The sequence below is a fragment of the Cellulophaga algicola DSM 14237 genome, assembly GCF_000186265.1.
GTDB classification, from domain to species: Bacteria; Bacteroidota; Bacteroidia; order Flavobacteriales; family Flavobacteriaceae; genus Cellulophaga; species Cellulophaga algicola.
Map to the genome: position 1 here is coordinate 3,631,610 of NC_014934.1, position 57,671 is coordinate 3,689,280.

Annotated in this window: 44 protein-coding genes and 2 pseudogenes (1 of these 46 cut by a window edge); 14 read left to right on the top strand and 32 right to left on the bottom strand. The window is 33.7% G+C overall.

The features are described 5' to 3' along the window. Positions 1–189 precede the first annotated feature (189 nt). The 3 genes from CELAL_RS15835 to CELAL_RS15845 are packed head-to-tail and all read left to right on the top strand — an operon-like array spanning position 190 to position 6,118. Positions 190–3,213, top strand: coding sequence for a gliding motility-associated C-terminal domain-containing protein (locus CELAL_RS15835; protein ID WP_013551902.1), 3,024 nt, complete (start codon positions 190–192; stop codon positions 3,211–3,213). Between the two features lie 57 nt (positions 3,214–3,270). Continuing rightward, positions 3,271–4,191 (top strand): PorP/SprF family type IX secretion system membrane protein, encoded by a 921-nt coding sequence (locus CELAL_RS15840; RefSeq protein ID WP_013551903.1) that lies wholly within the window; start codon positions 3,271–3,273, stop codon positions 4,189–4,191. Positions 4,192–4,201: 10 nt separating this feature from the next. Continuing rightward, positions 4,202–6,118 carry an OmpA family protein gene (locus CELAL_RS15845; protein ID WP_013551904.1) on the top strand — a complete coding sequence of 639 codons (1,917 nt, stop codon included), beginning with the start codon at positions 4,202–4,204 and terminating at the stop codon, positions 6,116–6,118. Positions 6,119–6,222: 104 nt separating this feature from the next. Here CELAL_RS15845 and CELAL_RS15850 read toward each other — a convergent pair whose 3' ends face one another. The 4 genes from CELAL_RS15850 to CELAL_RS15865 form a co-directional block, all read right to left on the bottom strand. Then, positions 6,223–6,942 (bottom strand): DUF6882 domain-containing protein, encoded by a 720-nt coding sequence (locus tag CELAL_RS15850; protein ID WP_013551905.1) that lies wholly within the window; start codon positions 6,940–6,942, stop codon positions 6,223–6,225. Between the two features lie 8 nt (positions 6,943–6,950). Continuing rightward, positions 6,951–7,718, bottom strand: coding sequence for a DUF2314 domain-containing protein (locus CELAL_RS15855; protein ID WP_013551906.1), 768 nt, complete (start codon positions 7,716–7,718; stop codon positions 6,951–6,953). A gap of 169 nt (positions 7,719–7,887) precedes the next feature. Then, positions 7,888–8,340 carry a DUF3806 domain-containing protein gene (locus tag CELAL_RS15860; RefSeq protein ID WP_013551907.1) on the bottom strand — a complete coding sequence of 151 codons (453 nt, stop codon included), beginning with the start codon at positions 8,338–8,340 and terminating at the stop codon, positions 7,888–7,890. Positions 8,341–8,351: 11 nt separating this feature from the next. Next, positions 8,352–8,762 carry a hypothetical protein gene (locus CELAL_RS15865; RefSeq protein WP_013551908.1) on the bottom strand — a complete coding sequence of 137 codons (411 nt, stop codon included), beginning with the start codon at positions 8,760–8,762 and terminating at the stop codon, positions 8,352–8,354. Between the two features lie 847 nt (positions 8,763–9,609). Here CELAL_RS15865 and CELAL_RS15870 point away from each other — a divergent pair. The 3 genes from CELAL_RS15870 to CELAL_RS15880 all read left to right on the top strand — a co-directional run bounded on the left by CELAL_RS15870 (position 9,610) and on the right by CELAL_RS15880 (position 11,519). Next, positions 9,610–10,032 carry a hypothetical protein gene (locus CELAL_RS15870; RefSeq protein WP_013551909.1) on the top strand — a complete coding sequence of 141 codons (423 nt, stop codon included), beginning with the start codon at positions 9,610–9,612 and terminating at the stop codon, positions 10,030–10,032. A 163-nt stretch (positions 10,033–10,195) separates the two neighbouring features. Continuing rightward, positions 10,196–10,651, top strand: coding sequence for a hypothetical protein (locus tag CELAL_RS15875; RefSeq protein ID WP_013551910.1), 456 nt, complete (start codon positions 10,196–10,198; stop codon positions 10,649–10,651). Positions 10,652–10,709: 58 nt separating this feature from the next. Then, complete coding sequence (locus CELAL_RS15880; protein WP_013551911.1) at positions 10,710–11,519, top strand: hypothetical protein; 810 nt, start codon at positions 10,710–10,712, stop codon at positions 11,517–11,519. Between the two features lie 166 nt (positions 11,520–11,685). Here CELAL_RS15880 and CELAL_RS15885 read toward each other — a convergent pair whose 3' ends face one another. The 5 genes from CELAL_RS15885 to CELAL_RS15905 all read right to left on the bottom strand — a co-directional run bounded on the left by CELAL_RS15885 (position 11,686) and on the right by CELAL_RS15905 (position 19,621). Continuing rightward, positions 11,686–12,306 (bottom strand): hypothetical protein, encoded by a 621-nt coding sequence (locus CELAL_RS15885; RefSeq protein WP_013551913.1) that lies wholly within the window; start codon positions 12,304–12,306, stop codon positions 11,686–11,688. 143 nt (positions 12,307–12,449) lie between these two features. Beyond that, positions 12,450–13,181, bottom strand: a complete 732-nt coding sequence (locus CELAL_RS15890; RefSeq protein ID WP_013551914.1) for an SIMPL domain-containing protein — start codon at positions 13,179–13,181, stop codon at positions 12,450–12,452. Positions 13,182–13,246: 65 nt separating this feature from the next. Then, the gene (locus CELAL_RS15895) at positions 13,247–13,660 is read right to left on the bottom strand and encodes a hypothetical protein (RefSeq protein ID WP_013551915.1); all 414 of its coding nucleotides are present in this window, start codon (positions 13,658–13,660) and stop codon (positions 13,247–13,249) included. A gap of 171 nt (positions 13,661–13,831) precedes the next feature. After that, positions 13,832–18,823: a DUF4132 domain-containing protein gene (locus CELAL_RS15900; RefSeq protein ID WP_013551916.1), complete on the bottom strand. Its 4,992-nt coding sequence runs from the start codon at positions 18,821–18,823 to the stop codon at positions 13,832–13,834. Between the two features lie 42 nt (positions 18,824–18,865). Continuing rightward, positions 18,866–19,621 carry a hypothetical protein gene (locus CELAL_RS15905; RefSeq protein ID WP_013551917.1) on the bottom strand — a complete coding sequence of 252 codons (756 nt, stop codon included), beginning with the start codon at positions 19,619–19,621 and terminating at the stop codon, positions 18,866–18,868. 433 nt (positions 19,622–20,054) lie between these two features. On the opposite strand from CELAL_RS15905, the gene CELAL_RS15910 reads away from it, so the two are divergent. Further along, positions 20,055–21,470, top strand: a complete 1,416-nt coding sequence (locus tag CELAL_RS15910) for a carbon starvation CstA family protein (RefSeq protein WP_041557770.1) — start codon at positions 20,055–20,057, stop codon at positions 21,468–21,470. Positions 21,471–21,628: 158 nt separating this feature from the next. Further along, positions 21,629–22,624, top strand: a complete 996-nt coding sequence (locus CELAL_RS15915; protein WP_013551919.1) for a hypothetical protein — start codon at positions 21,629–21,631, stop codon at positions 22,622–22,624. 114 nt (positions 22,625–22,738) lie between these two features. On the opposite strand, the gene CELAL_RS15920 is transcribed toward CELAL_RS15915, so the two are convergent. The 5 genes from CELAL_RS15920 to CELAL_RS15940 all read right to left on the bottom strand — a co-directional run bounded on the left by CELAL_RS15920 (position 22,739) and on the right by CELAL_RS15940 (position 29,531). Then, positions 22,739–23,746, bottom strand: a complete 1,008-nt coding sequence (locus CELAL_RS15920; RefSeq protein ID WP_013551920.1) for a hypothetical protein — start codon at positions 23,744–23,746, stop codon at positions 22,739–22,741. A 233-nt stretch (positions 23,747–23,979) separates the two neighbouring features. After that, positions 23,980–26,952 (bottom strand): TrlF family AAA-like ATPase, encoded by a 2,973-nt coding sequence (locus CELAL_RS15925; RefSeq protein ID WP_013551921.1) that lies wholly within the window; start codon positions 26,950–26,952, stop codon positions 23,980–23,982. A 234-nt stretch (positions 26,953–27,186) separates the two neighbouring features. Continuing rightward, complete coding sequence (locus tag CELAL_RS21595) at positions 27,187–27,909, bottom strand: hypothetical protein (RefSeq protein ID WP_052304010.1); 723 nt, start codon at positions 27,907–27,909, stop codon at positions 27,187–27,189. Between the two features lie 447 nt (positions 27,910–28,356). After that, positions 28,357–28,644 carry an adenylate kinase family protein gene (locus CELAL_RS15935; protein ID WP_013551923.1) on the bottom strand — a complete coding sequence of 96 codons (288 nt, stop codon included), beginning with the start codon at positions 28,642–28,644 and terminating at the stop codon, positions 28,357–28,359. A 125-nt stretch (positions 28,645–28,769) separates the two neighbouring features. Further along, positions 28,770–29,531 carry a hypothetical protein gene (locus CELAL_RS15940; RefSeq protein ID WP_148229694.1) on the bottom strand — a complete coding sequence of 254 codons (762 nt, stop codon included), beginning with the start codon at positions 29,529–29,531 and terminating at the stop codon, positions 28,770–28,772. A gap of 577 nt (positions 29,532–30,108) precedes the next feature. Between CELAL_RS15940 and CELAL_RS22875 the strand changes: the two genes are divergently transcribed. Then, positions 30,109–30,351, top strand: a complete 243-nt coding sequence (locus CELAL_RS22875; RefSeq protein WP_083807799.1) for a transposase — start codon at positions 30,109–30,111, stop codon at positions 30,349–30,351. A 383-nt stretch (positions 30,352–30,734) separates the two neighbouring features. Here CELAL_RS22875 and CELAL_RS22630 read toward each other — a convergent pair. From CELAL_RS22630 to CELAL_RS15955, 3 genes and pseudogenes are all read right to left on the bottom strand, one after another. Beyond that, a pseudogene (locus tag CELAL_RS22630) lies at positions 30,735–30,872 on the bottom strand (helix-turn-helix transcriptional regulator); the annotation flags it as partial. Between the two features lie 30 nt (positions 30,873–30,902). Continuing rightward, entirely contained in the window at positions 30,903–31,511 is a 609-nt protein-coding gene (locus CELAL_RS15950; protein WP_013551925.1) for a short chain dehydrogenase, read from the bottom strand. 67 nt (positions 31,512–31,578) lie between these two features. Beyond that, entirely contained in the window at positions 31,579–32,142 is a 564-nt protein-coding gene (locus CELAL_RS15955; protein ID WP_013551926.1) for a Crp/Fnr family transcriptional regulator, read from the bottom strand. A gap of 1,277 nt (positions 32,143–33,419) precedes the next feature. Between CELAL_RS15955 and ltrA (CELAL_RS15965) the strand changes: the two genes are divergently transcribed. After that, positions 33,420–34,673 (top strand): group II intron reverse transcriptase/maturase, encoded by a 1,254-nt coding sequence (gene ltrA, locus CELAL_RS15965; protein ID WP_013549079.1) that lies wholly within the window; start codon positions 33,420–33,422, stop codon positions 34,671–34,673. Between the two features lie 125 nt (positions 34,674–34,798). Here the strand turns inward: ltrA (CELAL_RS15965) and CELAL_RS15970 are convergent, their stop codons facing one another. Next, positions 34,799–35,482: a hypothetical protein gene (locus CELAL_RS15970; protein ID WP_013551928.1), complete on the bottom strand. Its 684-nt coding sequence runs from the start codon at positions 35,480–35,482 to the stop codon at positions 34,799–34,801. 1,248 nt (positions 35,483–36,730) lie between these two features. On the opposite strand from CELAL_RS15970, the gene ltrA (CELAL_RS15975) reads away from it, so the two are divergent. Further along, on the top strand, positions 36,731–37,984 hold the full coding sequence (ltrA, locus tag CELAL_RS15975; protein WP_013551929.1) for a group II intron reverse transcriptase/maturase: 1,254 nt from the start codon (positions 36,731–36,733) through the stop codon (positions 37,982–37,984). Between the two features lie 112 nt (positions 37,985–38,096). On the opposite strand, the gene CELAL_RS15980 is transcribed toward ltrA (CELAL_RS15975), so the two are convergent. The 5 genes from CELAL_RS15980 to CELAL_RS16000 form a co-directional block, all read right to left on the bottom strand. Continuing rightward, entirely contained in the window at positions 38,097–38,954 is an 858-nt protein-coding gene (locus CELAL_RS15980) for a hypothetical protein (RefSeq protein ID WP_013551930.1), read from the bottom strand. An 861-nt stretch (positions 38,955–39,815) separates the two neighbouring features. Continuing rightward, positions 39,816–40,412: a mobile mystery protein B gene (locus CELAL_RS15985; RefSeq protein ID WP_013551932.1), complete on the bottom strand. Its 597-nt coding sequence runs from the start codon at positions 40,410–40,412 to the stop codon at positions 39,816–39,818. Next, entirely contained in the window at positions 40,403–40,864 is a 462-nt protein-coding gene (locus tag CELAL_RS15990; protein WP_013551933.1) for a mobile mystery protein A, read from the bottom strand. Before CELAL_RS15990 ends, CELAL_RS15985 begins: the two co-directional genes overlap by 10 nt. An 863-nt stretch (positions 40,865–41,727) precedes the next feature. Next, on the bottom strand, positions 41,728–42,879 hold the full coding sequence (locus tag CELAL_RS15995) for an NAD-dependent epimerase/dehydratase family protein (protein WP_013551934.1): 1,152 nt from the start codon (positions 42,877–42,879) through the stop codon (positions 41,728–41,730). A 62-nt stretch (positions 42,880–42,941) separates the two neighbouring features. After that, a complete protein-coding gene (locus CELAL_RS16000; RefSeq protein WP_013551935.1) occupies positions 42,942–43,511 on the bottom strand; it encodes a Crp/Fnr family transcriptional regulator in 570 nt (189 codons plus the stop codon). A gap of 1,328 nt (positions 43,512–44,839) precedes the next feature. On the opposite strand from CELAL_RS16000, the gene ltrA (CELAL_RS16005) reads away from it, so the two are divergent. Beyond that, on the top strand, positions 44,840–46,093 hold the full coding sequence (gene ltrA, locus CELAL_RS16005; RefSeq protein ID WP_013551936.1) for a group II intron reverse transcriptase/maturase: 1,254 nt from the start codon (positions 44,840–44,842) through the stop codon (positions 46,091–46,093). 458 nt (positions 46,094–46,551) lie between these two features. Here ltrA (CELAL_RS16005) and CELAL_RS16010 read toward each other — a convergent pair whose 3' ends face one another. Next, positions 46,552–47,484 carry an ankyrin repeat domain-containing protein gene (locus tag CELAL_RS16010; protein WP_013551937.1) on the bottom strand — a complete coding sequence of 311 codons (933 nt, stop codon included), beginning with the start codon at positions 47,482–47,484 and terminating at the stop codon, positions 46,552–46,554. Positions 47,485–47,823: 339 nt separating this feature from the next. Next, positions 47,824–48,990 carry a hypothetical protein gene (locus tag CELAL_RS16015; RefSeq protein ID WP_013551938.1) on the bottom strand — a complete coding sequence of 389 codons (1,167 nt, stop codon included), beginning with the start codon at positions 48,988–48,990 and terminating at the stop codon, positions 47,824–47,826. Between the two features lie 404 nt (positions 48,991–49,394). Here CELAL_RS16015 and CELAL_RS16020 point away from each other — a divergent pair. After that, positions 49,395–50,349: pseudogene (locus tag CELAL_RS16020) on the top strand (IS110 family RNA-guided transposase). A gap of 138 nt (positions 50,350–50,487) precedes the next feature. Here the strand turns inward: CELAL_RS16020 and CELAL_RS16025 are convergent. After that, complete coding sequence (locus tag CELAL_RS16025; RefSeq protein WP_041557772.1) at positions 50,488–50,964, bottom strand: hypothetical protein; 477 nt, start codon at positions 50,962–50,964, stop codon at positions 50,488–50,490. An 859-nt stretch (positions 50,965–51,823) separates the two neighbouring features. Beyond that, on the bottom strand, positions 51,824–53,155 hold the full coding sequence (locus CELAL_RS16030) for a hypothetical protein (RefSeq protein WP_041557773.1): 1,332 nt from the start codon (positions 53,153–53,155) through the stop codon (positions 51,824–51,826). 359 nt (positions 53,156–53,514) lie between these two features. On the opposite strand from CELAL_RS16030, the gene CELAL_RS16035 reads away from it, so the two are divergent. Beyond that, a complete protein-coding gene (locus tag CELAL_RS16035; RefSeq protein ID WP_013551941.1) occupies positions 53,515–53,733 on the top strand; it encodes a hypothetical protein in 219 nt (72 codons plus the stop codon). Between the two features lie 10 nt (positions 53,734–53,743). Here the strand turns inward: CELAL_RS16035 and CELAL_RS16040 are convergent, their stop codons facing one another. From CELAL_RS16040 to CELAL_RS16060, 5 genes are all read right to left on the bottom strand, one after another. Further along, entirely contained in the window at positions 53,744–54,580 is an 837-nt protein-coding gene (locus tag CELAL_RS16040; RefSeq protein ID WP_013551942.1) for a hypothetical protein, read from the bottom strand. A gap of 101 nt (positions 54,581–54,681) precedes the next feature. Further along, positions 54,682–55,011, bottom strand: coding sequence for a hypothetical protein (locus CELAL_RS21600; RefSeq protein WP_052304011.1), 330 nt, complete (start codon positions 55,009–55,011; stop codon positions 54,682–54,684). Positions 55,012–55,197: 186 nt separating this feature from the next. Continuing rightward, entirely contained in the window at positions 55,198–55,587 is a 390-nt protein-coding gene (locus CELAL_RS16050; protein ID WP_013551944.1) for a hypothetical protein, read from the bottom strand. A gap of 87 nt (positions 55,588–55,674) precedes the next feature. Beyond that, positions 55,675–57,150, bottom strand: coding sequence for a serine hydrolase (locus CELAL_RS16055; protein ID WP_148229695.1), 1,476 nt, complete (start codon positions 57,148–57,150; stop codon positions 55,675–55,677). Positions 57,151–57,312: 162 nt separating this feature from the next. After that, positions 57,313–57,671: the 3' portion of a sigma-70 family RNA polymerase sigma factor gene (locus CELAL_RS16060; RefSeq protein WP_013551946.1), read on the bottom strand. Its footprint extends 169 nt past the window's final position; only the last 359 of its 528 coding nucleotides appear in the window; its start codon lies beyond the right edge, outside the window; its stop codon occupies positions 57,313–57,315.

Sequence of the window (57,671 nt, forward strand, 5' to 3'; positions counted from 1 at the left end):
ATTGTTTGCAACAAATAGCTGATAGCCAAGCCTTAATACCTCCCTTTTTAGTTTTCACCACATAATATTATCATTTTACAACAAACGACATAACTTTTTATCGAATAAATTAAATTTTTTGTGTTAAAATTCTTTCAATATATTATAATTGTAGTCTAAAACTTACAGGTTTAATTTAAAACTTTTAATATGGCTATATCTCTACTTTTAGGTAAAAATCCTACATACGGGCTTCTAATTATCTTTTTTCTGTCATTTGGCACTCTTTTTTCACAAAACAGGACTTTTGCGAGAACGGTTACAAATGAAAATTATGTCACTGATTCAGGGAATAGTATTGATCAGGATTTAAGTACAAATGCAATTGTAAGGGCGAGTTCTGGACTTGCCTTAGGATTAGGAGCATATTCTGGTAATTTGGAATTACACTATCTAAATCCTGTTTTAGCGAATACGACTAGTTATGTAAAAATTGATTCTGAGGATGAATTACTACCTTTTTTATTAGGAGGTAATTTAGGCAATTTGCTAGCAAATATTGGCGGTACTGTTCTTTTAGGCAATCAAGAATTTATTGTAGAAGCAAAGAATGGTACTACTACAGTCTTACAAGGAAGCTCAAATAATTCTAATGATTTTTCAACAGAATCAATGCGCGTAATTATGGATGAGGCAGGTAATTACTACATAGCTGTTACGCCAAATACACCTTACGATGCTATTCGTTTAACCAATAACATAGGCTCAATAATTGGAGCGAATACAACTAAAAATTTAGATGTATTTGGTGTTTTTCATGGTGATGGGACTCAAGATTGTGGTACCCCATCCTTTACTTCTTTTAATGGGAGCGGTTTAACGCTAGATTTATTAAATATAGGAGGTGCAGGGGTAACCAATCCAGAATTTGCTATTGATAATGATCCTAATACCGCTTCAGAATTAAGTTTAGGTATTATTGCTGTTGCAGGAGCTGTAGCACAAACGTTTTATTTTGATACACCGTCTAACCCTACAGATCAGATGTATATAACAATGGCCATAGACCCTTCTTTATTACAAGTAGGAATCGCAGATAATATTATTGTAAAAGGAGTAAATGGTGCAAATGAAGAATATTCAGAAAGTTTAACATCACTATTAAGTGCTGATGTTTTAGGCCTTTTACAAAGTGGTAATGCTACTACATTTAGTTTCAATCCAGGAGAAAGTATAGATAAAGTTACTATTGGTTTATCTTCTTTATTAAATGTGTCTTTGGTGCAAAGTATGAATATTTTTAATGTCTTTTTAGCACCTGGAGTTCCTATACTAGATTCGTCATCAACAGATGTTTCAATTTGTGAAGGTACATCTGTTAGCTTAGTGGCTACTACTCAGGATGCTACCTCTGAGTTGCGTTGGTATGATGCAGCTACTGATGGAAATTTGTTAGCGACTTTAAGTTCAGGAGATCCGTTTACTACTCCAATTTTAAATGCGGACCAAACCTATTACGTTTCAGCAGCAACACCAGGCTGTTTAACAGAATCTCCTAGAGTAGAAGTTCCTGTAAATGTGGTTCCTATTCCTACAGCAGGAGATATAGGAGTTAATGGTAATATGTTTCCTTTATGTTCCTCAAATGATGTTGTATTAAAGCCCTATAGTGAAATTGATGGTGCGTATATATGGTATTTAGATGAGAATAAAGTAACAGAAATTACTGATGGTATGGTAGATGGAGACATTACCTATTCAATTAATTCCGAAGATGGGACTTTAAATATTGTTGGATTAGACGAATTAAACAGTCCGTATACGTATTATGTAGGTTTAAAAGAGGCTAGTGCAGGTTGTGAAAATGCAGCAGGAGATTTAAAAGAAGTAGAGGTGGTTATTGTAGATTCTAATACTACTGCAGCTGTTAATTTAGATGTAGACTCAGGTATAATTCTTCTAGATGAAATTTTTGAATTTTTCAATGGAGATCCTACTACAACTATTTCAGGAGCTGTAACAGGAGATGTTAATGTAGGGGATGTAGTTAATGTTTTAGTTAATGATACCATTTATATTGGAGTATTAGATGCAGACTTAAACTTTAATATTGCTTTAGATGGTGCAGATTTAGCACTAGATTTAGATAATGTTCTTGACATTTTTATTGAAGGTGGTGTTTGTACCAATTCAGGAGATGTGCTTATAAATTTACCAGAGATTGTGGTTGATACAATTTTACAAGAATTTTGTGCGTCTGATAATCCTACTTTGGCAGCTATTGTTTTAGCTACTAATTTATCACTTTTTGACGATTTAGATTTAGAGGTTGCCGTAGATTTAAACACCCCCTTAGTAGATGGTGCTGTCTATTTTGCTGGAATTTTAAATATTCCTAATTCCGTTTTACCAAGGGTTCAAATTACGGTTGCAATTACTACAGTTCCTGCACCAACAACAACTGCTGTTAATCAACAGTTTTGTGCAGGTAGCTTAGCAACAATTGCAGACCTACAAGTAAACGAAACTGATGTTGTTTTTTACGCGACTGAAACAGGAGGTACTGCTTTGGATCCATCCAATCCGCTTGTAGCCGGCACTTATTATGCTGCTGCCATAGAAAATGGCTGTGAAAGTACAGAAAGATTAGCGCTAACCGTTACCTTTTTAGAGAATGAGGAGGCCACTATTTCTGGTGAAGCAGAAGCTGTTTGTATAGACCGTATGTATACCTACACTACAGAAGATAATTTTCAAAATTATGTGTGGACCGTTACAGGAGGAACAATTTCTGAAGGCGGTTCAAATACAGATAATGCTATCACTATTTTATGGGATGATTTGCAAAGCACCTCCTTGAGCGTTAGCTATGAAAACCAATTAGGTTGTACCGCTAGTGTTTCTCAAGATATTGCTACAATTTCTTGTGGAGAAGTGTTAGGGGAAGAATTTGGCTTGTTGGTTTATAATGAGTTTACGCCCAATAATGATGGATTTAACGACTATTTTGAAGTGAAAGGAATTTTAAATTATTCATCACGGGTTCAAATTTATAATCGTAACGGAAATTTGGTTTTCGAAACCGTAAACTATCAAAATAATTGGGATGGAATTGCAAGTGTTTCTGGAGTTCTTAATCCCGGAGATGTACTGCCTTCTGGCACGTATTATTATGTGATAAATATACCAGAATTAGATAAAAACTTAATGGGATGGTTGCAATTAGCCAGATAATTTATACTGTTTTTTCTAATGAAATCTAAAACTCAATTCTTACCAAAACCTATACTTATGGACGCATTTCAACTACCTATAAAACTCTTACTATTTTGTCTCATAGTTCCTGTATACATGCTTTGTGCGCAGCAACCTCCCCAATATACACAGTATATGTATAATACAATGGTCTTAAACTCTGGTTATACAGGGACCAGTTCTAAAATAGAGGCTCTTTTATTGCACCGGTCACAATGGTTAGGTATAGACGGAGCTCCAGAAAACCAGTCTTTTTCAATACATGGAAAATTAAAAGAGAAGATAGGATTAGGTTTAAGTGCTACCAATGATAATTTAGGTGCAGCCAATGCCATAGAGATTAACGGTAATTTTGCCTACGAAATACGTACAGGGTATTACACTAAATTATCTTTAGGTATAAACGCAGGCGTAAACCTTTTAAATATAGATTATACTAAAGGAATTTATAACAACCAACAAGATCCATTATTTCAAGAAAACTTGAGTTCAACACGACCAATTCTTGGTTTTGGAGCTTTTTTCTACGGTACAAATTGGTATACAGGTTTATCTACGCAGAATATATTAAACTCGCAGATATTTGATGACAGTGAGCTGGTAACCAATAGAAAAAGTCAATATTATCTAATGGGAGGCTATGTTTTTGATCTTTCGGAACGCTTAAAGTTTAAGCCAACGGTTCTAACAAAATACGTTTCTGCAGCCCCACTAACCGTAGATGTATCCGGTAATTTTTTGATAGATGAAAAACTAAGTTTAGGTCTTGCTTATAGGTATGATGATGCCGTAAGTGCGTTAGCTGGTTTTAATTTATCGGAAAAATTCTTCATTGGTTATGCATATGATTATACGCTAACAGATTTAAATAACTATAACGATGGTTCTCATGAAATTATATTAAAATATAACATTTTTGATAGAAACAAGAGAGCATTATCCCCAAGATTCTTTTAAAAACAATACTATGAAAAACATAATTATACTATTTATTATATTTTCTTCTACTATTGTTTTCGCGCAAAGTAAAGAAGAAAGAGCAGATGATCATTTTAGAGAATTTAAATTTGATGCTGCCATCAAATTATATGAGGATCTAGCTGACGATAAAAAAAAGCCATCCATGCATATTATTCAGCAATTGGCAGATAGCTATTTTAATATAAACGATTATCACAATGCTAAAATATGGTACAGCAGACTCTATGTAATTCAAGGTAAAAGAATAGAAGAAGGTAACCTCATAAAATTGGTACAATGCCTTAAAGCAGATTTAGAAATAGAAGCCGCAGATGAGCTACTTAAAGAGTACTATACCAAACCCGCAAAGCTGAAAATGATTTTGGCTCAAAAAGCGTATCTAGATAGTATTTCTAAAGAAAAACCCAATTATACTATTCAGAATGTGCCTTTTAATAGCAAAAAATCTGATTTTGCTCCTTATTTGTATACCAATGGATTAGTGTTTGCCTCTGCCAGAGATACACTTAAATCTAGCACGCTTTATCCTTGGAACAAGCAGCCATATTTAGACCTGTATATTACCAATCCAAAGCAGACCGATTATACTCCTGAAAAGTTTCTTGAAAATATGGAGTCCGATTTTCATGATGCAACCATTGCTTTATCATGGGATGCTAAGACCGTATATTTTACACGGAATTTTATCGAGAAAAATAAATTAAGCGCAAATGCAGATGGCCTCTCTAATATGCAAATATTAAAAGGAAGTATTGTAGATAATCAGCTCGTTAATATTACCTCTTTAAGCTTTAATAGTAAAGAATATTCTTGCGGACACCCTGCACTAACTGCAGATGGTAATTATATGTATTTTACCTCTAATATGCCAGGTGGTTATGGAGAATCGGATATTTATAGGGTAGCTCTAAATGCTTCAGGAGATGCCGGTATGGAGCCTGTTAATTTAGGGCCGACGATTAATACGAGAGGCCGTGAAATGTTTCCTTATGTAGTACATGATATCTTGTACTTTTCATCAGATGGTCATTATGGACTAGGGGGCTTAGATGTTTTTGCCTCAGCGCTATTATCTGGCGATGAATTTTCGTTACCATTGAATAGGGGGGAGCCTATAAATAGTAATATGGATGATTTCTCATACATAAGAGAAGTTGCCTCCAACAATGGATACCTAGCTTCTAACCGAAGTGGAGGCGTAGGAGACGATGATATTTATTATTACGAAGGAATACAACCTACAGATTGTTTAGAATATTCTGGAACCGTGTTTGATGAAAAAACAGGAGAACCCTTATATGAAGCTACAGTAGAAATATATGATTCAGAAGAAGGTCTAGTTTTAGCCACTAAAACAGATATGGAAGGGTACTATAACTTTATCTTACCATGTAATAAAACCAATAAACTGGTGTTTTCTAAGAAAAAGTATTCAAAAAAGTCTGTTACAGTTACTACAGGTGAAAACCCAAAAGCTCCATCCATGAATAATAAAGTGTATTTAACTCCTTTTGAGAGTTTAATCGTAAAAGATAATGGGGTCGAAAAAATTAAAGTAGAACCTATTTATTTTGATTATGATAAATATGATATTACAGTTAGAGCAGAAATAGAACTAGAGAAAGTATTGTTTGTTTTAAGAGAATTTCCTGCTATAAAAATAAAAATAGAATCGCATACAGATGCTAGAGGCAAGGATGCTTATAACTTAAAGCTATCTGATAATAGGGCGAAAGCCACTCGAGACTATTTGATCTTAAAAGGAATTGTCGCCAATAGAATAGAAAGCGCTAATGGGTATGGCGAATATCAATTAAAGAATGAATGTAGCAATGGTGTAAGTTGCTCAGAGCAGAAACATTTAATTAACCGAAGGTCTGATTTTATTATTATTTCAAAATAGAAAAATTTTGTACAGAGACACAAAAAAAGCATCATGTAAATGATGCTTTTTTTTATTCCTTTTAAAAATGCTATTGTGCGTATTCTTTAAAACATTGAGTTCAATTATAGATTACCATTTAAAGAAATTAATCTATCTGAAGTATCAAATTCTGCACTTAATATTTTCTTGTTTTTTAAACCTTCAATTTTATTTTCTGAATTGTGTAATTTAAAACCTCGATCTATGATATAATTTGCAAAAGCATTTTTATGATGTACCGTTATTCCTCTTATCAACTGCGGAAAACAGGTTAATACTTTTTCAATTTTAGCGACATCAATTTCAGGAATTCTTTCATCATCAATGGTCACCACCAGTGTTCCTTGACCATAATTAGCACAATAATAGCTTTTAGAAGCAAATATGCCGCAGGCGAGCATGCCTATTTTATGCTCAAAATGCTCTTCTACATTAAAGTGACCTTCAATTAATTCCTCAATATTTTTTAATGTTCCGAGTTCTTGCAGTTGCTTAGATTGCACTAGTAATTTTTCGGGAATTCCACTTTGGGTATTCGCCCAACCCCACATCCAAGAGCTAGTGTTAAATGAAAGAGACCCTATTACCTGAATAGGAAATTCTAATTCACCAAAAACAATACTTCCCCTTCCTAAATCTAATTGCCATGCCTCTGAACCAATTAGATCTCCAAAAATTAGTTGTTTTTCAAAAGATAATCCGGCATGTGATTCAAAAGCTTCTTCCAAAGAATTCCACTCTGGTTTGGTACGAGTATCAAATTTAGTAAGGTTATTTTCTTCGTCGTTTTTATGCTGTTCCATAACTACTTTTAATTTAAGATCTTTTCAATGAGTTGCCAGTTTAGTTCCTGAGCATAATCTAGCGCTGTTTTATTGGTTTTAGATTTTATGTTTTTATCTGCTCCTAATTCTAATAAAATTTCAATCGTAGTCACATTTCCGGCTATTGCTTCCCTATGCAATAGACTAAGCCCGTTTTCATCCTGTACTGTTAATTCATTAGGATTTTCTTTGATAAAGCTGCGTAAGTTATCTCCCATATTTTTACTCATAGGGTGCTCAATTAAATTTTCAGGATGCTCTTTTTGTTGGTAAACAAGAAGAATATCATCAAAATCTCCAAAATTTAAACCCCAGGCATTATCGTGTTTCTCTCGCTCTAAAGCATCCATTTCAGAACGCATGGCATGGATGGTAAAACCTCCATAGGTTTTTTCTTGAATAGACAGCATCCAATCTCCTATTTCATTAATTTTTTTCGTAACAAGATCTCCTTTTGAAACATTAGTGAGTTGGTGTGGTTCATTTACTAATTCTCCGGTGATATAGGCTCCATCAAAATTTAGATTGTTAACCCACATGTGTTCTACAGTAGGTTCTTTTTTTTCTGCAAATTGTTGTGTGAACGCTACTTTAATCATAGCAAAATCATGAGCAGGAACAATTCTTCTAGCTTCCCAATACAGTTCTCTCCAAAAAAAATTAAAAGTCTCTTGAGCCTTTAAATTTGCCTCTCTCATTTTTTTATTTTGCTCGATATAAAAAATAGTTTGCTTTTTTTCTTTGTTATCGTCCATTAGATTTTTTTTTAAAGTAGTCGAATTGTTAGGTATACTAAACTTTTAAAAGATAGTTTTGGTATAAAAAAGATATAGATTAATTAGAAGATATATTTGTTTTAAAAAAAGCCTTGTAGTTGTTTTTACAAGGCTTTATTTAATCCTTATCATGCTATGAACATAGCATTTAATTTTTAGAAATATTATATTTCATGGTAGCCATAATAGGTTCAAAAAAGACAGTCTCTTGAGACACAATTCTTTTTTGTACAATAGTATATGGGAAGGTCGTATATTCAGGATTTTCATGACGTATGCAGATCTCTTGTCCATACTCATCGGTAATATGCTTCCAATCTGATTTAAACTCAGTATTTAAAACCTCACCATAAGCGCTACCTAACGCAAGTTCAATCATTTTTTTATTTGGCCTTTCTAAAGTGCTAGAGTTAAAGCTATCACTATCTTCTATATATGCAGTTTCATCTGCTAACCAAAGTGCAAAAACTTGTGATAGTAAAGTAGCGGTAAATGTGCCTTCAAATTCCGGCACATATTTTTTACAAATAGAATAGGCTAAATCTGAATATAATGCTATAACATTATATTCATCTTCCGTTAAGTCTCTAAGAGTCGTCATCCGGCCTAATTTTATAAATTATTCTCTAACAAATCTATAAGTACATTTGTTCTACTGTCTACATCAGGTGCATTACTAACCGGACAGTGGTTTATTTCTAAAATACCATCTACAAACGTAAACGCATTTTTAGGATTGTGGTGGTTATCTCTGTTCACAATAACAATCTTTTTAAGTCCTTCTTTTAAGGCTTCTTTCCCCATGTCATCTGCTGTAATTGCAGTAAATGCCTCTATAAGCGGTTGAAAATAAATTTTAGGATAGGTCTCCATATATAAATGCATAAAACGGTTTTCAAATAAAGTATCCCATTCTATTTCTAAGGGTGCGTCAAAACCTGCAGCTTTAATTAGTTGTTCTTTTAAGGCAGGAAATTGTTCGTCTTGAAATTGCTTTGTAATTTTTTTCTCTTTAAGTCCCATATTGATTTATTTTTTAATTCTTATTTATGTTGAGACTCTAAAATTATATGAAATACTAATATATTTATAAACGGTTTTATAAACGTTGTTTTTTGTTTTAAATCCGCTTAATACTAATTTTGAACTATACCAAAAACTAGGGTTTAGCTGTTGTTTACTTTTAATAAAGCTCGAATTAATTTATAGGAAAGGGTATAGTTATCGTATTAAAGAATATAATAGTTACGTTGTTAAGCTTTTCTATACGACTAGAATTTAGTTTAAAAATTTTGACTTTAGTGTGAAAAGCGCGAATATAAAACAGATGGTAGCATTTGTAAAGAAGGCTCTCTTTTTGTGTAAAGCACTTTTATATTGGTGTTGCTAAACTAAAAAAAATAAACATGGACTATACAAAAATGGGAGAGGAGATAGCTACATATGCAGCCTTTGAATGAACATATAAAATAGAAGTAACAGAAAAAAATACATCCAAAAATTAGAATTGAGAACGTTTTTTTTGTCTATGACTAGCCAGATGATGAGGAAGGTGCCAGCACAAGTATTCCTGTTAGAAGCATACTTTAGAGGATAAAAAATATGAAATAGGTACTGCACATAATTTTTAGGATTATAATGTTAAGGCGTATCACATAAATAATTATGATGAATATATCTCTGATATTTATCCCTTACTAGTAAAAAGAGCGTTAGAAATTTCTAAAGAAAAAAAAGAAGATGTGTTGGGTCTTTCGCTTTCGGAAGTAATTCCTTTTGATACGCAAGAAACTAATGTAAAAAGATGGACAAATGAAGCTTTGAAAAGGTATACCATAGAGACTATTTAATAAAGATAAAATTTACATTCATGTTAGAAAATTTAATAGTAGAAAGCTTAGAAGAGTTACCTCTTTTATTTAATAAAAATTATATAGCATTTATTGCAGAAAAGACTAGAAGTATTACAGTAGATGATCAAGAATTTACCTTGTATACCGCAGAAGAACTTAGCGCTAAAATTACTATAGATGGGTTGGTGGTAAGTAACGTATATGCATTAAAAGGGTATGTGAAAACAATAAAAGAATTTTTAGGTCCTAATACGATGGATCAAAAAGGAAATCAATTTTCGATGTTAATGCTTGCAGCAAGTAAGGTTATAGGGCATGACAATGGCAATCTCCTATTTTTAGATGCACATGATAGTAAAAGTATTTATATTTTTCATCCAGATGGGGGAGACCTTACCAAAACTAAATTGAAATTAAATACCATTATAAAAAATGCATAGTAATTTACTACAAAAGTAAGAAGCCTTATAGATAAACCGTTAAAGGAGCATTTCTCTTTGTTTTTAAAAGCTTAATAGCACATACAAAACGATGCGTAGCACTTATAAAAGAAAATTAAAAATATAGATATACAACCCTACATTAGTTCTTAAAAAAAATAGAATGGATTATACAAAGACAGTAGATGGAATCTGTAAAGGTGGAGGCTTTGAAATAACGCACAAAATAGAAGTTACCAAGAAAATTACACCTAAAATTAGTATTGATGATGCTCATTTTTTAATCTATGACTGGCCAGACGATAAGGAAGGTGCCAATACAACTATTGCTATAAATTTGACTTATTTTTTTATTTTAGAAGATAAAAAGTATGAAATAGGTACTAAAAATACATTTTATGATTATGATGTTACAGCATATAAAAACACGCTAAAAAACTGGTATACTAACGATGTTTACCCTTTAATTGTAAAAAGAGCTTTAGAAATTTCCAAAGAAAAATTAGAGGAGGAATTAGGGGTTTCTTTAACTAACATAGCTCCTTTTGATACACAAGAAGCCAAAGTAAAAAGACTCGCTAATAAAGCTTTAAAAAGCTGTTTGATAGATACTATTTAAATAAGGAACACCATTAATTTGAAAAATAGGTAAAGTGAAATTTAAATTACCGTATATCATGGAAAACAATTTACTACAAAAGCAAGAAGCTTTATACCGTAATTTAAACTTTGCTGTAGCGATTAAAAAAGATAAGGTTGGTCTTATAACCCATTTTATTGCGAGTGAAAAGGAGGCTCGTGAAAATGATTTTCAAGGTCAATTTTATCCATCTTATCATTACGAGATTGATAAAGTAATGAATACAAAAATGCTTAAAATTTTAGATGAAGATATTTTTTCTGCATTTTACTACAGACTTAAATTAGGCATTATAGATAAACCTTCAGAAAAACATTTTTCATTATTTTTAAAAGCTGTTGCGCATAATATAGCCGATAACGACTTAGAGAATACTTTTTTAAGCGGTACAAAAATGTATTTACTTTTTGGTATAAAAAACAACGAAAATTCTGATGCTGTATATGATGTAATTTATGAAGATTATATAGCGATTTTAAAGTTTTTAAACCTTTGTAGTACCTACACCGCATATCCTAATTTACGTAAAAAGAAAGACCGGTTTTTACCGTTCCTAGACAATGCTATTTTAATAACCAGGATAAAGGAAGGTATATCTTTTTATTTTGAGAGCAATTTTGTTACCGCAGGCTCATTGGTTTTATTGCTCTTAGCTACGGATAAAACATCCAAAGACAAATTACGTAATTTGAATGATAGTGCTTTAAAAAATGATGACGTTTGGTTATTGGGTAGTTTTTATAAAGATTTTCAGCAAACAGAAGCTAACAAAGAACTCTTGAACAATTTATATTCAAAATTTTCTAAAGAGTGGATAGATGAATACCAAAAAAGAAATTGGGATTAAAAGCTTACAATTTTTTAACAGGGTAAAGCTAGCTTCAATTAATCAGCGATATGAAGATAGTGTGGTTAAAGCAACAGAAACTTTTTAGCTGTGATACTACTTAATGTTACCGCTAGCTATGACTAAGCATCCTAGCGGTAACTTTATTTTTAGATAATTTTATTTTTCACTTGTCTAAAGGGATGGTACCTACAATACTCCCCTCTTTTATAACAAAGAGCATATTTGCTATTGGAGCATTCCCATAACTATCATCTTCCCAAGCGTTTTGATGTAAATGCACAAAAGAGCTTAATAATTTTTCGCCTGCATCTCTAGAGATGACCATCATACATGTTCTTCTAGGAATAGTTACAAGCAACTCCTCTGAGTTTAGCATTTGATGCGCTTTTAGCATGTGGTTCGGAGATAAAATTCTTTCGCTAGAAAAATCCAGTCCGCTAGAGGTTAATACTTTATTTTCTAAGGCTTCTGAAAATTTAAACTCAGTAACATAGTCTTCTAAGTTTTGAAAAGCTTCTTCTAAAACTTTATTAGCATCCAGGGTTTCTAAATGCTTATGGGTTAAGAAAATAAAATTATCAGGAGTATCATACCCGAAGCCTACTACAACTTTAGGGCTGTCTTCATCGCCAATTAAAGTAGATTTGATAGCTCCTGCTTTAAGGCCTACCCAGTCTCCTGGTTTTAGGATAGGGTATATTTTATGCTGACCACTTTCTGTCTGTTTTACAATTTTTTCAATTTCTTCGTTGGTATTTTTGCTTCCTGAAATTGTAGTACTCATTTTTTATTTATTTTATTGTTTATAACAAATTTAAGGGTGCCTGCATCGCTTTTTATCACGGTATTCCGCTATTTTAAAAAATAATATAAAACGGAATATGGCCTATGCTATTCCCGTTATCTATTTGACGGGTAGGCATTATATTAGTCTACTTTGTATACCAATTTCATAGTAATTGAAGCTGTTTTTTCTCTTGAACTTGTATTAAAAGTTCCTCCCCAAGAATAATCTTCTCCAGAGTTTTGACCTGTGATTTGAAAAATTCCCATTTTAGCAGATTCTAGATTGCTTAAATCTCCTCCAGAAAATTCAGCTATGTTTTCTGCTCGTACTCTTGCGTCTTCTGTAGCTTTAGAAATCATCTCAATCTTTAGGTCTGCAAGTTTTGTGTAATAGTATCTAGGAGCTTCTGAATAAAACTGAACGCCTTGGTTTAATAATTCGGTAATTTCTCTAGATACTTTTTCAATCTTATCAACTTCATTAGATTCTATTTGTACCGCTTGTGTTAGTGTATACCCTACAAACTCTTCTCCAGCATATTCACCATTAGCGTTGTACAAATTTTTTGTTTTTTGATTTGTTTTCACCGCACTATAGATCAGCTCTTCGGTTTTAATTCCCATTTTTTTTAAATAACTATTTATAGTCGCTTTGTTTTGCTCCAAGTTTACATAGGCTTGTTTAAGATCTTCATCTTCTGCATTAAAACTACCTTCCCAAACAATAAGGTCTGAGGAAAAATCTGTTTTCCCTAATCCGGTAACTTGAATTTTACCATCTACTTTGGCTCTGTCTGTATAGGCTTTTCCTAAGAAAATTGAAGCCACAACGATGGCTATTCCAAAAATTAAAGCACTTGTATATTGTTTCATAGTATGTGATTATTATTATTATTATTATTATTATTATTTATTTTTTAATTGTTTAGACCTTGTTGCTACCAATAAGACCCTACTAAAAAGGTCATGCGTATAAAAGCAACAACACTTTCATCTGTTAGCTTTAAAGGAGCTTCTAAATGGGTAACTTCATCTCCATCTACAAAAACAACAAATAAACCATCTTTAAAAGCGAGTATAACATTGTCTATAGCTTCTTGTACTACGGCTAGATCTTTATTGGCTAAATCTCCAAAATCTACCTTCCCGCTTTCGGCTTGGTTTTGTATTTCTGCGGGGCTCAAAAAACCGACCACATTAACTTCTAGCCTTTTTTTATTAAAGGCTTCTACTTGTTTTTTTACACAAGCAATTAATAAATCTTCCAGATTTTTTGGTGTTTCTAGGAGTGTTAAAGGGACTTCTTTTACCTTTTTTTTACCAAGTCTTTTAAGTTGTAATGTGAGTTCCATTTGTATGTTTTTTTTGCGTTAGGGATTGTCGTGGAAAGCCCACAGTGCGATAGCACGAGGACTTGCAACAAAAGCCCGACCTCGCCTAAGCGAGGTAACGCCCTTGTTATACCAAATAAACATCTAATTTATCATCAATAATTTTAAAATTTATTTGGTATTATTTAAACATTAGCTATTTATCTGTGCTAAAATAGTTGGATCTTGAATTTTATTATCTTCGGATAAGAGTTTCATTTTTGAAATGATTTCTGCTGATTTTGGATCGTCGTCTACGAAAGGTAAAAACATACGCCCTCTATGCTGACTATGCACGGGAAGTATGGATAATGACAAGCCGTTTTTACTAACCTGTCCGCTTCCTAAATGTATGCTGTACTCGCCCAAGGTACCTCTTACGAGTATATGGCGTTCTTTTACCGTAATATTTTTAAGCTTAAATAGCTGAGCCGATTCAGAGGCTAAAGCAGCGCGCATTTGTAGCGTGCTATGACTTGCTTCTGGGTCTACACCACCAACGTGAGCAACACTTACCACAAGATCTATATCTCTCATTATCTCACTAAAAACTACCGAAGGCACCTCTTTTAGCGGAATTGGTTTGTACGTGTCTAATGAGTGAAAACTTATATGTTCTAGTGTTGGTGCCTCAATATCTGCAGGAGAATACCAGTCTGCCATAGCATACATTGTTGCCATAAAACCGAGTTTATGATACACTTTTTGCAATCCGTCTTCATTACTAACCGTCCAACCACGGCTACGTAACAAGGCTACCGTTTTTTGTGGCTGAATCTGATGTCCTTGATAGCGTTCTGACTTAGAACCAAGTTCTATTTCATCCTTAGTTACCAAATACAATTCTCTAAAGACTTGCTTAAAAGGTTGCACTAAACGCTCTGCAAAGAGGTATTTCTGGTACAGATCCCACTGTACAGCATTGTATAAGTGTGATGGGTGCGCTATAACCAAAACATCAGTTTCTTGTAAACTATGCTTGGTACCTTCAGTATCTGTTAAAATACCTTCTGTATAAAAGCCAGAAATTTGTCTTTCAGGAGAAAACAGCACCAATTTGCTCAGCATCACCTTTACAATAGGGTGTTGCATTATTTTATGAATCTCTGCTGCCGTAAACTCATCTTCGTTTACCATAGCATTTTCTAGGGATAAACGGGTTCTGCTGTATTGTTTAGACAAATAAGATTTGCCTTCTTTTAAAGCCAATACTTGCTTGTCTTTTTTATACTTAGCAGGAATAGATTTTTGTTTTTTATCGCCTTTGGTGACTAGAAGATCTGTTTTTCCTTGATCTGTAATGACCAATTCTATTACCGCATCATCGAAAGTAAGCACGGCATTTTCCATAATAGCGATGGTAGCTTTACTTTCCATAGCCCAACTAAAACGTACACGATCCTGAAAACCTGCATTTCTAGATAAGTTATCTAAGGCAATTTCTACCGCATTTTTCTCGCTTTCTTGGCGCTGCGCTCCAAACTGCTTGCTCTCTTTTAAAAACTGTTGCAATAGATTGTAACGCTTTAATAAATCTTTTTCTGGGATGGTTTTACTTAGGGGGATTAAACCTAAAGTACGCACATAATCTTTATCTCTTTTCTCTGTAATTTTCTTTAAGGTTTCCGTTATTTTTACTTCGCCTAACATTACACTAGAATATAGTTTTACTTGTCTGTGCCCATTACCATCCGTAATATATTTGGCAGCATCATGTAAAATTTTCCAATTAGTTTTTCCAATACTTTTATACACCTTATTAAACCAATCTATATCTATGGCACCCATTGCAAAGTCGGACTTTGGAATGTTAGAATACCTAGAAATTATAGTTTCTTTTTCGCTGCTCATATAATCAGATGCGTGCGCTTGAAACCACCATACGGCATCCTCTAATTTTTCTAAACCAAGATATTCCCCCACAAAACCTGCCCATTGTGTAGCGTAGCATGCCAGTTCTACCAAGCGCTTTTTAGGAATGTTAGCGTCATCTGCAAGGGCAACAAAATCTGAATAATTTTCTATTTCATTAGGGATACTCATTTTTAGTATAGCACTGAACTTAGATTTTTTAGTGTCACCATAATAGCTGTAGCCACGTTCAAAAGTATCTTTGCCCATACGTTGTAGTACTTTAAAAACATAGGCTATGCCTTCTACTTTATGGATGTTAGAAATATACGCTGACGCCTCTGTCGCTAAATCTCCACGTTCTAATTCTACAGCAAGAATATTTGTTTTTAGCTCGTTAAAAATAGCGTTTGGTATCAAGTTAACATTTAAACTTCCGTTACGTTTTCTATAGTTTTGAGCATCATCTAAGATAGCCATTAACTCGGAGGAGTTTAGTGCTTGAAAAAGTAGATCGTCTTCAGTAATTAAATTCTTTTGAAAGAGTAGTAAAGAGATGTCTATAAAGGGAAATACAAGCCCTCTATTGGTATTTCGTTTTTCTGTTGCAGCACTTATCGTGGTAATTGGTTTTGGGTATCCAATATATTGGGCCACTAAAAACATTTTTATATCCCAATATTTCTTTAGCTGCGCTTCATTAGCAAATTGCTTTAACTCTTCTACATTTATTACACATACCAAGCCATCAATAACATCGATCCAATGGTAGTTGTCATGCCCGTACCTCTTGCCGTAGGAGAACTTGCTTGTTTTGAGCTCTTCAGGGAAATTGGCAATGGTTTCTTCCCACAGGTCTAGTTTAAAGCTAAGTACAGCAGCCCTATCTGCATAGGCATTAAATAAGCGTTTTAAAATTTTAGTATATCTAGATCCTGTACTGTAATAGCTACGTTCTGGTACCGCTAATTTTATTTGCGTTAAGTCGGGCACATATTGTTTGGTAAATTCTTCTAAAGTTTCATAATTACCATAGGGAGCACTAATTCTATTGATGTAGCGAATGGCCGAGTACAGTTCAAAATCATTAAGATTACTCTCCTCATACCATTGTATCCAAACCGAAGCTAGAGGAATGTTTTGTAAATGCACTTCGGGATTGACCTCTTCTTTAATTCTTTTAATTTCTTGAATACCGTTGGCGATTAATGTGGTACTGGTTTCCCCATCATAGGCTTCAAATTGATATTCATGATTTCTATGCTCGTGTACTAGCGCTATTAAATTATTGACGGCAGTAACTATTTTAGGCTCGTCTATAAAATCTCTAAACTTAAAATTAGCCGTGGTAATCCCCAATTTATTAAAAAAGCTTTTTTTATCATCAAACTTTAGTTGCGGGGTGTATAAAGGTGATAGGTTGGAATAGTTCACCGCTCCAAAACCATTACTAAAGGAATATCCTATTTTTGTTTTAGAAAATTTTTCTAAAAATACACTTTCGTTTTTGGTGTGTTTAGGACGTTCTTTATAGCTACTTACCTGTTCTTTTATAAACTCGGGATATTGTTTTTTTTCATCTAAAAGCGTAAGCATTTCTAAAGCAGCCAAACGCTGATCAACATTTTTTGCCACTATTAAATTTTGAGTGCTTGTTTTTACGGTGTCTTCTGGTTGTATAATTAACAGTTTTATCATAGCAGCACGCAGGCTTTTATTTTTACGGCCTAATAACTCTTCTACAATATTAAAATCTTCTTGATACAAAGGCATATGATAAAAAACGTGTATCCCTGTAGCCATAACAGACTCATTTCTATCTCTAATAGCTTGATGTGCTAATGTTCTACGCCAAGCATCTTCAGACAACAGTAGTTGAGTTGGTTTAGTATTTCCATAGTTGCTACCAAATGAATAGGTGTAGTGATTAGGGAATACTTTTCTCATATAAGTTTCTCTAACTTCTGAAGGTAGTTTATCTAATTGTTTGCCTAGTAAATGCAAAAGATCTTCTGTTGCATTGTTTATAATAAAGTTGTAGAAAAAATTTGATTGTACCGTAAATGTATGCCATGAAAATACGTTGCCTTCATACACTTTTCCGTCTTTAGGAAGTGCTTCGGCAACGTTTTGGATGCTTAAAAACAGATTTTCATCGATGTCTATTTCTGGCAAATTAATCATCATCCAATAATCTACTGCAGGGTTTTTTCCAAATTCTTTTTTAAAATAGTCGGTTATAGTACTGTTGGTACGACCGGTTTGACTTACAAAGTATAAGCCTAGTAATTTTTTATCTAACTTATCTGTAGTGTATACTAGCTCTAGTGCTTTACTGTTCGCCACATCAATATCTACCAAACCTATAGCCCAAAGGCCAACATAAACTTCTAAGTTGTCCTTGCTTTTTAATAACTTGTCTATATCCTTTAAATTTAGGATATGCGATTTACTTAGTTCTAATATTCTTTTAATTGTGGCTTTTTTAGGAGCGTCCCAACCAAAACCAAACCATGTATCTACAGCTCTTACCACACTGCTAAATCGTGTTAAATCATGCTCCAAAATAACCCCGATGATATGTTTTAAGGCTCCGTGACTCGTTTCATCTAAAGATTCTAATATTGTTTGCCGTAAGCCTTCTTGACGTTGAGCAGCCAATAACAATTGAGATACTAATACCCAACATTCTTCTTTTTGTGTAAGTAATAATCCTTTAATGATGTCTCTACTTACTCCTCCAATTTCATCTTCAGCTTGTAGAATGTCTTTTACAACAGTAATAACCAATTCACTTTTATATTGTAAAACAGCACCAAAAAAGTAACTGTGTTTGTTGTCAAAATAGGTGCTGTACTGAAATTGTTCTTCTAATGTTAATGCTCCATAACCTGTGCGGTTAGAGGCTAAAAATCTCCTGAAGTAGTTAATTTTATTATATAAATGTTGCGCGTTTACTTTTGCTCTAAAAGCCCTTCTATTGTATCCGTTTTGGTAGGGTAAACTATCAAACATACTCCATAGCACTGCTAAATAAGGAGCTTGTATTTCGCCAAATAAAAATACACCCAAGCTCATTCCTTCTTTTGTAGTCCAAGGGTTTACTGTGATTGCATTCTCAAATGCTTCTGTAAACGGATCTATATTTACTTGACGCCGCCTTTCATCACTTAAACCCGATAATAATAAACCGAAAATTTTATAAGGTGATGAAAACTGATTAAAATCTTCTTTTTTTAAAGCTACTTTTTCATGCTTTTTAATATACGCTTGTGCTTTTTCAAATGGAATCATAACGATAGTATTCTTTGTTGATGTATTTTAATGTGCTTGTTTCTATTTCGAGAGTCCATTTTTATAGGCTCCTAGTGTAAAATTTAATTGTTTTTTAAATGTATCTTTTAGATCCTCTTTGGGGTGTAAAATAAGTTCTAATTGAAAATGTCTGTTATGGTCATAACCCATATATTCCTGAGCTACCCAGTGCACTTTTGCTTCATTTTTAGTAGCATTATAGGCTAATACGGTAAAACTCTGTGTAGAAAACTGCATAGAAGCAGTTTCACTTAAAAAGTACATAAAAGCGCTAAAGTCCTTAATTTTGGTAATAGGAATAGTATTTAGTTGCGCTAATTCATTAAGCCAAGGATCTTTTTTTAAGGCTTTAAGGAGTGATGCTTCTGTGAAAATATCTAGCAAAGTAACGGACTGTAAGGTGTTTAAATTTAGTGTGGTTACTCCCAGTGAATTACTCATAGGGCCACAAGCTTCTTGGGTAGCCTCACCATATTCATAACTGTAATAAGGTCCCACTAAAGAAAGCGGATGGTAGTAGGAAGCAAAGAATGCTTTACATTCCGAAGGCTCGTTTATGTTATTCGTAGAAAAGTTGAGACTATCTATTTTAGTGTCATAGATAACAGCATCTTGATAGCTTGCCTTTGTGGTGGTTATTTTTAAATTGTTTTGCTCAAATAGGAGGGAGTCTTGTGGCGTGGTTTTTAGCTGCGCACGAAGAGGAGCAATACCTACGAATAGGATGACTAGAAGATAGCTAAGGTTTTTAATTCTTACGTGGTTTGGTGTGTGCATATGTTATAAACAGATTCTGTTTTATCTTATTTTATTCCCGCCTAAATTCTTTTGCAATTTAAAAGGAATGCCTTGTTTCTATATCCCTGAATAAAGGGATATTTTGTTTTTTAATGAAAACTGAAGAAGTTGATAACCTAGTAGTATTCAAGAAATTTTTATAGTTGATTTATCTATAATCCATATTTTTTAAACTGTCGTAAAAAACTAGAATTAAAGTCCGCGGCAAGTACTATGTTCTCTTAAAGCCATCGTCTATACATACATTTCAAATCACTTCAATACTTATCCAATTAGAAACGGAAACTTTTGTAAATTAGCGCGCCATATGTAAGGCAAGGGTTATTTTAGTACCCTGACTAAATTTTGATGAATACTATTAAAATTATAACGCTCTTTGCATGCTATTTTTAATAGACCAACAACACACGACATGATCACATTTATAACGGCTTTTATTCTATTGATACTAGGCTATTTCACCTATGGTAAATTCGTAGACAAAACTTTTAAATCTGATCCCAATAAAACAACACCGGCACATACCTTACAAGATGGGGTAGATTTTGTTCCTATGAATAGTAACAAAAACTCTTTTATTCAGATTTTAAATATTGCGGGAGTCGGACCCATATTTGGGCCAATCTTAGGGGCATTGTACGGACCTTCGGCTTTTTTATGGATTGTTTTTGGGTCTATCTTTGCTGGGGGAGTTCATGATTATCTTACAGGAATGATTTCCATACGTTATGGAGGAGCACATTTACCTGCTATGGCATCGCGGTTTTTAGGCAAAGCCTTTAGCCATGTGGTGAACTTATTCACGCTATTACTTTTAGTATTGGTGGGGACTGTTTTTGTTACGGCACCTGCCGAAATGATCAATGCCTTACTAGGTGATACAGATTATTTAAAAATCATCATTCTATGTATTTTCATTTACTATATTGTTGCTACGGTATTGCCTATAGATAAAATTATAGGAAAAATATATCCTGTTCTAGGCGTTTTATTAATTCTAAGTGCTGTCGGGATTTGTATTGGGATGTTCATCTATGGGAATCCGCTACCAGAATTAACGCTGGAAAATTTACACCCTAAAAAAATACCGTATTACCCGGTAATCTTTTTAACCATCTCTTGTGGTGCTTTATCTGGTTTTCATGCTACACAATCGCCTATTATTTCACGTACAATAGACAATGAGAAAGACGGTAGAAAAGTGTTTTATGGGATGATGATTCTGGAAGCTTTTATTGCTATGATTTGGGCTGCTGCTTCTATGAGTTTATTAGATACAGAAGAACTAAGTGCGCTTTTGGCAGAAGGTGGTCCTGCTGCTGTAGTTAATAAAATTGCTATTATATTATTAGGAACTGTTGGAGGTACGGTGGCTATCATTGGGGTTATTGTATTGCCTATTACTTCAGGAGATACTTCTTTTAGAGCAGCACGCATGATCATTGCAGATTACTTAAACATAGATCAAAAAGTGTTGCGCAATAGGTTTGCTGTAGCCATCCCGTTATTTGCTATTTCTTTTATTCTTACCAATATGGACTTTCAGTTGCTGTGGCGTTATTTCTCGTGGTCTAACCAAGTGACTGCTGCTATCGCTTTATGGATCGGAACGGTATATCTATACGAAAATAAGAAACAGTACATCATTGCTTTAGTACCTGCATTTTTTATTACGTCGGTCATATTTTCATACCTATTTTATGATCCAACTATTGGTTTTAATATGAGTCCAACTATTTCTAACTGGACAGGTTTACTACTTACATGTTCCTTGACCGCTTTATTTTTTATCATCATGAATAAAAGAAAAAAACAAGAAGCGCAATAGACTTTCAGGTTATATGTAAACCAATCGCCCTCAATATTGCATTTATATGTGCGTGTAAATTTATAGGAGACGGCAGTAGTATCAAACCTTATTTTAACTAGTTCTCCTCACGGAATTCCGTGATTACCATTAAAAAATGATAGTGTAAATTTGACTTTATGGAGATAGGATTTAAAGAGGTTTTATTAGGCATCGTTATTTTATTGGTCGTGACTTTTTACAGCCTGAAAGCAAAATATATGGTATCAGAAAAGGTAGCTGCTAAAAACTTCGAAACTTTTTTAGAAGCCAATTATGGAGACCTCTTAGTGTATACTGATTTAAGGCGATTTTTTAATACGGGCAACATGAACCCTAACTGTTTTCGGGTAAGCGTATATCAAAAAAAGGAGCCTAGGGTAGAACTATTTATCAAGTTTGATGCGAAGACCATAGCAACACAAACAGATATTGTTCCTGATTATCCAGATGGATTAACTTTTCATGCCCGATATCTAGACCGCATTAAGCTAGTAGAAATTCACGATGTTATTTCAGCCAAAATGAAGCCTCTCGGCATAGCGCTTTTGTGGGATTATGACGAGGTGTTTTTTAATCTTGAAGAAAGGTTCAGTGAAGCTGAGGTGCTAGAGAAATTGGATTATTTTTTAAGCTTGTTTAAAGCCGAAGATTCTGAATTTTTAGGATATTATCATGAACTGCCACTGGTCATAACGTATCCATATAAAAATGCGATCCCGTTAGTGCGAGAATTAGTGCAAGAAGACGGTATTTGGAGCTTTAGAACCTTAAAATTATATAGAGGAGCGGTTCACTTTGAAAAGGATAGAGAAGGGCTAACAAATGCGCTACAGAACTATTTAGAAAAGAGTTATCCTACGCAGCAATTGTATAACCATTTTGATACGTATGTGAATCCTCATGATTTTTCTAAGTTGTTGTATATTGAATTTACAGAGGCTAAGAAAACAAAAAAGGTAACAGAGGAGCAACAACTAGGCCGTTGGGTTTCTCCAGTTACAGGCTATACCCTTATGTACTGGAACTTGCATAAAGGGAGTGTAAAACAGGTAAGCTTTGTAGCTACGGATAATACTATAGCTATGGAAGACGTTTTGGCAAAAGAAATACCTAGGTTTTTAGCACTGGTGTAAGACAGTCTTCCTTTGGTCCAATTACCAACTGATGCCTCTCTAGTAGCATTTAACGTTTTATATTGGAGTAGGAGTACGGTAAAGCCTCAAGTACTATTATTCTCAGAATCTTAGCTAAAACTGGTCTAAGGCTTCGAAGAGTTGCTTCAAGGGTATCTTTTTTGGTTCAGGTTCGCCATATTCCGTAAAAATTAGCTGGTTCTCTAAGATTTTAAAGGTTTTCATACCTCCTTCATCTGACCAATTATTATAGGACGGTTCAAATTTTAGACGTGCCACTTTTTGCGTTTCTATATTTACAATTTGAATGTTATACACATTATCTGGCGGTACGTCTTGGTGTATAATCAAGTAGTTATCGATTAATTGAATCTGATTTATAGCCTGCCAACTATGTCTATCAGGAGCCCCCATTACATGACTATCGGATATAAATAGCCATTTATACGTCTTTCCTTTTTTTACGAAAACGCAATGTGATGTTTTGTAAATTTCGTATTCTGTATTTTTTATGATGGGTGTCAAGTTCGCTAATTGCGCTCTAGAGTCCGCTATTGGGTAGTAGGCTAAAAAGGCAGTAGTATATTCTTGATTAAAGTTATTGCCATAGAGGAGATCTAGCTTTTGCAGGCTGTCTCCGGAAACCGTAATGTAATACGCTTCTGGTAGGGTTAGTTCGTTAGGGATCCAATTAGTTTTAGGGGCTGCGATGCGGTCAAAAAATGGATGTTCTTCTACTACTTTTAAAGATAAAGTACCGCTTAACAACCAGTTTAGTGAACTTTCTGGGTGACCTCTTTTTTTAGGGAGAACAGTATCTTTCAGTACTTTTAAAAAAGGAGCATTGGTTTCTAAGTTCAAGGGAGTAGGCACTCTTATAAATCGCGTGAAGCTAGAATAGCATCCTTCATTATATAGTGTGAACTTTTCCTTGGTTTTACCATTAATAATAGAGACATCTCCGCCACTACAGGAGCTTCCGTATTCATAGTAGTTGATAAGGGTATCTAATACCTTGTCTTTATTAAAATCTACAACAGTGGTGTCTATTTTATATTGCAAAGCCATTGTTAGTTGAGGTAGGCCTACTAGAATTAAAAGGAATAGTATACTCTTTTTCATTTGTTAGGGAGATGAAATATTACCTGATTGTAAGGATGGAGATATGTTAACGGGTTATAAGCTTTTAAAGCTAAGGTTTTTTTTATAATAGTTTCTAAGTAGTCTTTGTGGATATTTTTTGGTGTATGTTAAAAATAAAAAAGCTCAAAGATTCTGTTTTTTGAATCTATGAGCCTAGAATAATAGTGTCTCAGATTAAAGAAGAATTTATTTGTTTTTATCTCTGTTCTTTGTTAGGCAATGTTATTTTTAAATCGGTATTTTTTTTCTCTTGCTATAAATGCTGATTTCCCACCTTCAACAATATCTGCAACGTGTTCTCTGATTCCCATTGATTTTAATAGATCTTTTTCAGAGTCAATTTTATTGAAAGTATTTTCTAATGCTCCATTTATGTAATCAAATTTATAGGGACTAGATGATTCAGTTTCATTTTGTCCTTTTTGATTTGCGACTATTATGTTTTCTGAGTCTGAATTCACAACAATATTTGCATTGTGAGTTACTATAATTATTTGCCTTTCTAGTTTTTTGTTTTTTAAGTAATGAACTAAATCAGATGTTATTGATCTATTATCTAAATTATCTTCAGGTTGATCAATTAGAATTGGTGATTTAGATTTACTTAACCCAATGATTAGCATTAGAATCACAAAACTTGCTTTCCCCGTAGACATTTCTCCTAATTTATCATTTTTGTATATTATTTTCCAATAATCATAAAAGTAATCATCTAATAAAGTCTTAATTGCTTGTTTTTTTGAAATTCTTTGTAATAATAAATATTTGTCATTAAGAATGTCAGAAAAGATCTCTTCTACTTGTTCTTTTATTTCTGAAAAATCTGTTTTGTCTGTCGATTTTTTTAAAGGATCTAAAATAGAATAGTTATTGTAAGATGCTTTACGACCATCGCTAAATGCTATTATGTTTTTACTGAATTTTTTGAAATTAAATTGTGAAATACCATTTATTTTTAGACCATCTCTTTCTAATTGTTGAGTTCTATCTTCCAATCCAGATATTATTTCGGTATATTCACAATATGACTTTTCATATAATGAAAAAATAATTTTTTTAGTTGATTCTAAACTTTTTTTCTTCTCAATTATTTTATCATTTAAAGAAGTTATATCTAAAAGTAATTTTTTATCTGTTGATATTGAATCATTTAAAACTTCAATTTTCTTTTTGATTTTATCATTTTGTTGAAAAGGTTCAAGTTCTTTATTTAATAGTTGTTTTTCTTTAGTTAAGGAAGTTAAGTTAGTTTTTAAAACATTATCATTCTTAAATTGTCTTTTGCCAGATTCATCAGTTTCTATTTCTATATTATTTAATGAATTTGAAATTAATTCACTAAGTTCATTTATAGGTGATAATTCAACTTCGTAATGTTCTTTTATTTCTCTAGTTTTTATATTTTCTAAGAAATCATTTTTACTATTTATAAGATCTTGACTTAGTTTATTGATTTGACTTAATGTACTCTGGATATAATTTAAATCTTCTTTAAAATTATTTCTCTTAATATCATATGCATCTAGTTTTACTTGAACTTCTTTATATTTTGCTAATTGCTCTTCCGTTAAACCAGATTCCTTATTTAATTTTTCAACTTGTTCAGTATTAGATAGAATATTTTTTTCTAAAACCTCTTTATTGGATTTAGTTTTTAATTCTGTCTCTAGTTTTAAAATTTCATCCAATAACTCAAAGTGATTATCAATTAAAGCTTCTCTTTGTTTGTCTTTTTCTTTAACATTTTTAATAAATTGATCATACTTCAATTTAGACTCAGAATCTTCATTTATTAAATCTCGTACTAATTTATTTAAAGATTTCCCTTTTTTATTTACTTCAGGTTCAGCTAATTTTACTAGATAATTTTGCGGAATATACTTTATATCTGGAATAATAGAGTTTTCACTTGATTCTCTAAACATTTTTTGACTAATTCCACTTTTTGTAGTTATTACAAAATTAAACTCCGAATCAATTGCTTTAAGATCGTATTTTTCATTACCAGTTTCGTTTCTCAAAATTGAATCTTCGGGAAGTAATGTTTTTGCTATTGAGTATAATAATATTGATTTACCAGAAGATTTTCCTCCAATTATTACATTAAGATTTGGATTTAAGTGTATTAAACTTTGTGTAAAAATATTCTTCGTAGAATCAAATTTTACATTATTAATAATTACTTTATCTTCTTTGAAATCAGGTTTGTCATTTTGTATTTTAACTCTTTGTTCTGGTTCATAACATATTTGTCTTAAGCCTTCAAATGTTAAAGAAGATTTTACCCAAGTAAATTTACTGAATAAAGTACTTTCAGTATGAGAATCACAACCTACTATACAAGCTTTTAAAGAACCTCTTTGCTTAATTACTTCAACAACCTCTTTTCTATATATTTCTTCAGTATAATTTGGCGTCCCTTCAAGTCTTTTACCTAAAAAATATTTTATATCTTTTTTATTTGTAGAGAAGATTGAATGAGAAAGTTCATAAATAGACTTTCTTAATCCATCTAAAGCACCTCCTTCATTTTCAAATAAGTCATAATGCTTTTGAATTGCTGAAGCACCATCGTTATTAGAATTACTTACAACGAACAGGCAGTTGTCTTTAAAATTAGGGTTATGATCTACTATCTTTTTTAAAGATTTTAAATCTAAAATATAGTTATCTATACCTTTCTTGTAAAGAGCGTTTTGATCAGTTAAAGAATCGTCTAAACTTCTACCATATTCAGTCAATCCGTGACGGTTCATTTTATGATTATCTTGATTTCCAATATGAGCAAAAAAATCATTTTCTAAATGCTTAACATAATCAGGGTTGAATAAACAATGTATATTTATTAATCGTGCTCTATCAGTAGAAGGTAGCATTCTTAATTCTACATTTGGAAATAAAAAAATACTTTTAATAAATGTTATTTCATCTTCTGAAAATAGTTTTGATTCATCAACATTTAATTTATTTTCAATATCATTAACATAGCTTACTGCTTCTAAGTATTTTTCAATTGAGAAATAGTCAGTAATTCCAATTGCATTTATTTTATGTTCGTAAGCTTTTTTAAAAAAGTCATAAAAAAAAGCATTAATAGACTCTGATTTAAACAGGTCATTTTTATTTGTTCCCTTAGTATGAACGTGAAAGTTCCATTTATTCCATTCAGAGCCTTTATTTATCATTTTTTTCTTTTTTATAGCAGGTTTTTACCGTTATGGCTAACGGTCTAGTGTATGAAATGTAACGTACAAAAAGACACGACATTTAGAGTTTAGCACTGAGCCAAATTTTTATATTTTGATTTAACTTTTCAGTTTTAAAGCCAAATTAAAAATTTGGCGGTCTTTTTAATAAGCACAATTCTTTCGCTTTAACACTTACTAGCTATGTTTTATACAACGTGTTGTAGGTAGTTTTTATTCATTTATATATCTTAAGAAAACTTTTCCTTTGTCTGTGAATTTATAAAGTGCAGAATTTGACTTGTCAATTAAATCATATGACTCAAGTAAAGACAGAACTTTGCTTATTTCATTAGAGTCTTTCATCCTATAATTCGACTGAATACAAGAAATAATATACTTTACAGATTCCAATTCCGACTTATTGCTTTTGAATCTTACGGAGAGCTTAATTAGTTCTTCTTTGTCATTATTTTCATTATCGGAATTTATGGTACTTTCAGATTGTTCCATTAATTCCTTAAGTCTTTCTATCTCTAAATTTTTATCCTGAACCAAATTTGAAAACTTCTCTTCTTGTTTTAAAATTTGTTCTCTCAATTCAATGGATTGTTCAACTGTAAGAAGTTGTTTTTTCTCAACTAAGTTTTTTTGTTTTAACCTCCAATTACTAAAATTGATTGATAACCAATATGCTCCGTTAGAGAAAAAAGGAACAATAGTTAATAATGCCAATGAAGAAAGAATAGGATAAGTTATAAGACTATTAAAGTCACAATAATTTACGACAATGTATTCAACTTTAGTTAATGATATTTTGCTTTCAGAAACAAAGAATGTCAAGTACACTATTTTCCAATTCCAAATGACCCAAGAGAATATCAAAGTGCCAAATAGTGGGCTTGTTGTTCGTTCGTGTAAAATAGCACTAATTGATTTTTTAATTTCGTCCATCATTTTTTTGATTACCTATAACTAAGATATATTGAACATATGTTCATTAAAGCTATTATAAATTAACAATACTAAAATTAGCTTCAACATCAATAATAGCTGCCTAAATCTAAGCTGTCTATCATATCAATCCTTAGTTATCGATATACTATTTACTTAATAATGCATCTGTAAGTATCATCATCGTATAAAATTACAGGACCTCTAATTTTCCTAGTCTTGTTTCCTGGTCATGTTTTAAAATAATCATTAAAACATACCGTAAACTATGTAAATTTTTGTGGGGGGAGTATTACGTTGCTAATATAAAACATAATACTATTTAAAACCTTGCGGAAATCCGCAGAATTGAAAAAAAAGAGATAAATAGTTAAATGTAGTGGAGTGGTAAAGGGCTTTTTATGCGCTGCAAGTGTTGAGGTTAAAGGGGAGAGGCTTTATTTATTAGCATCATTTTTTTGCCTGTTCAATATTTCGAGGATATCCATCAAATAAGATTCCTTTTTCAGACTTGTTATTGAGATAGAATTTTTTGACTATTTGGGCGACTAAGTCATCAGGAGCCAATAATCCTTTACTGCTATATTCAGATGCCTTAATTCCCAATTCTGATTTTTGAGTTTTTTCCTGTCTTAACACATCTCCTGTAGAGAGGTGGGTTACCCCAAAATCATTAATAATCTTTTTACTTTGTGTTCCTTTTCCAGCAAGGGGTGGTCCAAAAATTAGTATGTTCATAGTGTCTACTAAGCTGTTTATGTACCTTAAAAATAACCAATTACTTAACTAATTGAAAAATAATACCGCCTTAAAAGGCGGTTATAACGGTCATTATTTTATGAATTATGGAGTTGTGCAACGTATTACTCATAATATACATATGCACGCTCTAGAATATATTTAGGAAATAATCCTTGATCCAATTCTGTTTTTTTTATCCAATTATTTTTCTCGTCAAACACATATTTATAAACCCATTTACTACTTGGGTCTCCATTGGGTTTGAAGATGTTTTCTTCAATTTTATTTCCATAATTATCATAAACAAACGTATAATAACTCTTTAAGTCCTTACCTGTAGGGTCATAAGTGTTTATTCTAATGACATTCTCATTCTCATCGTATTCATATGTTTTTCTATTTACAACACCTTTTGGGTTATGAAGATATCGTTCAGTAGTTTCAGTTTTATTCCCTTTTTCATTGTAAGTAAAGAAACGTTCTAGTGTTAATTCATTGGATGAGTTATAAATTTCGTCTTTAATTTTATTTTGTTTTTCGTCATATTCATAAACCCATTTATATAGTAGACTGTTACTATAAATTGCGTAGCAGAACAGTTCAGTTTTTTCGTCTTTTTCATTATATTTTGGTATGAACTTGGTACCCGATTCATCAAATTCATAAACAAACTCTTCTGTGATTTTTCCTAATTTATCAAAGTTTTTTTCATTTTTTTTAAATTCTTTTTCTTGTTTTTTCTTTTCTAGAACTTCATATGAAAGTTCTGTATAGGATTGAACTTTATTATTTAAATTCTCTGTTGTCCAATCGTTATTTGCTTTTTTTTCTGAACAATTACTTAAGGAAAAAATTAAAATAATACCTATAAATAAATTTGTCAATCTATTTTTTTTTGTTTTAATATTAAATAGCATATTTTCTGTTTTTATGTTGCCTAATGTCTCGGCTCGTATGTTTGGTTCTTAGTTTGAAGATAACATTTTTTTATAAATAAAAGAGATTATAAAGGAGAGGGATTTAGCTAGATACAAGATTATAGATATCGTTGCATAGATTAACTACTCTTCTTAAGCTACTACTTTTATAAAAATAGTAGCTTGGATACTAACAAAAGCTAAAATAGGAGGGACAGAGAGTTCTCGGCTAGATACACTTTAGAGTGATATCGTTTCATAGAAATCCCTCCCTTCTATAATTTTCTTGGAATCTGAACAGTACCTAGGTCCTTTAGATAGAGATCGAATCAAGTGCGAGTAAAGATGATAAAGAGAATTATAGCTTAAAAAACCGAAGAAATGGAAAAGTATTTAAAACAGAGTTTGGGTATCGATGTTTCAAAATTGAACTTATCATTATCCCTAGGTTCCCTAAATGAAAAACTAGTTAAGGAATTCGAGTCTCATCCCGATGTGAAAAGGAAGCTCGATTATTTTATAAGTATCCCCGGTATATCCTTTTATATCAGCAGCAACGGTTGTAGGTGAGACTTTAGGTTTTGAATCAATAGTTAATGCTAAACAATTAACTAGCTATGCCGGTTATGATGTTGTATTGAGGAAATTGGGAAGCTTCAAGGGAAAGACAAGAATTAGTGAAAAGGGAAACAGTCATATAAGAGCTGTACTGCACATGCCCTCGATGACCTGTGTGCGTTGCAACCCAACATTAAAGCTATTCTATAATAGATTTGAAGCCAAATAAAGCAAAGCCCTTGGTGGCCCTTGTAGCAGTACAGCGAAAGTTATTAATATTAATGTAGAACTTATGGAAGAATGAAAAAAAATATGATGCAGAATTTGAAATAAAAAAGCAGCAAAAGCATGAAGCTCTTGCTGCGCGGGATAACAGTTTGATAAATCAACCTGTTTCCTAAATTATTAAAGAAAAAACTTTTTTTAACACAGTATCTATGCTTAGTGCGGAGGCAAGGAAACTTTTCGTTTCCGTCTACGCACGAAGCTAAAGCTTATTGTTTAGTTTTATTTTTTTCTTGTTCCAAAGCTAAATCCATAAGATTTAGCGACACTATAAATATACACAGCCTTTAAGTATAATACTTTATGCCCTATTTGCTATAGGCATTGTTAGGCAACGTTCTTATTTTCGAAGTGCTTGATTTCGTTCAGTTCTGATTCTTTTATTTCCTTCTCTGCCTCGATATCATAATCATCTTGAACTCCGAGCCAGAATTTTGCTGAATTTCCGAAATATTTACTCAATCTTTTTTTATACGTCTTAAGTTTGATTTTTATTTATGCATCTACAAAAATTACTTGACCCGTAATAAATCCATCAACCGAACGTTCAAAAGCTTTACCTACTAACTTTCCAGGAACTGGCTCAAAACCTGGCATCATTTCACCATAAACATCCCAAGCCTCTTCTAAAACAGTTGGGTTTATTGAGTTTACTCGGATTCCTCTTGGCATTTCAAAAGCAACACATTTAACAAATGTATCAATAGCGCCACTAGTAGTAGCATCAGCAATTGCAAAAGGTATAGGCTTAGTATTTAAAATTCCTGTTATTAAAGTAAATGACCCCTTATCTGCAATATATTCTTGACCAATACGTACAATGTTTATTTGTCCCATCATTTTACTTAAAATGGTACTCATCCATTGTTCTTCGGTCATTTTAGTAAAATTTGCATATTCACAAACACCAACAGTGTTTACAACAGCATCAAAATGACCAACATCTTCGTATAATTTCCTTAATGATGCTTCGCTTGTAATATCTACTTGAAAGTCATAGCTATCAGCAGAACGTCCAGCAGTTATAATTTTGTGTTTTCCTAGACCCGTAAGAGCCGCTTGTCCCATTTTTCCGTTTGCTCCAATTAAAATTATTGTTTTCATATAATATCTGTTTTTAAATTATATGCAAATTTATGAAGCACTAAAGGTTTATGAAGAGGACATTTGTCTAATACGTAATATTAGCCCTTATTCGACTTAGGTGACGTTGTGTAACGCCTAGGTAAGAAGCTATATAATGTAGTGGAATCTCTTTGATATATTCAGGTTGTGTTGTAATTAAATCTAAATAGCGTTGTTGAGCCTTATCTTTTTGATGATTAAATATCCATTTTTCTAATTCAACATATTCCTTTTCGGCAATAATTTTCAAAAAACGCAACCAATTACTATTTGATTTGGCTAAATTTTCTAACGTTGCTTTTGGTATTGAAATTATTTCAGCATCTGTCAGAGCTTGAATATTTTCTTCAGATTTTTTTTGTGAAATAAATGAAGAATAAGCCATTAATAATTTATTAGGAAAAGTGAAACAATATGTAATTTCATCGTCATTATTTGAATAATAATAGGAACGAAAAATTCCACTTTTAACAAAAGCTATAGAGTCGCAAATTTCATTATTATTAATATATAAATCGCCTTTTTTTAATAAAATAGTTTGAGATAACTTCAAGAAATCATTAATCTCTATGTCAGTAAATAAATTAAATAATTTTAAATATTCGTTCATTTCTTTCTTTGATGTTTGGTATGCTCAAATTACCGTCAACGTTTAAGTATAAGAATAGTTGCGGGTTTGTAAGCGAGGATTTTCCGAAGGGAAATCAGACGTTACAAACACGCAGCGACCTTTGATTAAGCACTAAATCGCATTTTTTTTTATACGGTGTGTGTGCCCAGTATGGTCATCTTTCTTTTACTGCAAAGTAAGAGATTAATTTAGAGGGTGCAAGTGCTTTATGCGCTAGATTGACATCTGGAAGCATTAGTAAGTCGCAAGGGTGGTAACCGCGAGGTTATATCAGAAGAAAGCGAGACTACAAACCTCGGTACTGACGAACAGAAACCGTATGCAGAGGCATAGATACTTGGGTAAGCAAGCACATCATTGTAACGCCCCAAGAATATGAAAAAGGGTATTAATTTAGATACGGCAGTTATTGAGGGAAACCTGCCGGCAGGCAGGGAAGATGCCATTACCTGGGGAGGTCTCTACAACTACGAGTGGTTATGTAGAGAAGTCAGCAGAAGTCGTAGTACTTATGAGAAACGAGTTGCAAATAGCAATTGCATAGGTCTCACGAGTAAGGAAGGACGGAACGTATTCCTTTTGGAAATTCGTATGGGAGCTTTATTAAGTAGCCTATATTTAAAGTACAAAATAGTTGTTGTCGGTGTAAAGAGCGACACAAAGATGGAATACGGCCATATACGAGACTCGTACGTACGGTGGTGTGAGAGGTTCACTCTCCTCAATTATGAGGAGAGCCGTCTACTTGATGTGTGCTGTGTAATCTATGATAAAGATGGAGGTAGGTCCTCCGATGAGGGTTTTTAGGAAAACTCATCAAACCACTTCTATGACACATCCAAGGCAACAAAGGTGTGTGAAGCGATAGAAGAAAAGGCTATTTAAAATAGTCAGGTAGGGATAGAAGAGATGAGCGAAAGCGAACCTTGCGAAGAAGTGACGAAAAGACCAGTCGTTGTCAAAACCTGATTTATATCGAGGAATCGGGGATAAGTGTAGAGGGCACCTAATTACTGACTATACGGCAACCGTCATAAAGCGGGCATGACTTTTATCCAGGCTTTATCGTGGAACCACAGGAAGCCTATGTGCTATGCCAAAAGGAAAACACAAGCAGGAAATACCTGTGAGTCGATTACTAACGAGCGCATAGGTTGCGGATGAAGTTGTAGTAGTGTTGAAACTCCTGTAATGGGAGCGGAGCGAAGGACTTCAGTTATACAGTTTAAATTTAAGGACAACTTAAAATTGTAAGGATGATTTTTAAAGAACAAACAAAGTCGATACCCATAACCAAGGAAATGGTGTGGGAGTCCTACAAGAAGGTAAAAAGTAACAGAGGAAGTGCCGGGATAGACCATCAAACCCTATCGGAATTCGATAGTGTACGTTCCAAGGAACTGTACAAGGTTTGGAATAGACTGGCATCAGGAAGTTATTTTGCACCTGCGGTAAAGCGGGTAAATATTCCAAAGGCAGGGGGCAAGACCCGACCTTTGGGTATTCCCACGGTAAGCGATAGGATAGCACAACAAGTGGTGAAGCAGTACCTTGAACCTAGGTTGGAATCCATATTTTCAGAAAACTCTTATGGATACCGTCCCAACAGGAGTGCACATTCGGCTATTGAAGTTGTACGTCGAAACGTACTACGATACAGCTGGGTGATAGATCTGGATATACAGGAATTCTTTGAGAATGTAGACCATGGTCTTCTGTTGAAAGCTTTGGAACGCCATGTTTCGGAGAAGTGGGTGTTGCTCTACATCAAACGGTGGCTGGAAGCTCCAGTAATACTAGAAGATGGAACGGTTAAAATATCCACGGGCAAAGGAACACCTCAAGGAGGGGTGATCAGCCCACTTTTGTCTAATCTATATATGCATTACTGTGTGGACAAATGGTTAGAGCAATACCATCCACAGGTAAAGATGGTGCGTTATGCAGATGACTTGATTGTACATTGTAGAAGTTATGAGGCAGCTGTCCATACACTTGAAGTTCTAAAAGAACGTCTGACAGAGTGCGGTCTGACCGCGCATCCTGAAAAGACTAAAATAGTGTACTGTAAGAAGGATGGCAGAGACCTCAAAGGGTATCCTGTACAATTCGATTTCTTAGGATTCAGCTTTCAACCGATAAGGTTCAGATTGAAAAAGGGAGGAAGCTTCCTTCAATTTGATTGTAAGATGAGCAGAAAATCTAAAGTTCGAATCACGGGAGAACTCCGTAAACTTGCTTTCCATAACAAAACTCAACGTGGGATACAGGATCTGGCAAATCTGCTGAACCCCAAGATCCGTGGTTGGGTTCGGTATTATGGAAAGATAAGTCGTAGGAGTCTGCAACCTCTTTTCTATTACCTACACAATCGTATGCTCGGATGGATATTGAACAAGTATAAACGCTTCAAAGGAAGCAAAATCAAAGCTGTAAAATGGCTTAGGTTTATTACAAAATCATATCCAAATCTGTTCTATCATTGGGAACTGGGGTACAAATTGGTCTAAATTTATTTAGACATTATCGACTGTATAACAAGAGCCGTATGAATCGAGAGGTTCACGTACGGTTCTGTGAGAGGTTTAGGGGTGAAACTCCTCTTTACCTACTCGACTGGCTGTTGTTTTTGAGTTTAATAATGTTTTTTGTCAAATCCATCCATATAAGAAATTTTCCAACTTCCAGATTCCTTAATCACAGTTAGTGGGTAACCTGTTTTATATTCATCTATCCAATCCCATTCAGTATCTTTTCCCCAATCCCAAGTTAAATTAACAGAGTCATTTTTTAAGTCAATCGTTTTAATTATCATCGTTTTCCAATATTCATCAGGGTGGTCTTGGCAATGACACCATTCATTTGCTCCAGTACCAAATGGGGGAAGATAGCCTTTGTACCATTCATAATCTCCATTCTTAACTTTATAATCTATGTTCTTTAAAATTTCTCTATAATTTGTAATGAAACCTTTTGAGAAATAATCGGTTTTTTCTAAATCATTTTTATTAGAATCAAATTCATTCCAGCCAATTCCTATATACTTAATTGCTTTTTCTCCTTCAGAGCTCCAGCTAACAACCGAATAATCATTGTCTTCAATTCCAATGTCAAAATAATTACGAATATTACTTTTATTCCATTTATAGACTTTTCTTATAAGGCTCTGTATGTCAACACTATCTTTTTTAGTAATGATTGTATTCTTAATAGATAATTGTTCATTTTTCAATTTTTCAGTTTGTGCTTCATTTTCTTTTTTCTTAGAAGAACAACTTATAAACAACAGTAAAATGATTGAGATTTTTAATAAGTTCATATTTTTTATAATAACAGCTAACGTTTGGGTATATGAAAAGTAGCGGCTTAAAATGCGATAATTTTCAGTTTATTACTAATCTTTATTAATATGCCAAAACTTCAATTTAGCACTGAACCCGATATTTTTTATATACCGTGTGTGTGCCCAGTATGGGCATCTTTACCTTATAGCAATATAAGGATTTATTTAGAGGGTGCAAGTCCCTTATGCGCTGGATTGATATCTGGAAGTATTAGTAAGTCGCAAGGGTGTTAACCGTGAGGTTATATCTGAAGAAAGCGAGACTACAAACCTCGGTACTGACGAACAGAAACCGTATGCAGAGGCATAGATACTTGGGTAAGCAAGCACATCATTGTAACGCCCCAAGAATATGAGAAAGGGTATTAATTTAGATACGGCAGTTATTGAGGGAAACCTGCCTGCCGGCAGGCAGGGAAGATGCCATTACCTGGGGAGGTCTCTACAACTACGAGTTGGTTATGTAGAGAAGTCAGCAGAAGTCATAGTACTTATGAGAAACGAGTTGCAAATAGCAATTGCATAGGTCTCACGAGTAAGGAAGGACGGAACGTATTCCTTTTGGAAATTCATATAGGAGCTTTATTAAGTAGCCTATATTTAAAGTACAAAATAGTTGTTGTCGGTGTAAAGAGCGATACAAAGATGACGAGACCCGTAAGTACGGTGGTGTGAGAGGCGCACTCTACTCAATTATGAGGAGAGCCGTCTAGTCGATGTGTGCTGTGTAAGCTATGATAAAGATGGAGGTAGGTCCTCCGATGAGGGTTTTTAGGAAAACTCATCAAACCACTTCTATGACACATCCAAGGCAACAAAGGTGTGTGAAGCGATAGAAGAAAAGGCTATTTAAAATAGTCAGGTAGGGATAGAAGAGATGAGCGAAAGCGAACCTTGCGAAGAAGTGACGAAAAGACCAGTCGTTGTCAAAACCTGATTTATATCGAGGAATCGGGGATAAGTGTAGAGGGCACCTAATTACTGACTATACGGCAACCGTCATAAAGCGGGCATGACTTTTATCTAGGCTTTATCGTGGAACCACAGGAAGCCTATGTGCTATGCCAAAAGGAAAACACAAGCAGGAAATACCTGTGAGTCGATTACTAATGAGCGCATAGGTTGCGGATGAAGTTGTAGTAGTGTTGAAACTCCTGTAATGGGAGCGGAGCGAAGGACTTCAGTTATACAGTTTAAATTTAAGGACAACTTAAAATTGTAAGGATGATTTTTAAAGAACAAACAAAGTCGATACCCATAACCAAGGAAATGATGTGGGAGTCCTACAAGAAGGTAAAAAGTAACAGAGGAAGTGCCGGGATAGACCATCAAACCCTATCGGAATTCGATAGTGTACGTTCCAAGGAACTGTACAAGGTTTGGAATAGACTGGCATCAGGAAGTTATTTTGCACCTGCGGTAAAGCGGGTAAATATTCCAAAGGCAGGGGGCAAGACCCGACCTTTGGGTATTCCCACGGTAAGCGATAGGATAGCACAACAAGTGGTGAAGCAGTACCTTGAACCTAGGTTGGAATCCATATTTTCAGAAAACTCTTATGGATACCGTCCCAACAGGAGTGCACATTCGGCTATTGAAGTTGTACGTCGAAACGTACTACGATACAGCTGGGTGATAGATCTGGATATACAGGAATTCTTTGAGAATGTAGACCATGGTCTTCTGTTGAAAGCTTTGGAACGCCATGTTTCGGAGAAGTGGGTGTTGCTCTACATCAAACGGTGGCTGGAAGCTCCAGTAATACTAGAAGATGGAACGGTTAAAATATCCACGGGCAAAGGAACACCTCAAGGAGGGGTGACCAGCCCACTTTTGTCTAATCTATATATGCATTACTGTGTGGACAAATGGTTAGAGCAATACCATCCACAGGTAAAGATGGTGCGTTATGCAGATGACTTGATTGTACATTGTAGAAGTTATGAGGCAGCTGTCCATACACTTGAAGTTCTAAAAGAACGTCTGACAGAGTGCGGTCTGACCGCGCATCCTGAAAAGACTAAAATAGTGTACTGTAAGAAGGATGGCAGAGACCTCAAAGGGTATCCTGTACAATTCGATTTCTTAGGATTCAGCTTTCAACCGATAAGGTTCAGATTGAAAAAGGGAGGAAGCTTCCTTCAATTTGATTGTAAGATGAGCAGAAAATCTAAAGTTCGAATCACGGGAGAACTCCGTAAACTTGCTTTCCATAACAAAACTCAACGTGGGATACAGGATCTGGCAAATCTGCTGAACCCCAAGATCCGTGGTTGGGTTCGGTATTATGGAAAGATAAGTCGTAGGAGTCTGCAACCTCTTTTCTATTACCTACACAATCGTATGCTCGGATGGATATTGAACAAGTATAAACGCTTCAAAGGAAGCAAAATCAAAGCTGTAAAATGGCTTAGGTTTATTACAAAATCATATCCAAATCTGTTCTATCATTGGGAACTGGGGTACAAATTGGTCTAAATTTATTTAGACATTATCGACTGTATAACAAGAGCCGTATGAATCGAGAGGTTCACGTACGGTTCTGTGAGAGGTTTAGGGGTGAAACTCCCCTTTACCTACTCGACTGTAGCTAGTTTTTTTTATAATATACTATTTTTCTTCTTGTTGTGTCAATAATTATTCCTTCTTGAAGTTTCTCGAGAAATATCCAATTTTTATTTTTATCCAATTTATATTCGTAATTATATATAGTGATTTCTTTTTTTCGAGTTTCGTGTTTACTGTATTTAATTTTATTACTTAGGTTGTCATATGTAGAAATATATTTATGTAATGTGTCTTTTTTATGATTTCCATAAACAATTAGTGTTTTTTCAAGTCCTTTGCTATTATAGCTATGTTCTATAAATAAGGAATCATTATAATTATATAATTTTGATTCAATAGGATTTTCTTTGTAATCAAATTTTTCAATCCAATAATGCATTAAAGTTCCATCTGAATGATGTCTATAAGTTGTTTTCTGGTTTAATTTTTTATTATAAACTACAGTATCATTAGTATATATATCTTTATATGGATTATAAGGTCTATTTTCTTCTTTATTATAAAAAGTCTGATAATCTATTTCGTTTACCAACTCACCTTGTTTATTGTATTTTTCTACGAGTCTACCTCCTAAATATTTACTATCATAATCATAATAATCAAGGTGTTCAATCATTTTTATACTATTATTTTTGTAATACTTGTATTTTTTTATTAACCTTCTTGATTCTACCCATTCAGCATTTTTACAATCAAAATATATAGTTTCTATTAAATTGCCTTCTTCATTATAGTTGCTTATACTTGAGTAATTAGTTGGATTCTCATTTGAATAGTATAGAACACTTCTTACTTTTCCTTTAAGATTTTCTTTTGTTAAATCACTTTTGACAGTTATATTTGAAGCTGTTAAGATTATTAAAGCTATTATTATTCGCATAACATTTTTTAATTAAGTCTCTTGTTATATGATAGCTTGGTTTAATTAGCTACAACCGTCTCGGCTATGACAAGTAGGGCGGAGGACGCGCACTAAACTCTCCGTTTAAGCCCTTAGCCAAAGCTTTTGTATTTTGTTTTTATCTTTTTTTCTCTAAAAGCCAAATTAAAAATGTGGCGGTCTTACCAAAGATACGCAAGCCTTTGAATTAAGCCCTAATTGCCCTATTTTTTATATACCGTGTGTGTGCCCAGTATGGTCATCTTTCTTTTACTGCAAAGTAAGAGATTAATTTAGAGGGTGCAAGTCCTTTATGCGCTGGATTGATATCTGGAAGCATTAATAAGTCTCAAGGGAGTTAACCGCGAGGTTATATCTGAAGAAAGCGAGACTACAAACCTCGGTACTGACGAACAGAAACCGTATGCAAAGGCATAGATACTTGGGTAAGCAAGCACATCACTGTAACGCCCCAAGAATATGAAAAAGGGTATTAATTTAGATACGGCAGTTATTGAGGGAAACCTGCCTGCCGGCAGGGAAGATGCCATTACCTGGGGAGGTCTCTACAACTACGAGTTGGTTATGTAGAGAAGTCAGCAGAAGTCATAGTACTTATGAGAAACGAGTTGCAAATAGCAATTGCATAGGTCTCACGAGTAAGGAAGGACGGAACGTATTCCTTTTGGAAATTCGTATGGGAGCTTTATTAAGTAGCCTATATTTAAAGTACAAAATAGTTGTTGTCGGTGTAAAGAGCGACACAAAGATGGAATACGGCCATATACGAGACTCGTACGTACGGTGGTGTGAGAGGCGCACTCTCCTCAATTATGAGGAGAGCCGTCTAGTCGATTGGCTTTAGTTTTTTGCAAATTTAATTAATGGTGCAACGTTTCCATCGTCAGCTTTTTTTAAAGCGTTAATATATTCTTTTCTTATTTCGTTAGATTTAACCATATTTGATTGATGCCACGAGAATATTTCTTTCCGAAATATTGATTCTATTATGATGTCCGCCATCATTCTAGAGTGTCTTCCATTTCCATTAGGAAAGCAATGAATGGATACTATGCGATGTTTAAATCTAATAGCAACTTCTTCTGGTGAATAGGTTTTGTTTTCTATCCAATATTTAGTGTCATCCAGTAAGTTTTTTAATTCAATTCCAATTTGCGTCCACGGAATTCCAATGTTCTTTTCAGTCTTTCTAAAATCACCTGCCCATTTCCATACATCACCATACATTCTTTTGTGCAAGTCTCTTACAAACTTTTCAGTTAAAATTTTTTCAAGTTTTAATTTTGTATGAATAGTCCATTCGACTGCTTTTTCAATATTCAATTGCTCAAATTCATCTAGTTCTCCTTGAGTAGTAATCGACTTTATTTTAAGACCTTCCTTTTCTTCTTCGTCTACAGGTGTTTGCCCTTCTTTATAATCGAATTCTAATCCCATAATGATTTTTTCATCTCTCGTTTGATTTCACCAGCAAGTTCCTTTATGGTTTTATTTATTTTTTCATCTCCAATTCCTTGGTCCTCTAATTTCATATTTTGATTAGTCCTTAAAACTATTTTTCGTGCTAGCTTTTCAGCCTTTAAGTTTACTAAGCTTTCAATCGTCCCATCTTTAGGAATAAAACCATAGATAAATTTCATATTCAAAGCATTGCCAACATCCTTTAATTTATTAATGGTTATCTGACCTGTAGCTTCACGTTCCTCGATTTTTTGTATAGCTCCTTTAGTTAAGTTAAGTTTGGTCCCTAACTGGTCCCTCGTCATATTAAGAGTAGTTCTAATAGTATTCACCCATCCCTTTTGTGGGATCAGGACCATTCCTGCAGCTTTAAAATTAGCCAATTTTTGGTCTAGTTGTTCTATGAGTAGTTTTTTCTTGTTTCTCATTTGTTAACATTTTATACATATAAGTATGTAATTTAATTTAAAAATATACATATAAATATAAAAAAACAAACGAAAAGATACTTATATGTATGTTTTTTGGGTTTTAATTGTACAAATATGTATTACTAAGTTTGTGTGAAAGTTTATGTTTTAAATTAATGTCAACGGTTCGTGTATGAAATCGTAGCGTATAAAAAGATACTACATTTTGGGTTTAGCACTGAGCCAAATTTTTATATTTTGATTTAATTTTTCTATTCTTAAAGCCAAATTAAAAATTTGGCGGTCTTCGTAAATAGACAATAACCTTTCGGTTTACCCTTTATTAGCTATTTTTTATACACCGTGTGTGTGCCCAGTATGGGCATCTTTACCTTATAGCAATATAAGGATTTATTTAGAGGGTGCAAGTCCCTTATGCGCTGGATTGATATCTGGAAGCATTAGTAAGTCGCAAGGGTGGTAACTGCGAGGTTATATCTGAAGAAAGCGAGACTACAAACCTCGGTACTGACGAACAGAAACTGTATGCAGAGGCATAGATACTTGGGTAAGCAAGCACATCATTGTAACGCCCCAAGAATATGAGAAAGGGTATTAATTTAGATACGGCAGTTATTGAGGGAAACCTGCCTGCCGGCAGGCAGGGAAGATGCCATTACCTGGGGAGGTCTCTACAACTACGAGTTGGTTATGTAGAGAAGTCAGCAGAAGTCATAGTACTTATGAGAAACGAGTTGCAAATAGCAATTGCATAGGTTTCACGAGTAAGGAAGGACGGAACGTATTCCTTTTGGAAATAAGAAAGGGAGCATTGATTTTCGATATTGGGTGATCGATTCCCTAGAAAATCTGTAGCCTTTTCATAAAGTACGAAATAGTTTCAATTGGTGTAAAGAGCGATTGGAAAGATGGATTGCGAACCGCCCAGTACGAGACCCGTACGCTGGGTGGTGTGAGGGGTGCACTCCGTCATTTAATGGCGAAGCCATCCACTCGATTCTATACCGTTTTTTTTCTTCCCAATCGTTTTTTAAATATTTCAGAGTATCTTCTAATGCTTTTTTTGAAGATTTAGGATTAAAACCCAATTCTTTTCTTGATTTATTAATATCGTAATCCTGTTTTAAGTTATAAAACATATCTAAGTAGTGTCTTTGTAGCAAAGGTTCTTTTCCTGTTATTTTACTGCTAAACTCCATTAGTCCTGCAATAGAATACAATAAGCATTTAGGTACTTTCTTTGGCTTTTTTAATTTTAATTCTGGATATAAACCGGATGCTATTTTTACACTTTCTTGTAGAGTAGTGTGTTTCTCGTTTGATAAGATATAACGTTCTAAATTTCTACCTTTCAACATTGCTTTATACGTTCCAAATGCAACATCTTTTACATCCACCCAATTTAAAGTCACATTTGTATCTACTGGTATTTCACCATTTAAAACTTGTAATACAAGGTTATTAGAATAACTCAATTTAAATGCTTTTGAACCTATCATTGCGGATGGAAGGATTAGAACAGTTCTGATTCCATATTTTTCTCCCAGTTCTAATGCTAATCTGTCAGAGTCATTTTTAGAGTTGTAGTACCAATTTCGTCTGTCTTTATTGTATCCATTATCTACATTAGCAGGTAATTTTGTGAAATCTAAACAGGCTACAGAGCTTACGTATACAATGTTTTTTATGCCACATTCTTTTGCAATATCAAATACATTTTGAGTTCCCTGCATATTATTGTCATAAATTTCGGCTTTAGGATTCTTAGCCCACATACTAAAATTTGCAGCTACAGCATATAAGTTTGTAACTCCTTGAAATGCTTTTTTTAGAGATTCTCTGTCAGTAATATCGGCTTGTACAACCTCACAGTCCAATCCTTTGAAAGGTTTTTGATTGTGTATATTTCTGACTGTTGTTCTTACTTTTTTATTTTCTGAAAGTAGTAATCTAACTAAGTTGTTTCCTAAATGTCCGTTACCTCCTGTTATTAATGAAATTTCGTTGCTCATATTTTATGTTTTTTTGATAGCGCAAATTTCATTGACTTTTAAGTATTCAAAAATAACATTTGTTAGAAAGTAACTTGTTTTCTAATACGACTTAAAGATTGAGGCTCCATTCCTAAAAAAGAAGCAATATTATCGATGGAAACATTTAAAGCTAATTTGGGATATTGATTAAGAAACTTTAAATAACGTTCTTTTGCTGTTAAAATTTGAAAATCTTTAACTCGTTCTAATTTACAACTCAAGTGTTCGTTAGTTACGTCTTTTACAAATAATCCCCAAAATTTAGTTTCATTTTGTAAAATATCAAAATCTGGTTTTGATATTTTTATAAGTTTACAAGCAGTAACAGTTTCGTAATAATCTAAAGAAGGTGTTTCAGTCATAAAACTGTCTAAAGAAGTGAAAACATCGTTTTCAGTTACAAGATGTTGAATAACAATTTTTCCATCAATGTTTTGATAACCTTTTACAATTCCATTACTTAAAAAGTAAATATATCGTTCTACTTTTCCTGCGTTTAAAAGATTAGTTTGAACAGAAACTTCTTCTTCCACAAAATGTTTTTTGATTAAATCAATATCGTTTTGAGTTAAAGCAATTCGAGATTCTATGTATTTAATTAGGTTTTCCATTGTTGTTTTTAAATGGTATAGCGTTTGGGCTAAGCGTAGTGCGGAGGCAAGGAAACTTTTCGTTTCCGTCTGGCGCCGTAGCTAAAGCTTATTGTTTTGCTTTTTCTTTTTTGTTCTAAAGCTAAATCCAAAAGATTTAGCGACATTATAAATATACACAGATCATTCGGTTTTGCCCTAAAGTCCGCATTATGTTTAGGTTTTGTGTGTGCCCAGTATGGTCATCTTTCTTTTACTGCAAAGTAAGAGATTAATTTAGAGGGTGCAAGTCCTTTATGCGCTGGATTGATATCTGGAAGCATTAGTAAGTCTCAAGGGAGTTAACCGCGAGGTTATATCTGAAGAAAGCGAGACTACAAACCTCGGTACTGACGAACAGAAACCGTATGCAAAGGCATAGATACTTGGGTAAGCAAGCACATCACTGTAACGCCCCAAGAATATGAAAAAGGGTATTAATTTAGATACGGCAGTTATTGAGGGAAACCTGCCTGCCGGCAGGGAAGATGCCATTACCTGGGGAGGTCTCTACAACTACGAGTTGGTTATGTAGAGAAGTCAGCAGAAGTCATAATACTTATGAGAAACGAGTTGCAAATAGCAATTGCATAGGTCTCACGAGTAAGGAAGGACGGAACGTATTCCTTTTGGAAATTCATATAGGAGCTTTATTAAGTAGCCTATATTTAAAGTACAAAATAGTTGTTGTCGGTGTAAAGAACGATACAAAGATGGAATACGAACCGCCGTATACGAGACCCGTAAGTACGGTGGTGTGAGAGGTTCACTCTCCTCAATTATGAGGAGAGCCGTCTACTTGATGTGTGCTGTGTAATCTATGATAAAGATGGAGGTAGGTCCTCCGATGAGGGTTTTTAGGAAAACTCATCAAACCACTTCTATGACACATCCAAGGCAACAAAGGTGTGTGAAGCGATAGAAGAAAAGGCTATTTAAAATAGTCAGGTAGGGATAGAAGAGATGAGCGAAAGCGAACCTTGCGAAGAAGTGACGAAAAGACCAGTCGTTGTCAAAACCTGATTTATATCGAGGAATCGGGGATAAGTGTAGAGGGCACCTAATTACTGACTATACGGCAACCGTCATAAAGCGGGCATGACTTTTATCCAGGCTTTATCGTGGAACCACAGGAAGCCTATGTGCTATGCCAAAAGGAAAACACAAGCAGGAAATACCTGTGAGTCGATTACTAACGAGCGCATAGGTTGCGGATGAAGTTGTAGTAGTGTTGAAACTCCTGTAATGGGAGCGGAGCGAAGGACTTCAGTTATACAGTTTAAATTTAAGGACAACTTAAAATTGTAAGGATGATTTTTAAAGAACAAACAAAGTCGATACCCATAACCAAGGAAATGGTGTGGGAGTCCTACAAGAAGGTAAAAAGTAACAGAGGAAGTGCCGGGATAGACCATCAAACCCTATCGGAATTCGATAGTGTACGTTCCAAGGAACTGTACAAGGTTTGGAATAGACTGGCATCAGGAAGTTATTTTGCACCTGCGGTAAAGCGGGTAAATATTCCAAAGGCAGGGGGCAAGACCCGACCTTTGGGTATTCCCACGGTAAGCGATAGGATAGCACAACAAGTGGTGAAGCAGTACCTTGAACCTAGGTTGGAATCCATATTTTCAGAAAACTCTTATGGATACCGTCCCAACAGGAGTGCACATTCGGCTATTGAAGTTGTACGTCGAAACGTACTACGATACAGCTGGGTGATAGATCTGGATATACAGGAATTCTTTGAGAATGTAGACCATGGTCTTCTGTTGAAAGCTTTGGAACGCCATGTTTCGGAGAAGTGGGTGTTGCTCTACATCAAACGGTGGCTGGAAGCTCCAGTAATACTAGAAGATGGAACGGTTAAAATATCCACGGGCAAAGGAACACCTCAAGTAGGGGTGATCAGCCCACTTTTGTCTAATCTATATATGCATTACTGTGTGGACAAATGGTTAGAGCAATACCATCCACAGGTAAAGATGGTGCGTTATGCAGATGACTTGATTGTACATTGTAGAAGTTATGAGGCAGCTGTCCATACACTTGAAGTTCTAAAAGAACGTCTGACAGAGTGCGGTCTGACCGCGCATCCTGAAAAGACTAAAATAGTGTACTGTAAGAAGGATGGCAGAGACCTCAAAGGGTATCCTGTACAATTCGATTTCTTAGGATTCAGCTTTCAACCGATAAGGTTCAGATTGAAAAAGGGAGGAAGCTTCCTTCAATTTGATTGTAAGATGAGCAGAAAATCTAAAGTTCGAATCACGGGAGAACTCCGTAAACTTGCTTTCCATAACAAAACTCAACGTGGGATACAGGATCTGGCAAATCTGCTGAACCCCAAGATCCGTGGTTGGGTTCGGTATTATGGAAAGATAAGTCGTAGGAGTCTGCAACCTCTTTTCTATTACCTACACAATCGTATGCTCGGATGGATATTGAACAAGTATAAACGCTTCAAAGGAAGCAAAATCAAAGCTGTAAAATGGCTTAGGTTTATTACAAAATCATATCCAAATCTGTTCTATCATTGGGAACTGGGGTACAAATTGGTCTAAATTTATTTAGACATTATCGACTGTATAACAAGAGCCGTATGAATCGAGAGGTTCACGTACGGTGGTGTGAGAGGCGCACTCTCCTCAATTAGCAACTAGCATTACTTCAATTAGTTTATCTTAATGACCCCATTAGTTCTCATGTATAAAATAATTTCGCTTTCAGAACATACTCCCAATACCCCTTATAATAAGTTCCTTTATCAGAGTCATCCAGGTCAATGACATAAATAAAGCGATGTATTTCATAAATCTTTTCATGTGAAAGCAAATTTAAATACTTTCTTTATTTGAAGCCGGGAACCGGCCAACGCTCATAGCCAGTAAAGACCATCGGGCTAACCGCTTATGTCAGGGCTAGCTGACGCAGCTTCCCTAACGGCTGAAAAAAAATGTATAGAAGCCTATAGCGCTTCCGTAAATTGTTGTAATCTAAGATGAGTAGTGTATAATGCAATCTATTTTCTCGATATCATTTCTTCAATCTCTTTTCCAGTACTGCTTCTTATCTGGTCCTGAATAGTTTTACCATCTTCAGAGCAGCGCGATAGGTCTACTCTCTGTTCTATAAGGAATGCAACCATCTCTGCATTTCCCCACTTTACCGCCTCAAATATGATTGGATCAATCTTTTTATCATTTATATCACCACCTGCTTCAATAAGAAGTTTCATCGACGCTACATTGCCACATTTTGCAACCATCGTTAATGGCATAATATTGTAAACATTCTTATCGAATGGACTTGGGTGTGCTCCATGGCTCAACAGAAGTTTTATTATTTCAGGATAATTAGCTGCTGCTGCTATAGCTACACTCTCATTTTCATCTGGTTCGTTCACATCTACCCCAGCATCAATAAATAGTTTGGCAATTTCATAAGAACCAATCTTACAGGCACGATAAAGTGGTGTTACACCGTTAATTGTTTTGGTGAGGTCCACACCAGCTTCAATGAGGTGTTTCACCACAATAGCATTTTGTGGCTGTCTATCTGCACGTTTTAGTGAGGCTGCAAGAATAGAATAATCTTCGCTATCCATAAACTCAATATCAGCCCCTGCATCTATGAGAAGTTTACAAATCTCATGATCTCCATAGAATGACGCATAACGAAGTGGGCTATAATTGTATTTGTCAATAACATTCACGTCTGCACCTTTACTTAAAAAATAGTTAACATTCTCTAAATGACTGCTACTGGCCGCCTCTAGAAGTACTGAATTACCTGAAGATGTTCTGTAATTTACGGAAATACCACGCTCAAGATAGAGTTCGAAAACTTCAAGCTCACAGTTCATCTCTGCATCACCAATAAAGTTATACTCACGCTCTTCTTGAGTCATAGCATCAACCTCAATAATTTTTTTTTCAAGTCTTTCTTTATCCATTGTCTGTATCTATTTTATGGTTTTATCGTATGCACCCTACCAACCCCATGTATCTATATGATATTTTAATCAATAAACTGAGGTGATTTTTTTAATGTTTTATATAATTTCCAACTTTTTGTATTATTATTGAAGTTGTTTTTTAACGATTTGGCTATGAACAGTACGGGAGCAAACTAGCGTTTACTTTCCGCCACTCACATAGCCAAATCTTTTTGTTTTGTTTTTTCTTTTCCTTGTTTAAAGCAAAATCCCAAAGATTTTGCGGACTTTGAAAATAGACACGAACCTCTCGGAAAGCCTGTAATAGCTATGTTTTATAGCCGTAGTTGTAGCCAGTTACTTATGTTCTTCCATATCTACTTCCTTAATTAATAAAGGTTGCGTGTTTGAGTTTTCTTTTTCAGTAAATTTTTCTAGACGTTTCTTATAATTTGGTTCACAAAAACATAATGCTTCTTCCTTGGTTATTTTTTTAGAAATACTGCTGTCATTGTAATGTATTAGTCTTTTAGTTACTTTAATAGGCTCAGGCTTTGTTTGTTTCAAATATTTAAAATCTCGTATTTTTTCACATTTAATTAGCCAATTGCCATTGTTGTCATATTTGTAGGTATAGATATTTTTTTGTGCTGGTTTACCGTTATAGACTCCTTCCTTGATAATTAAATTTTGGTTTTCGTCGTATTCACTTATATTTTTGTCAGATGTAGTTTCGTACTTAAGTTCCCAAAATATTTCTAAACCATAATCATTGAATTTTCGGTTAATTTCTTTGGACAATTCACCAGCACTGTTGTAACTTTTTTCATTGAACTCATGGAGTTTACCATTATTATGGTACATAGATGTTTTAACTATACTGTCATTTATTTTATTATCCCTATAGATTAATGTGGTAGTATTTTTAAGTTGTTTATCATATTTGAATCGCGAATATTCTTTTCTGGGAAAAGCAAAATTTTGATATACTATACTTGAAATACTATCAACTTGATTATATTTATAATCTGCATTATGAATTTTTTCCGATTGACCACGAAAGTCATATTTTATAGTTGACTTATTAATAAGTTTTCCATCATGATATGCTAAAGTATATTCCCATTCGTCCTCAATTTGTTTAACGAGTTGTTTGTTAGTATTATAAGAATTTGTTGTTTCTACTAGAGTTGCATTATATTTTAATTGCACAATTTTTTTTAAAAGGTAGTCTTCATTATAAGAATACAAAGTATATTTTTTTTGATAATATTTTTTACCTTTTATGATACTGTCAGCGAGTAATACGCCATCAGAATTAAATAATTGTACTCTTCTTTCATCAAGTTTATGCTGTTCAACCGGTTTACCATCTGGACTAGAAAATAAGATTAAATTAAAATCCTCTTCCACAATTTTTGAAACTCCTTCACTAAGGTTAAAATCTTTTAGTGTCTTTTTGTACTCTTTCTGAGAAAAAGCGAAAGAGTTCGTTAAAACGATAAACAATAGTATTTTTTTCATATTTTTTCAATTGGCTACAACGTTTATGTATATGGTTTGTTGCGTGTTTCAAGCAACTAATTCAGCAAATAAAAACCGAATAGAAAATCAGCTATGATTTTCGTAAGCAAGCTAAAACTAGCCATTAATTATATACGGCTTAAGTTTGATTTTTATTAAATTGTTGATATAATTAGAAAGAACAAAAGAGAGAATTAAGGTTACTTTATACGGTGAAGCTTCAGACTTCGACAACATTGATAATTGGCTCTCTTTTACTACTAAAATCACGTTCAGTTCCCTGCCTGTCGGCAGACAGGTGTGAGACTATGAGATCTCGTTTTCAAGTTGTTGTGAGCAGAAGTAGCTGGTTCTTTCATAAAACATTTCTTATGAATTAATATAAAGAAACTTTTGGAGTTGACATCAGTAAACCTGCCTGCCGGCAGGCAGGGATGTATTTTATGTACATGGCAGTGAAACGGGTCACAATCAATACAAAATGACGAGTCAGGATTTAAGAAGTTTCTAAAAGAGTTATCCAATGATTGCTTAGTAGCTATGGAAGCCACGGGATATTATCATTATAGACTTGCACAGTTTTTATACAAAAACGGAGTGGTAGTCTCTGTAATAAATCCTTTATCTATCAAGCGTTTTATACAAATGAAACTAGCTAAAGTAAAAACAGATAAAAGTGATTCAAAATCTATTTTTGATTATGCGCTTATTAATGAAGTGCCAATTTATAACGCGTTAACAGAGGTTCAAAGTGAATGTTTACAACTGTTTAGATTAATGGATATTTATATAAAACACCGCACAGCGACAAAGAATAAGATGCACGGAGAAGAAGTTTTGGGTATTCCATCAAAGTTAGTATATCGCTCATTGAGACGCAATAAAAAACATCTTGATAAGGAAATCAAAGGTATTGAATTACAGCTTTTATCACTAGTCAAAGAAGATCAACAAGAGCAACTTACGTTACTTACTTCTGTTCCAGGAATAGGACAAAAGACAGCTCTATTCTTAATAGTAGTTACGGATGGTTTTTCAAAGTTTGAAACTGCTTCACAGCTATGCAGTTATGTAGGTATTACACCAACGATACGAGAGTCTGGTAGCAGCGTTAGAGGCAGGGCACGTATAAGTAAGGTTGGTAATAGGAAACTACGGAATCTATTGTTTTTATGTTCCTTCAATGCTTGTAAGCATAACAAAGCATGCAGAGAGGTATATGAGCGAATCGTGAACAAGGGAAAGAGTAAAAAACTCGCACTTATAGCAGTTGCAAATAAGTTAATTAAACAATGTTTTGCTATCGCAAAATCGGGCAGACCTTACGACGAAACTTACGTTTCTGTCTTGCCTAGATAAATAGCAGATAAATTGAATAAAAAAAGCTCAAGAATCTGTTTATTGAATCTATGAGCCTAGAATAATAGTGTCTCAGATTAAGGAAGAATTTGTTTGTTTTTTACCTCAGTTCTTTGTTGGCAAATGTTATTTTTTAGTCTAATCTCCGTCTAATAAATATATTTCCACAAGTGATATTCCTTCTTCATTTCTCTTGTAACATAATTTCGTAATGTAAATTGAATTATGAGATATTCCCTCATTATTGAACTCATAACAAGTTTCATTTACGTTATAATAGTTAGATTTCCGTCTTGTTTTTCCCTCGTTATAAGTTTCTGGATTATAAAAAAAATCTAATTTTTCATTTCCTTTTAGATATTGTATTTCTAAATTGTCCTCTATCGAATATTTGGTAGTAACTTTAATACTATCTTGTATTAGAAATTTAGTAATATATTCAATCATTGTAGAATCCCTTTCACTAAAACTTTCGTTTATTCTTTTAGAAGCAAAATATATTTCGGATTCACTTAATTCGTTATTCAATTTTTCTTTCTCTACTTGATTCGGACTATTTTTACACGAAGTAATTAGTATTAAAGTTCCTAAAATTATATTCAGTATATATTTCATTCTAATGTTTGCCAACGTTAAATATATGGCAAGTAGGGCAGAAAACAAGCGATTATTTTCGGTTAAGCCACAAGCCAAATCTTTTTATTTTGTTTTAATTTTTCTGTTTTAATACCAAATCAAAAGATTTGGCGACTTTGCAAATAGACAATGACCTTTCGGTTAAACACTAATTAGCCCTATTTGCTATATATCGTGTGTGTGCCCAGCATGGGCATCTTTTGTTTACTGAAAGGTAAATAATTAATCTAGAGGGTGCAAGTCCCTTATGGGCTTGGGTAACGCCTTGAACCATTAGTAAGCTGCAAGGTTGCTAACCGTAAGGTTAGGACTGAAGGAAGCAGGACTACAAAGCTCGGTACTGACGAACAGAAACCGTATACGAGGCATAAATGCACGGGTAAGCAACCACATCATTGTAACGCCCAAAGATTACCAAAAGTGCATATATGTAGATACGGCAGAGATTGAGTGAAACCTGCCTGCCGGCAGGCAGGGAAGATGTCATTACCTGGGGAGGTCTCTATAACCACGAGTTGGTATAGTAGAGAAGTCAGCCGAAGTCATAGTACTCATCGGAAACGAGTTGCAGTAAACTGCATAGGTCTCACAAGTGGGGAAGGACTGAACGCAGTCCTTTCAGAAATAAGAAAGGGAGCATTGATTTTCGATATTGGGTGATCGATTCCCTAGAAAATCTGTAGCCTTTTCATAAAGTACGAAATAGTTTCAATTGGTGTAAAGAGCGATTGGAAAGATGGATTGCGAACCGCCCAGTACGAGACCCGTACGCTGGGTGGTGTGAGGGGTGCACTCCGTCATTTAATGGCGGAGCCATCCACTCGATTACATGCTGGCTTTATATTTCAAATATTTCTGCTTCATCTATCCATTTAGGTGATTTAAAGTTACTTGCTTTGGGATGTTGCTGAAACATTTGTCTAAAGGCTCTCATTGAGTAATATACTTTTTTCATTAATTCAATTTGTTTTTCATTGAATTTCTTATCGTATGTGTTTTCTTGAATTTTATGCGCTGGGCTTTGTCTTTCTCTTCTTACTTGTTTAAATGAGTCAAAAATCTGTTTTATATATTCTTGTTGTTCGATGTTGTAATGAGACAGCAACCATTCTTCAAAAAGTCTTATTGTTCCTTTATTTATTTTTTCTGTTTCACCATTTTCTAGTTCTCTTATCTCTACTAATTCTATTAAGTCTTTGAAGAATTTTTTATTAAAATTCTCTGACACCATTTTATCTAACAGGAGAACGAATGCATGGTAGTTTTTAGATGTTGGAACGAAGAAATATGTAAATTCTCTTGGTCTATTGTCGGAATCGAAGTCTTTCTTAAATAGCTTTTTGCCAAAAATCACATTCGAAAGTTCATTAAGAGTTCTTTGCTCTCCTATGAATGCGCTAAAAAAAGAATAGGAATTAGACCAGTTTCCTTTTATCGTGTTTTCATAATATGGCTTCACCATTTTGCAACCAAATTTCGATTCCTTACTCTTCCAATATATTTGATGATCTTCTGTCAATCCATGTAAATACCTTAAGTATACAACTGCTACTTTGTCTCCATTTTCGTCTTGTCCTAATCCGAATGTTTTAAGAAATATATTATCTTCTTCTCTTACTATTGGCTCGTCATTTTCATCGTATTTGCAAGTTATTCTACCTGAATAGTTTTGGAACTGAAAGTCAAAACGTGGGTCATTATAGTAGCGATCTAATACTTCAACATCAAAATATTTCGCTTTTAAATGTGGTTCTGCAAGTGCTAATTGTTTGCTAAAGAATTTGTTCCCATAGTTTGCTAAATCTCTCTTTTCCTTAAGTAAAGACGTGGATGGATAAATACAAATTGGGTATTCTGTATTCTCATGAGCAAGTTGAATACCAATAAAATCTTTAATTTCTACAGTAATATTTTTTGCGTCATCAAGTATTTTATATTGTACGTCCTTTTCATAATGCTGGAAACCAATTATATGTGGGTTAGTACTTGATTGTATTGAGATAATTTCTTCTCCGACTAATTCTTTTATTATATTTATAGATTCTTTATAATCTATATCTAATTTTTCTGATATGCTTCTAAGAGATATTCCATTGAAATCATTTGATTCAACAAAGAAATTATAAACTATATGTTCGATTTCTTTTTTCACATTTTTTGCTGCTTGCATGTAACAATTATATAATGAACATATGTTCATTATACCGCCAATTTAAGATATAATGAACATATGTTCAATATATCTTAAATATAATTTCAAAGTGTTAAGATTTAATTTTTATCATATCGCGACGAACTGTTATAGGTTCTATAGCTTTTCAATTTGAATTTTGGAAGTCATTATATGAGCGTTTATCTTACCATGCATTAGTAGTATGAACTTATAAAATTACGGAACGGCTTATTTTAGTACGGTTTAAAAAACATTAAAGAAAATTACAGAATTGAAAAAATTAGTATAAAATTAAAACCAAGTAGATTATGGCCAGTATTTTTTTTATTATTTTAAAACATGAATAAGAATTAGTTATGGTAAGGAGAATTATAATATGCACCTTCTGCGCAACTACATTTTTAAGTTGTGATGCTGATTTTAAACAAGGAAAATGTGATGAAGGATTTTTTGAACAAAATAATTTTGAAGGAGGTTCATATTGCGTACCGCTAGGGGATACAGAAAGTGTTAAAGCTGCAGTTCTTGATACCGAGAAGTTGAATAAAACTGATATAGATGAATTGGAAAGATAATTTTGCTCGTTTATTTAACAATCAGTGCTAACATTTTGTCTATTTCTCTTTTTAATTGTTGCGCTTGTTCATGCTGTTCAAATTCTTTATGGTAGCATTTGCAATAGTTTTTCCAAGCTTCATCTTCCGATGCGCTATCTACATTATTCCAGATAGCCGTACATTTTTCTAAACCCTTTAATTCTTGATTTATAGATTTGCTTATTAGATAAATATTGTTTTCAATTGTTGTAAGAGCATATAATGTATTAGGTTTGAAAGGTCCAATATCTTGACCGTCTATACTAATCATTCCGTAGGCTTGATTATTTTCTAGCGTATCTATTTTATAGGAATGAATAGATGTAATTACATGCCCTGCGGCAAATGCAGCACTAAATATATTTTCTAGTTGAGAAGGGGATAGGTTCTCAAATTTATATTCTGGAAAAAAATCGTAGAAAATGTAATCTGAAATACAAAGAAGCATTGTTTCTTCTTTCTCTACCCATAAACCATCTAACATTCCAAATCCCATTTCAGGATAAAATGTCTGAAGATTTATTTGTCCATTTTTAGTAAGATTGGGTATTCTGGTAGTACTTAAGATATTCTTAAGTAGTTTTTCTAAAGCTAAAATAGAATCATTCATTTGATGGCCTATTTTATCATTGATCTCTTTATTTTTAAAGTAGTCTACATTAGAATTTCTTTGTTTAATATAGTGTAGTTCTTTTTCAAGTCGATTTTGTCCGTCAATTGTAGTAGGGCTTTGCTTTTCCTCAGAATTTTTAATAGTATCGGTATTGTTTTTTTGTCCATTACAAGAAATGAACAGGAATAACAAAATGATAAATATGTATTTCATTTTTCTTTTTTTAGCAGTAAAGCGAATTCAAAATATTTGACGTATACTATTTAAAGGTCTAAAACACCTATGAAGTATTACCCTTATAGTGTGCTCTATTTTTACATAGACCATAAGCTCCACTTTGATTTTATGGCTTCGGGATTAATTTTTTTTATTTTTTCATGGAATAGCGCAAAATTTTTATTCCATAGTGTATAATTATGAGCAAACTTAAATACCACATCGGCATTATTAGATTCTTTAATGGTAATTTGCCAAATACGTCTATTGGTTATTTGGATAGACGTTTTTTTAAGCTCAGTAATAGCACTGAGTTTATACGTTTTTTTTTGAAGCTCTTGATGCATAGCATAGAAATTTTCATGATCAAAATAAAACTCTTCTTTACTTATGATTTTTTTTTCAAGTCCGAAAAAGAAGGGTTTCATCGATATTTTTTTAGGCATATTGTTAATCGCTTAAGGAGTATGAAGTGCAGTTGCACAAGATTACGTATAAAATGGGTAGGGCAGGAGATAAACGTAAAGCTTTAGGTGTACAATTATCCTAACTAGAATTATTTTTTAGTAACAAAACATGGAAAAACTATAGCTTTTATTAGCAAAGATTTTAAGTTATAATAACTCCCAACCTCCTTGATATTCATCTCCCGTTATAGCGTTCAGTTTTTCACACATTAAATGCCACGTGTTAAAAGCGCCTTCGCCTCCTTTAATAGATATTACATTTCTTCGGTCTATATATTCAAAATCTTCAGCACCTTCAATAACACCGTAATTTTTCGCTTCAATGGTAATGGCAATAGTGTCAAAATAAGGATTCGCTCGCTCTAGTTTTGGTGCTAGAAATTCGTTGATGATGTTTCCAGCTTTAAAAGCAGGTTTCCCCCAGAAGTCAATCTTTGCTCCGGTAATTTTAGCTTCCGTTAATTCTTTTTCTATTTCAATTGTTTTGTCAGCAATTGTATCTTCTTTGGGCCAAAATTTTAGTAAGTAGTCAGACATATTTTTGTTTTTTAATTAAGCGATTGTATGCTGCCAGTTGCTAGGGTACAATTGTTCACTATTCTTTCTGATAGGCAATAGCTTGTTTTAATTACGATGTTCTAATATTAGATTTATTTCATTACTATTTTTTTTAGCATTGGTGTTATTGGGATCTAATTTTAGGACATTTTCATAACTCTCTTTTGCCTTTTTATATTGTTTAGCCTTGTAATATGCTTCTCCTAAACTATCATATAAATTGGCATTTTCAGGATCTGTTGAAATCGCAAGTTTAAAAACGTCTATAGCCAATGCGGTTTGCTCTTGGGACAGAAAATCATAGCCCACCCTATTAAGATAGTTAGCAGTTGCAAAATAGTGTACCGTATCTTTTTTAAGTGCTAAATATTGTTTTGATGCTTCTTTTGAATTTTTGAGGAACAAGGGTTCTACTTGTGACCATAAATTTATTTTTGGAAATTTAATCAAGTCGTATTCTATTTTATTATACAGACTTATCCAATCGTTTACTGCTTTTTCAGAAGTATTATTCATTAATAATATTTGCCCGTAATTAGCATCTGGACAAACTAATAGAATACTTTGTACGCCATTGGAGGTCCCTGTTTTTAAATAATAAAATCCTTCTTCTTCGGCATACCCCACATCCCAAAAATAGCCAAGTTTCTCTTCCTTATTTTCAAATAATGTGCGGGTAGCTTCCTTTATAAAGGGCTGCTTAGCTTCTAATTGATACTGCAGGAATTTCATTAAATCTGGTAGTGTAGTGATAATGCCTGATGCCCCTCCAAGCAATGGATTCTTGCCTATCATAGCGAGTTCACCAGATTCAGTATACCCTTGAATAAGATGGTCTTTGTGCTGCTCATAGTCTTGTAGATAGGAGTTCTCCATACCTATCTCTTTAAAAAAATCACTCAATAATTCAGGATAGGGTTTCTTATACACCTGTTCTAAAATATAAGCAGCAATTTCTGGACCTACATTATTATAGGCATAAAATGTCCCTGGTGCATGGCTTAGTGTTGTTGTTTCCAGCTCATCAAATAAGTCCTCTAGGGTATAGACAATAGGGTTCTTTGCGTATTCCCCCGAAAATATTTTGGAATATACATTTTTCAATTTTTTAGGGGTTTCAAATCCTAAAGTATGGGTAACTATGTTTTTAATAGTAACAGGAGTACCTTCAAATTCTAAATTAGGATAGGTTCTGGGTAAGAATTCTCTAATATCGTTATCTAAGGTTAGTTTTTTATCTAGAATGGCTTTTGCCATCAAAGAGCCTGTAAATACTTTTGAAATGGAGGCTATTTCAAATAGTGATTGGTTTGTTAGAGGTTTTTTTGATACAGAATCAACCGTTCCGTAATAGTTATGATAGCTACTTCCGTTCTTGTAAATGGCAACAGACATGGAATTAATATTGCCACGGCTTAGTATATTCGTAGCATATTGATCTACTGATTTAGATAACTGCTCAAAAGGCTCGTTACTACTTTTCTGCTTTGACTGGCATCCGAACAACATTAGGAGGCAAATTATGCTAGCAATCTTAGTCATATTTTTTAGTTAAAGACAACGAGAATTTTACTTTGTTACATTTAATGGCTAAGATATGGCTAATATTATAGGTAACAGTTAGGCGTATAGACTACTCAGAGTTTATAAGCTTAAAGTAGAATTAGTTGTTTTCTACTTGAGCATCCTGTTTGGAAGCCTATTTTAAGATGCTTTACAAACAGCGCAATTAGACGCTCCAGTTAACTTTCCTTTTTTATCAAATTCATATTTACAACAGGTGTTTAATTTGTTCTTTAAAATATCTTTAGCTCTTTTAACTCTTGCTTTTACGTTTTCAAGACTTATATCTAATTGTGTAGCAATGTCTTTTTGCTTTTGACCTTTTATATAGATCAACGCTATGACCTGTTTGTAAATCTCAGGTAGGTCGTTTATGAAGTTATCAAAGCAACAGATGGGTTGGTATTCTTCTGATGACTCATTGATATTTGGGGTTAATTGCGCTACATAAATAGCTTCTTTAGTATAGTAATTAGCTATTTCGTTCCTAGCAATTTGAA

Coding starts and splice junctions, on each gene's coding strand:
- CELAL_RS15835 (WP_013551902.1), top strand. CDS start 190: ATGGCTATATCTCTACTTTTAGGTAAAAATCCTACATACGGGCTTCTA.
- CELAL_RS15840 (WP_013551903.1), top strand. CDS start 3,271: ATGGACGCATTTCAACTACCTATAAAACTCTTACTATTTTGTCTCATA.
- CELAL_RS15845 (WP_013551904.1), top strand. CDS start 4,202: ATGAAAAACATAATTATACTATTTATTATATTTTCTTCTACTATTGTT.
- CELAL_RS15850 (WP_013551905.1), bottom strand. CDS start 6,942: ATGGAACAGCATAAAAACGACGAAGAAAATAACCTTACTAAATTTGAT.
- CELAL_RS15855 (WP_013551906.1), bottom strand. CDS start 7,718: ATGGACGATAACAAAGAAAAAAAGCAAACTATTTTTTATATCGAGCAA.
- CELAL_RS15860 (WP_013551907.1), bottom strand. CDS start 8,340: ATGACGACTCTTAGAGACTTAACGGAAGATGAATATAATGTTATAGCA.
- CELAL_RS15865 (WP_013551908.1), bottom strand. CDS start 8,762: ATGGGACTTAAAGAGAAAAAAATTACAAAGCAATTTCAAGACGAACAA.
- CELAL_RS15870 (WP_013551909.1), top strand. CDS start 9,610: ATGTTAGAAAATTTAATAGTAGAAAGCTTAGAAGAGTTACCTCTTTTA.
- CELAL_RS15875 (WP_013551910.1), top strand. CDS start 10,196: ATGGATTATACAAAGACAGTAGATGGAATCTGTAAAGGTGGAGGCTTT.
- CELAL_RS15880 (WP_013551911.1), top strand. CDS start 10,710: ATGGAAAACAATTTACTACAAAAGCAAGAAGCTTTATACCGTAATTTA.
- CELAL_RS15885 (WP_013551913.1), bottom strand. CDS start 12,306: ATGAGTACTACAATTTCAGGAAGCAAAAATACCAACGAAGAAATTGAA.
- CELAL_RS15890 (WP_013551914.1), bottom strand. CDS start 13,181: ATGAAACAATATACAAGTGCTTTAATTTTTGGAATAGCCATCGTTGTG.
- CELAL_RS15895 (WP_013551915.1), bottom strand. CDS start 13,660: ATGGAACTCACATTACAACTTAAAAGACTTGGTAAAAAAAAGGTAAAA.
- CELAL_RS15900 (WP_013551916.1), bottom strand. CDS start 18,823: ATGATTCCATTTGAAAAAGCACAAGCGTATATTAAAAAGCATGAAAAA.
- CELAL_RS15905 (WP_013551917.1), bottom strand. CDS start 19,621: ATGCACACACCAAACCACGTAAGAATTAAAAACCTTAGCTATCTTCTA.
- CELAL_RS15910 (WP_041557770.1), top strand. CDS start 20,055: ATGATCACATTTATAACGGCTTTTATTCTATTGATACTAGGCTATTTC.
- CELAL_RS15915 (WP_013551919.1), top strand. CDS start 21,629: ATGGAGATAGGATTTAAAGAGGTTTTATTAGGCATCGTTATTTTATTG.
- CELAL_RS15920 (WP_013551920.1), bottom strand. CDS start 23,746: ATGAAAAAGAGTATACTATTCCTTTTAATTCTAGTAGGCCTACCTCAA.
- CELAL_RS15925 (WP_013551921.1), bottom strand. CDS start 26,952: ATGATAAATAAAGGCTCTGAATGGAATAAATGGAACTTTCACGTTCAT.
- CELAL_RS21595 (WP_052304010.1), bottom strand. CDS start 27,909: ATGATGGACGAAATTAAAAAATCAATTAGTGCTATTTTACACGAACGA.
- CELAL_RS15935 (WP_013551923.1), bottom strand. CDS start 28,644: ATGAACATACTAATTTTTGGACCACCCCTTGCTGGAAAAGGAACACAA.
- CELAL_RS15950 (WP_013551925.1), bottom strand. CDS start 31,511: ATGAAAACAATAATTTTAATTGGAGCAAACGGAAAAATGGGACAAGCG.
- CELAL_RS15955 (WP_013551926.1), bottom strand. CDS start 32,142: ATGAACGAATATTTAAAATTATTTAATTTATTTACTGACATAGAGATT.
- ltrA (WP_013549079.1), top strand. CDS start 33,420: ATGATTTTTAAAGAACAAACAAAGTCGATACCCATAACCAAGGAAATG.
- CELAL_RS15970 (WP_013551928.1), bottom strand. CDS start 35,482: ATGAACTTATTAAAAATCTCAATCATTTTACTGTTGTTTATAAGTTGT.
- ltrA (WP_013551929.1), top strand. CDS start 36,731: ATGATTTTTAAAGAACAAACAAAGTCGATACCCATAACCAAGGAAATG.
- CELAL_RS15980 (WP_013551930.1), bottom strand. CDS start 38,954: ATGCGAATAATAATAGCTTTAATAATCTTAACAGCTTCAAATATAACT.
- CELAL_RS15985 (WP_013551932.1), bottom strand. CDS start 40,412: ATGGGATTAGAATTCGATTATAAAGAAGGGCAAACACCTGTAGACGAA.
- CELAL_RS15990 (WP_013551933.1), bottom strand. CDS start 40,864: ATGAGAAACAAGAAAAAACTACTCATAGAACAACTAGACCAAAAATTG.
- CELAL_RS15995 (WP_013551934.1), bottom strand. CDS start 42,879: ATGAGCAACGAAATTTCATTAATAACAGGAGGTAACGGACATTTAGGA.
- CELAL_RS16000 (WP_013551935.1), bottom strand. CDS start 43,511: ATGGAAAACCTAATTAAATACATAGAATCTCGAATTGCTTTAACTCAA.
- ltrA (WP_013551936.1), top strand. CDS start 44,840: ATGATTTTTAAAGAACAAACAAAGTCGATACCCATAACCAAGGAAATG.
- CELAL_RS16010 (WP_013551937.1), bottom strand. CDS start 47,484: ATGGATAAAGAAAGACTTGAAAAAAAAATTATTGAGGTTGATGCTATG.
- CELAL_RS16015 (WP_013551938.1), bottom strand. CDS start 48,990: ATGAAAAAAATACTATTGTTTATCGTTTTAACGAACTCTTTCGCTTTT.
- CELAL_RS16025 (WP_041557772.1), bottom strand. CDS start 50,964: ATGAAATATATACTGAATATAATTTTAGGAACTTTAATACTAATTACT.
- CELAL_RS16030 (WP_041557773.1), bottom strand. CDS start 53,155: ATGCAAGCAGCAAAAAATGTGAAAAAAGAAATCGAACATATAGTTTAT.
- CELAL_RS16035 (WP_013551941.1), top strand. CDS start 53,515: ATGGTAAGGAGAATTATAATATGCACCTTCTGCGCAACTACATTTTTA.
- CELAL_RS16040 (WP_013551942.1), bottom strand. CDS start 54,580: ATGAAATACATATTTATCATTTTGTTATTCCTGTTCATTTCTTGTAAT.
- CELAL_RS21600 (WP_052304011.1), bottom strand. CDS start 55,011: ATGAAACCCTTCTTTTTCGGACTTGAAAAAAAAATCATAAGTAAAGAA.
- CELAL_RS16050 (WP_013551944.1), bottom strand. CDS start 55,587: ATGTCTGACTACTTACTAAAATTTTGGCCCAAAGAAGATACAATTGCT.
- CELAL_RS16055 (WP_148229695.1), bottom strand. CDS start 57,150: ATGACTAAGATTGCTAGCATAATTTGCCTCCTAATGTTGTTCGGATGC.